The 40531-nt window shown below is 41.1% G+C and carries 27 protein-coding genes and 1 pseudogene (1 of these 28 running past the window's edge); 13 read left to right on the forward strand and 15 right to left on the reverse strand.

The genetic code is table 11. The features are described from left to right. Both MLE17_RS17205 and MLE17_RS17210 read left to right on the forward strand, forming a co-directional pair. On the forward strand, positions 1 to 1101 hold the 3' portion of the coding sequence (locus tag MLE17_RS17205) for a carboxypeptidase-like regulatory domain-containing protein (protein ID WP_243349964.1). 141 nt of this gene lie to the left of the window's left edge; 1101 of the gene's 1242 nt are visible here — the last part of the coding sequence; its start codon lies beyond the left edge, outside the window; it ends in the stop codon at positions 1099 to 1101. Positions 1102 to 1262: 161 nt separating this feature from the next. Beyond that, the gene (locus MLE17_RS17210) at positions 1263 to 1883 is read left to right on the forward strand and encodes a class I SAM-dependent DNA methyltransferase (RefSeq protein WP_243349965.1); all 621 of its coding nucleotides are present in this window, start codon (positions 1263 to 1265) and stop codon (positions 1881 to 1883) included. Here the strand turns inward: MLE17_RS17210 and MLE17_RS17215 are convergent. Continuing rightward, complete coding sequence (locus MLE17_RS17215) at positions 1875 to 2549, reverse strand: DUF2461 domain-containing protein (protein ID WP_243349966.1); 675 nt, start codon at positions 2547 to 2549, stop codon at positions 1875 to 1877. The genes MLE17_RS17210 and MLE17_RS17215 overlap by 9 nt on opposite strands. A 437-nt stretch (positions 2550 to 2986) precedes the next feature. On the opposite strand from MLE17_RS17215, the gene MLE17_RS17220 reads away from it, so the two are divergent. The 3 genes from MLE17_RS17220 (at position 2987) to MLE17_RS17230 (ending at position 6778) form a co-directional block, all read left to right on the forward strand. Next, on the forward strand, positions 2987 to 4282 hold the full coding sequence (locus MLE17_RS17220; protein ID WP_243349968.1) for an OmpA family protein: 1296 nt from the start codon (positions 2987 to 2989) through the stop codon (positions 4280 to 4282). A 153-nt stretch (positions 4283 to 4435) separates the two neighbouring features. After that, entirely contained in the window at positions 4436 to 5416 is a 981-nt protein-coding gene (gene corA / locus MLE17_RS17225; RefSeq protein WP_243349969.1) for a magnesium/cobalt transporter CorA, read from the forward strand. Between the two features lie 168 nt (positions 5417 to 5584). Beyond that, positions 5585 to 6778 carry a pyridoxal phosphate-dependent aminotransferase gene (locus MLE17_RS17230; protein ID WP_243349970.1) on the forward strand — a complete coding sequence of 398 codons (1194 nt, stop codon included), beginning with the start codon at positions 5585 to 5587 and terminating at the stop codon, positions 6776 to 6778. Between the two features lie 554 nt (positions 6779 to 7332). Here MLE17_RS17230 and MLE17_RS17235 read toward each other — a convergent pair. Continuing rightward, positions 7333 to 7776, reverse strand: a complete 444-nt coding sequence (locus MLE17_RS17235) for a hypothetical protein (RefSeq protein WP_243349972.1) — start codon at positions 7774 to 7776, stop codon at positions 7333 to 7335. Positions 7777 to 8034: 258 nt separating this feature from the next. On the opposite strand from MLE17_RS17235, the gene MLE17_RS17240 reads away from it, so the two are divergent. The 4 genes and pseudogenes from MLE17_RS17240 to MLE17_RS17255 form a co-directional block, all read left to right on the forward strand. Beyond that, positions 8035 to 8709, forward strand: a complete 675-nt coding sequence (locus MLE17_RS17240) for a hypothetical protein (protein ID WP_243349973.1) — start codon at positions 8035 to 8037, stop codon at positions 8707 to 8709. Positions 8710 to 8949: 240 nt separating this feature from the next. Then, entirely contained in the window at positions 8950 to 10839 is a 1890-nt protein-coding gene (gene dnaK / locus MLE17_RS17245) for a molecular chaperone DnaK (RefSeq protein WP_243349975.1), read from the forward strand. A 207-nt stretch (positions 10840 to 11046) separates the two neighbouring features. Continuing rightward, positions 11047 to 11604: a helix-turn-helix domain-containing protein gene (locus MLE17_RS17250; RefSeq protein WP_243349976.1), complete on the forward strand. Its 558-nt coding sequence runs from the start codon at positions 11047 to 11049 to the stop codon at positions 11602 to 11604. A gap of 10 nt (positions 11605 to 11614) precedes the next feature. Further along, a pseudogene (locus MLE17_RS17255) lies at positions 11615 to 12367 on the forward strand (phage integrase SAM-like domain and Arm DNA-binding domain-containing protein); the annotation flags it as partial. Between the two features lie 1226 nt (positions 12368 to 13593). Here the strand turns inward: MLE17_RS17255 and MLE17_RS17260 are convergent. The 4 genes from MLE17_RS17260 to MLE17_RS17275 form a co-directional block, all read right to left on the reverse strand. Further along, positions 13594 to 15054 carry an alpha/beta hydrolase fold domain-containing protein gene (locus MLE17_RS17260; protein WP_243349977.1) on the reverse strand — a complete coding sequence of 487 codons (1461 nt, stop codon included), beginning with the start codon at positions 15052 to 15054 and terminating at the stop codon, positions 13594 to 13596. 19 nt (positions 15055 to 15073) lie between these two features. Further along, positions 15074 to 16252 (reverse strand): mannonate dehydratase, encoded by a 1179-nt coding sequence (gene uxuA, locus MLE17_RS17265; RefSeq protein WP_243349978.1) that lies wholly within the window; start codon positions 16250 to 16252, stop codon positions 15074 to 15076. A gap of 86 nt (positions 16253 to 16338) precedes the next feature. Continuing rightward, positions 16339 to 17151, reverse strand: coding sequence for an SDR family oxidoreductase (locus tag MLE17_RS17270; protein WP_243349979.1), 813 nt, complete (start codon positions 17149 to 17151; stop codon positions 16339 to 16341). A 29-nt stretch (positions 17152 to 17180) separates the two neighbouring features. Further along, entirely contained in the window at positions 17181 to 18338 is a 1158-nt protein-coding gene (locus MLE17_RS17275; protein WP_243349980.1) for a glycoside hydrolase family 105 protein, read from the reverse strand. A 450-nt stretch (positions 18339 to 18788) separates the two neighbouring features. Between MLE17_RS17275 and MLE17_RS17280 the strand changes: the two genes are divergently transcribed. The 4 genes from MLE17_RS17280 to MLE17_RS17295 all read left to right on the forward strand — a co-directional run bounded on the left by MLE17_RS17280 (position 18789) and on the right by MLE17_RS17295 (position 21854). Beyond that, on the forward strand, positions 18789 to 19349 hold the full coding sequence (locus tag MLE17_RS17280) for an RNA polymerase sigma factor (protein WP_243349982.1): 561 nt from the start codon (positions 18789 to 18791) through the stop codon (positions 19347 to 19349). A gap of 74 nt (positions 19350 to 19423) precedes the next feature. Next, the gene (locus tag MLE17_RS17285; RefSeq protein ID WP_243349983.1) at positions 19424 to 20422 is read left to right on the forward strand and encodes a FecR family protein; all 999 of its coding nucleotides are present in this window, start codon (positions 19424 to 19426) and stop codon (positions 20420 to 20422) included. A 154-nt stretch (positions 20423 to 20576) separates the two neighbouring features. After that, positions 20577 to 21143, forward strand: coding sequence for an RNA polymerase sigma factor (locus MLE17_RS17290; protein WP_243349985.1), 567 nt, complete (start codon positions 20577 to 20579; stop codon positions 21141 to 21143). 60 nt (positions 21144 to 21203) lie between these two features. Next, the gene (locus MLE17_RS17295; RefSeq protein WP_243349986.1) at positions 21204 to 21854 is read left to right on the forward strand and encodes a GDSL-type esterase/lipase family protein; all 651 of its coding nucleotides are present in this window, start codon (positions 21204 to 21206) and stop codon (positions 21852 to 21854) included. A gap of 171 nt (positions 21855 to 22025) precedes the next feature. On the opposite strand, the gene MLE17_RS17300 is transcribed toward MLE17_RS17295, so the two are convergent. From MLE17_RS17300 to MLE17_RS17340, 9 genes are all read right to left on the reverse strand, one after another. Continuing rightward, complete coding sequence (locus tag MLE17_RS17300) at positions 22026 to 24209, reverse strand: glycoside hydrolase family 3 C-terminal domain-containing protein (protein ID WP_243349987.1); 2184 nt, start codon at positions 24207 to 24209, stop codon at positions 22026 to 22028. A gap of 165 nt (positions 24210 to 24374) precedes the next feature. Then, complete coding sequence (locus MLE17_RS17305; RefSeq protein ID WP_243349988.1) at positions 24375 to 25754, reverse strand: T9SS type A sorting domain-containing protein; 1380 nt, start codon at positions 25752 to 25754, stop codon at positions 24375 to 24377. A gap of 122 nt (positions 25755 to 25876) precedes the next feature. After that, a complete protein-coding gene (locus MLE17_RS17310; RefSeq protein WP_243349990.1) occupies positions 25877 to 27463 on the reverse strand; it encodes a DUF4832 domain-containing protein in 1587 nt (528 codons plus the stop codon). 324 nt (positions 27464 to 27787) lie between these two features. Then, positions 27788 to 28381 carry a DUF1735 domain-containing protein gene (locus MLE17_RS17315; RefSeq protein WP_243349991.1) on the reverse strand — a complete coding sequence of 198 codons (594 nt, stop codon included), beginning with the start codon at positions 28379 to 28381 and terminating at the stop codon, positions 27788 to 27790. A gap of 24 nt (positions 28382 to 28405) precedes the next feature. Beyond that, positions 28406 to 30190 carry a RagB/SusD family nutrient uptake outer membrane protein gene (locus MLE17_RS17320; protein ID WP_243349992.1) on the reverse strand — a complete coding sequence of 595 codons (1785 nt, stop codon included), beginning with the start codon at positions 30188 to 30190 and terminating at the stop codon, positions 28406 to 28408. A gap of 80 nt (positions 30191 to 30270) precedes the next feature. Next, on the reverse strand, positions 30271 to 33300 hold the full coding sequence (locus MLE17_RS17325) for a SusC/RagA family TonB-linked outer membrane protein (RefSeq protein ID WP_243349994.1): 3030 nt from the start codon (positions 33298 to 33300) through the stop codon (positions 30271 to 30273). A 54-nt stretch (positions 33301 to 33354) separates the two neighbouring features. Beyond that, the gene (locus MLE17_RS17330) at positions 33355 to 35166 is read right to left on the reverse strand and encodes a RagB/SusD family nutrient uptake outer membrane protein (protein WP_243349995.1); all 1812 of its coding nucleotides are present in this window, start codon (positions 35164 to 35166) and stop codon (positions 33355 to 33357) included. Between the two features lie 56 nt (positions 35167 to 35222). After that, complete coding sequence (locus MLE17_RS17335; RefSeq protein WP_243349997.1) at positions 35223 to 38366, reverse strand: SusC/RagA family TonB-linked outer membrane protein; 3144 nt, start codon at positions 38364 to 38366, stop codon at positions 35223 to 35225. 602 nt (positions 38367 to 38968) lie between these two features. After that, the coding region (locus tag MLE17_RS17340; RefSeq protein WP_243349998.1) for a T9SS type A sorting domain-containing protein at positions 38969 to 40531 on the reverse strand (1563 nt) is incomplete at its 5' end.

The following is a 40531-nucleotide window of genomic DNA, read 5'->3' on the forward strand; positions in this document are numbered from 1 at the left end:
ATCAGTGGAACCACAATCGGGGCATATACTGATGCGAAAGGACATTTCTCATTAAAAGATGTAACTTTCCCTTGTCAGCTCGTTGTAAGTCACGTGGCATACAATGTAAATACGAACATAATCAATGAAAATAGTCCCAAAGAAATCACAATATACATCAGGGAAAAAACCCGGCTACTGAACGAAGTACAGGTTGCGGACAAGAGCATGCGGGACAAAAACATCAGGGAGTTCAAACTCGCATTTCTGGGCGATGACTATTGGGGCAGTCATGCAATACTCAGAAATGACAGCGTCTTAATCTTTTCTCATCGCACAGACACAGTGAGGCGCTCATCCGACTCAATGGATTTCGTAAAACAAAGAAAGTACAAATCAATAGGAGAAAACAGCCAATGGTCCGCTGACAGCTCAACTATAATTACCTGCACCCCGGTTTTTTCCGTACAATCAAAAGCTCCGTTAATGATTGAACTTCCACTATTAGGGTACACGGTATTTGTAGATCTTGTCAGATTCTCCCTGAAAAAGCACAAATACTGGGAGGATTGCGACTCTTGGTCTTATTGTCGATTCTCGCAATATAGCGGAACAACACCGAGACAACAACGTAAATTTGAAAGTAACAGGGAAAAAGTGTATTATAATTCTGTCAAACATTTTTTTCACTCATTGTTTTTCGACAGATTGAAAGAAAACGGTTACTTAATCGCCACCCAGACATACAATAAAGAGACAAAAGAAGTCCAAAAGGTCTTTATTGACATAAGTCCCTTTATGCAATACACCAAATCAAAAGAACTTTTGATATCAGGACTAAAAAAAAAGACTTTATACATCTATTACTTCGACCATTTAAATGGCAAACCGGCCGATTTAACCATCCAATCTCATAAAAATAGAGTCGGTAATATATGGGAAAGATTCAGAACCGGAATTTCACCGGATAACAATTCTGAAATGTTATTCAAGAGTGACACTTGCACCATCCGGGCAAATGGCACTACACCGGATAACAATATTTTATTTGGAGGAAAATTCACAACAAAAAGATGGGGTGCACTTCTCCCTTATGATTATGTACCCGAAGAACAAGAATAGTAACTTTCATTCAACTATTTAGAATACAAAGCACATCAAACCATATTTAACATTATATTCCTAGCAATCAAACCTGATTATTATAACTTTGCCAAAACCAGAAGCACTAATCAGACCATCAAAATAAACATCAAATATTAACCAATTAAAATCTATCCTTTATGGTTGATCAATTCGCCACCAAAGCCACAAACTGGGACAACAACTCTGTGCGAAGAGAAATGACAAAAAAGTTTATCAACATCATCAGAAAACACACACAAATCAAACCGGCAACTCATGTATTGGATTTTGGCTGCGGCACAGGGATGATTGGATTACACTTTGCACCTGAAGCTGAAAAAGTAAAAATGGTCGACACCTCACCCGCCATGCTCGAGGTTTTAATGACAAAGATCCAGGATGCCGGGCACCAAAACGTACACGTTTACCCTCATGACATTGAAAAGACGGAAGAGCATAACAATATTATCGTTTCGCTCATGACTCTTCATCACGTTGATAATCATATTGACATTCTTCGCAAATTCTATCAAAAACTTCATGAAGATGGCTTAGTAATCATCGGAGACCTGATGCCCGAGGATGGAAGTTTTCATTCACCGGAGATTGTTCCTCACAATGGTATCCATCCCAAAACGCTAAGCAGACTCTGTCAAAAAGTCGGTTTTGAAGTTGAATGGTGCTATAAGTTCCATTCTATTCACAAAAAAACAGAGCAGGGCTCTCTCAAATCATACGATATGTTTGTATTAGTAGCCCGGAAACCCAAATCAAGATAATCCATACAATTCATCTACAGCAAAATTCAAAAACCGGTTCATCGGATACAATAGCCTCATAATATCGGTTGTCCGTTGCAATGAATCAGGCTGGCAGAAAAACTCATCGGACAATGCAGTGTCCACACAATAATGTTTGGGCTTAAGCCATTCGCCATGAATAAAATCTTTTGGAAATGGGCGGGGAACTGATTTAAGTTTCTCGCCATACATTTCCTTATAATAAACCTCAAAATCAGGGTTCTTCACAATCTCCAGAAATTCTTCTATATTCTCAAAAACACTTTGACGAAGAGCCTTTAACACCTCTGGTTGTGGGCCATAGATCCCCCCGGCTATTCCACATTCACCCGGTTGCAAATGCAGATAATATCCACCTCTGGCGCTTTTGCGTCCGCCAGAAGCGATAAATGCTGCAAAATGAATCTTGTACGGCGTTTTATCCGGAGAAAAACGGGTATCCCTGTAAATTCTAAAAATAGCATCTTTCGCCTCTAATCCTTTAACTGACGGATCAAATTTAGTCACCTCATTAATCAGGCAATCGACGAACTTTGTAAAAACATCACGAGCCAATTCGAATTCATTCTTATTAGCAGCAAACCACTCTCGGTTATTATTCTTTTCAAGTCGTTTAAGGTAATCAAATATTATACTCAACTCCATAGTTAGTTATTGTTACAAAATTCTTATTTGAGCGAATATAACAAAGTTACTTCTTATTATGTTTCGGGAATAATAGTTATTGGAAAATAATAGAACCATTGGGTGATTTTATATCATCACCTTTTTACAGGGAAACAAACTCTGATTTTCTTTGTTATAATACCAAAGGCATACTACGATTTTAAACAAACATTTGATTAGTTTGAACTAAGACAGTTTTATTGACAGAGACAATCATCGTAGAGTTAAAACCTCAACCTAAGCTTTTGCCATTATATATCAACGAATTGTCATCGCAGCTATAAGAATTGCCCTGTTATTATTTGTAACTATAAACCGGCAATACATTTGCATGTAACTAAGCAACTAAAAAACATCCTTAATACTGAAATATTACATTCCTCATCTTATTATTATTCCTAAAACTTAAATAGACAATGAAACGCTCTACATTTACTATTTTGTCGGCAGTGGTATTGTCACTCGTGGCATCATCCGTTTTTGCTCAAAGAGCAATCCGGCAATCAGAAACATCATCCAAACCCAAATCCTTCTTCGAAGCCGGATTTTGGGATAATTGGTTTGTTAGTGCGACCGGTGGTGTTAACCACTATTTTGGGGAAGATGACAACTATAATCCTGACGGTTTTTTTGGGGCAATTACCCCAAATATCAAATTATCAGTAGGCAAATGGCTCCGCCCATCTTATGGCTTACGATTACAAACTGAAGGAATGTGGCTGAAAGGCTGGAATGACGGATTGAACTATGAAGGCGTTTACACATGGAATAAACTCATTAACGACGGCACGCAAGGTGTTGACCCTGTATTAAACCATAAACCGCCAAAAGACAAAGATGGTAAAGGTTATTATCAAAGAATGCGTTACATGGATCTGCATCTTGATTTCATGATCAATCTGATTAATTTATGGAAAGAATACGACATAAACAGACCTCTTGATGTATATTTATATGCCGGTGTCGGTTGGGGACACATGTTCAGATATAAAGGAATTCCAACTGACAATGAAATCATAGGTAAACTGGGAACAGTTCTGAACATTAAGCTTACGGACCGTTTAAGTGGAAATATAGAACTTCAGAACTCGCTTGTTAATGAAGCCTTTGACGGTCAGATTGGAGGACGAGGCATAACCAATCACAACCGCTCTTATGAAGGTTATGCAAGCTTAACAGCCGGTTTCTCTTATCGGCTACAGAATACATTCACAAAATACGATTATGTCGATCCTGAGGTTGTAAAAGAATTGAATGCGAAGGTAAATGACGCATTAGCTGACAACAAACGATTACAGGAAAAACTGGATGAATTCTGCCCGAAAGATTCCTGCGACAAACTCAGACAACAACTTCAGGATGCTCTTAGCAAGAAATGCAAAGATAGACTTTACGTGGTTATTCAATATGTTATTGACAAATGGAACGTAAGAACCAGCGAATTGTATAAACTGGAAGAAATTGTTGAATTCATGAAAAAGCATCCGGAAATTAACATCTCAGTTACAGGTTATGCTGATGTAAAAACGGGCAACCCGGCCTACAATCAAAAATTGAGTGAAAAACGGGCAAATGAAGTCATCAGGCTACTTACCACCAAGTTCAACGTCAATAAAGACCGGATTAAATCGAAAGGACTGGGGGACACCGTTCAACCATTTAAAGAAAACGAACGTAACCGTGCAGTCATAGCATTTGATCTGGATGAATAAAATAAGTTCCGGGTAAAATTATGATACGGGAGAGAGCGATTAATAAAATCTATCTCTCCCATTTTTATGATATTTCGATTACAAGTGAGCAATATCCAATCAATTTTATATCTACATTTACAACATATCAAGTAATAAACAGAAATGAATTATATGGACAATATAGTCAATTGTGCTTCTTATGCTAATGGCAAGCGGATTGAAAATCTTAAATTAGAAGACATTAGTGAGGTTTTGGCAAAGGAAGATCAGTTCGTGTGGCTTGGGCTGCGTGATCCCGACGAAGCGCTAATGAAACAACTACAGGAGGAATTCGGATTGCACGAATTAGCCATTGAGGATGCACACAGGGCGCATCAACGTCCTAAAATTGAATCTTACGGAGATATTTTGTTTATCGTAATGCGAGCAATTGCATTGGACGAAAATAACAATCAGGTCGAAATTGGAGAAACTCACTTCTTTTTAGGACAGAATTTTCTTGTCAGCATCCGCCACAGGTCTTCACTGACTTTTGTGGATGTACGTTCAAGATGTGAAACTACACCGCATTTGTTACAAAAAGGGCCCGGATTTGTGCTTTATGCTATAATGGATTATATAGTAGATCAATATTTTCCTGTTATTGATTTTCTTTCCGAAGAATTGGACAAGCTGGAGGACCAGATATTTGCAGAAAAGCTAAATACAAATATAACAGAAAACATTTACCGGTTAAAGTCAAAACTCATTGAGATAAAACGTGTTAGTTTCCCCCTCATTGACATCTGCAATAAATTAATGCGTTTCGATACCGATCCGCTAATTCATGATGATATAAAACTATATTTCAGGGACATCTACGATCATGCCGTTCGGATCAATGAGATGATCGATAGTGCTAAAGAACAATTAACCTCTGCTCTTGAGGCCAATCTATCACTAACCTCTATTTACCAAAATGAGATTTCCAAGAAATTTGCAGGCTGGGCTGCCATAATTGGTATCCCAACAATGATGGCAGGTATCTATGGGATGAATTTTGAATACATGCCTGAATTACACTGGCGTTATGGCTATCCTGCAATTCTGTTTTTCATCATTGGTTTGTGCATGGTATTATACTGGTTCTTTAAACGGTCGAAATGGCTCTGACTTTACCTGTCTCTATTTATTAATGAAACCTTCGGGTAAATATAACGTCTATTGAATAGGGTTAAAACCCTGATCTGACCTTTTTTTAGTGACTAAATAGTTGACCCAAACGCATTTTTTCATAATTTTGCAATCCGGAATATTCAAACAAATCAAACACAATAAAAAATGAACTTTTTATCAGATCGTTTAAACAGCTTGTCACCTTCTGAAACCTTGGCTATGTCGCAAAAAAGCAACGAGCTAAAAGCACAAGGATTCGATGTTATCAACCTGAGTGTGGGTGAACCAGACTTCACTACGCCGGAGCACATCAAGGAAGCTGCCAAGAAGGCTGTTGACAACAACTTTTCATTCTATTCTCCGGTGCCCGGATATATGGAGCTGCGTAAAGCTATTTGCGCCAAGTTGAAAAGCGAAAACAATCTGGAATATAAACCTGAGCAAATTGTTGTTTCCGGTGGCGCTAAGCAATCTGTCTGCAACGTAATCCTCAGCGTTGTCGGCCCTGGTGATGAAGTTATTATCCCTGCACCTTATTGGGTTAGCTATATTGAAATGGTGAAATTGGCAGAAGGAAAAAATATCATTGTTTCTGCAGGTTTCGATCAGGAATTTAAGATGACTCCGGCTCAGCTGGAAGCTGCTATTACTCCAAAAACCAAAGCGCTTATACTTTGCTCTCCGTCCAATCCGACCGGAAGTGTCTATACTAAAGAAGAATTGAAAGGGTTAGCTGATGTATTGGCAAAATATCCTCAAATCGTAATTATCTCAGACGAAATCTACGAACACATCAACTATGTGGGTGGTCATGAAAGCATTGCTCAATTTGAAAATCTTCGTGACCGTGTGGTTATCGTCAATGGCGTATCAAAAGGTTATGCAATGACCGGATGGCGTATTGGTTTTATTGCAGCTCCTCAATGGCTGGCAAGCGCTTGTAACAAACTTCAGAGCCAATATACTTCAGGACCATGCTCAGTAGCGCAAAAAGCAGCTGAAGCAGCATACACTGGTGACCAGTCTTGTGTAGCTGAAATGCGCACAGCATTTGAGCGTCGCCGTGATTTGATGGTAAAACTGGGCAAAGAGATCCCCGGATTTAAAGTTAATGTACCCCAGGGTGCATTCTATCTTTTCCCTGAATGTAGCTACTATTTTGGCAAATCATACAACGGTAAAACCATTAAAGACTCAAACGATTTGGCAATATGGTTGCTTGAGGAGTCACACGTTGCGTGTGTTGGTGGTGGTGCTTTCGGAGCTCCGGATTGCATTCGTTTTTCTTATGCAGCAGCTGACGAACAACTTATCGAAGCAATGCGACGCATAAAAGAGACTTTATCAAAATTGCAGTAAACAAGTCTTATAGTATATTCTTAAGCAACTCAATTACTATAGATACCAGAAATAAAAAAAAAGAGGAGTCTTCCTCTTTTTTTTATTTCTGAGATTCCACATGGCTAATAAACTCTTTTAGTCGTTCGTTTGGAGATTAAGCTCCTGCCTTTTTCAATGAATTCATCAAACAAAACCACTCTGTCAATCGATACGACCAGAAAGCATTGAGATTATCGATTGATATAAATCTGACAATATTTATCAGGAGAACGGATTAATCAATTAGCGATCTATCTTTTGTCCGAAGCGGATTTTCCAGGTTAAATCTGCTCAAAATGGTTTTTGTAATATGGGTACAATATTCGCTGTTAAGCGTTTGTAATAAACTATCCGAATTCTGGGGTTCTAACTTTTAATAGTTTTCAGAACAAATCGGATGCTACGAGTGAACACTAAATCTTGCTTGTCCTATGGGTCTCCCCTCGCAATGAAGAATTCTCACAAACCTCTCAAAACGCTAACTAATCCACCCATATTCTGCATTTGAAGCGTAAAAGCCAAAAGAATATATCCTATCTTGCTTGCAAGTACTGAACACCTCTTACAATATAAACAATGGAAGAGGCCAGTAATGAAAGCCCCAGAGATATAAAAAAGGTTCCTTTATAAACCTCCGGGATAGCAGAAACATGCTTAATTCCGATTCCCATGGAAATCATAATTGTCATCATAATATAGCCGCGTCGATCAAGGAATGCAAATAGGTGACTTTTATGACGCGGTAACGCTAAAATGCGTGAAGCATATCTGTTACTGACTTTGCGAAAGACAAACCAGAAGAACGGCACAAATCCGGCAATCCCGATCAGGTAATTTAATGTAGGATGAATTTGATAATTTCCAATCGCCGTTTCACCCAAAATTAATATTCTTATGGCTGCAAATCCCCAAAGTGCCGCTCCCATGCCTATTAATACTGTTTTGGGGACTATCAGTCTTTGTAACACTTTATCCATCTGTATTCTTGATTATCTGCTATTATTAACCTGTATTTTCGCACGGCAATTATAACGATATTACCCGATAGTTGTTTAGAACCATATTACATAACACGATTCTTTTGTGGATTTTTAATGGCTTCACCCTCCTTCTGGAATCCTGTTTCAATATATTTGCAACTAACACTATATTTCAGCGAAAACCTTTAAACATTATCCCTCTTTTTCTGTTTTGACTTTTAAAGCTGCTACAAAAAACAACTAAATAATCGCACTATGGAAAATGTAATTTTTGAGCCCTGGGTTGGTAAAAACTATCAAAAAGGGCTATACGACAAAAAAGTACTGGTAATCGGAGAAGCACACTATTGTGAAAGTCCGGAAGAGTTCGAAAGAAGATATCACGGCGATCTGGATTTATGCAGAATGAAAACAAGCTTTGAGATTCAGGAAAATTTCACGGACGAAAGCAAGTCTCCTTCCGAATATACTAAAATCGTCAAAATGGTGTTGGGTCTGGATTCTAACAAAGTGCTCACACCGGAAGAAAAAGAACAATTCTGGAGCTCAATTGCCTTTTACAATTATGTGCAAAACGGCAGCATTGTTTGTTCTGACAATCCTCCAACCAAAGATATGTGGGATTTATCGAAAAAAGCATTTTATTCTGTCGTGGAAGATCTGAATCCTGATTTCATTCTCGTATTGGGTGAAGAGCTTTGGGAAAATATTCCCGGGGAAAAAGGAACCAAATGGCCGGAAGGTCCGGTTATTAAAGCCGGGGACATCAGCCAGCAAACCTGGTACTATGAACGAAATGGCAAAGAAATCATGGCTATGCCAATATACAAACCATCCGGACCGGCATTCAGCCACATTACCATTAATTTTAATCCGCTGATAAGAAAAGCCATTGAAATGGCTAAAAACGTTCATCCGGCAGAAATGTAACTCAACTCTTTAACCGCAACCCTTCCGGGTTGCGGTTTTTTATTTCCGGCTTTCTGCCGTTTTGTCATACTCCTGACAGAACCACTCCTCCCTAGCACCGCAAAGACAGTCTCAATCTGACAAAAAAAGATTTTTTCCGCGAAAATAAGTTTGGCACACTGTTTGAAAACATGATTATATCGCTGCTCAATGCAACGGATCATTCAAACGAATAAATAACAATTAAACACTTATACAATCATGGGAAAAATTATTGGAATTGACTTAGGAACTACCAACTCATGTGTGGCAGTTTTGGAAGGTAACGAACCGGTAGTAATTGCTAACAGCGAAGGCAAACGTACTACTCCGTCAATTGTGGCATTCATCGAAGGTGGCGAACGTAAAGTGGGAGATCCTGCAAAACGTCAGGCGATCACCAACCCTAAACATACCGTATCTTCGATCAAACGTTTCATGGGTGAGTCTTTCGACCACGTTCAGAAAGAGATCTCACGCATGCCTTATAACGTTGCCCGCGGTGAAAACAATACTCCGCGCGTTGACATTGACGGTCGTCTTTACACTCCACAGGAAATTTCAGCAATGGTACTTCAGAAAATGAAGAAAACCGCTGAAGATTATCTTGGACAGGAAGTAACTGAAGCGGTTATTACCGTTCCTGCTTATTTCAACGACGCTCAGCGTCAGGCAACTAAAGAGGCTGGTGAAATCGCCGGTTTGACAGTTCGTCGTATCATCAACGAACCAACCGCTGCTTCTTTGGCATACGGTCTTGACAAAGCGCACAAAGACATGAAGATCGCAGTATTCGACTTAGGTGGTGGTACTTTTGATATCTCTATCCTTGAGTTGGGTGACGGTGTATTTGAAGTAAAATCGACCAACGGTGACACTCACCTGGGTGGTGATGACTTCGACCACGTAATCATCGACTGGTTGGCTGACGAATTCAAAGCGGAAGAAGGAATCGACCTCCGTCTGGACCCTATGGCATTGCAACGTCTGAAAGAGGCTGCTGAAAAAGCTAAAATCGAGCTTTCAAGCACTACTTCTACCGAAATCAACCTGCCATACATCATGCCGGTTAACGGAATTCCTAAACACTTGGTAAAATCTCTTACCCGTGCTAAATTCGAACAACTTGCTGACAAATTAATCCAGGCAACGGTTGAGCCTTGTCGTCGTGCATTGTCTGATGCTGGTTTCTCTACTTCTGAAATCGACGAAGTAATCCTCGTAGGTGGTTCTACCCGTATCCCTGCTATCCAGGCTATCGTTGAAAAATTCTTCGGTAAATCACCTTCTAAAGGTGTTAACCCAGACGAAGTAGTAGCTGTAGGTGCTGCAATCCAGGGTGGTGTATTGACCGGTGAGGTAAAAGATGTATTGTTGCTTGACGTTACTCCACTTTCATTGGGTATCGAAACTCTGGGTGGCGTAATGACCAAACTGATCGAGTCTAACACTACTATCCCGACTAAAAAATCGGAAACATTCTCTACTGCAGTTGACAACCAGCCTTCTGTAGAGATTCATATCCTGCAAGGTGAACGCCCAACTGCTGCTCACAACAAATCAATCGGTCGTTTCCACCTTGATGGCATCATGCCTGCCCGTCGCGGTGAACCGCAAATCGAAGTAACTTTCGACATCGACGCTAACGGTATCCTCCACGTATCGGCTAAAGATAAAGCTACAGGAAAACAACAAAGTATCCGTATCGAAGCATCAAGCGGTCTGTCAGACGAGGAAATCAAACGCATGAAAGATGAAGCGGCTGCAAATGCTGAATCCGACAAAGCTGAAAAAGAAAAAATCGACAAACTGAACCAGGCTGACTCAATGATCTTCCAAACCGAAAAACAGTTGGCTGATCTGGGCGATAAAATTCCGGCTGACAAAAAAGCGCCTATAGAAGCTGCTCTTAGCAAGCTGAAAGATGCTCATAAAGCACAGGATATCGCTGGTATCGATGCTGCGACCAACGAATTGAACACTGCGTTCCACGCTGTTTCTCAGGAGATGTACAACGCTCAGCAACAAGCCGGTGGCGAACAGGCTCAGCAAGGTCCTACTAATGATGACAAAGGAAACGTCACTGACGTTGATTTTGAAGAGGTTAAATAAAAACCATAAACAAGCATAAGCGACCAAAGACAAACCGCTGTAAACACTTAGTTTACAGCGGTTTTTTGTTATTAAAAAACTGGTTATCTATTAACATCGCTTATTATTTATGTTATATTTGCTACATATTTGTCACGCGACTTATGTAGAGTAAAAGTGCGACTAATATATACTTATCACTACTTATTCATTCTAAAAACGATTGATATGCCTAGTAGTAAATTTATTCTTCAAAAGACTTGCGAAATCTGCGGAAAGCAGTTCAATGCAAAAACTGTGTATTCAAAGTTTTGCTCAAAGAAATGTTCCAATGCCGAATATCGCAAAAAGAAAGCACAAGAAAAACAAGAAGAGAAACGCAAGCAACTAGCTGAGCGAATCCCCGCCGAGCGTCCTTATATTTCAATTACTGAGGCTGTAGCATTATATGGCATTTCAAGAGACACAATTTATAGACAAATAAGAAAAGGCAATATCCCTGCTGTCAATCTTGGAGAACGTTTAAACCGCATTAATAAAGCTAATATTGAATTAATGTTTCCTCCGGTTAACTCTTCAAATATAGCCTCCATGAAAGAACAACCCCAAAAACTCATCTATGATCAATCTGAATGTTATACCATCGGAGAAATATCTGAAAAGTATGGAATCTCTCCATCTACAGTAAATAAAGCAATTCGGAAAAACAGCATCCCAAGAAAACAAATTGGAAAGTTTGTATATGTACCAAAAGCTGAAATAGACCAATTGTTTGATAACAAATAATATCAAAACCATGAGAAAAAGACTCTCAAAAACAAAAAGCACAGTAAAACTTCGGAAATCAGAATATCACGATGAATGGTATTTAATACTTGAAAGTTATCCGGTATTTAAATCCGAAACAGGAAAGCCTCAACGTATAATTGAAACACTTAATCAAATAATAACGTCTCCAATTTGGGATAAAACACGAACAGCGCGTACCTCTCCCGACGGAAGTAAAACCTTCAAGCCTAAAAGAGACGCAAATGGCATTATTCAATGCAAAAGCGAATTAGATCAGGAGGCATGTATCTACGCAGATGGAGTGCGAAAGCTTCGCCAACAGGAATACGACAACCTAGAACTTTATACTGAAAAGGAAGCTGAAATCGCAGAACAAAATCAACGCCAACAATTAGATTTTATAGAATACTTCCTGAAGGTATCCAAAGTGCGTCATTGCAATAGCTCTCAGTCGATTATTGTGAATTGGACACGGGTCGGAGAATTACTCATAATCTTCAATAAGAATCATCCCCTTTTGTTCTCTCAAATCAACCATCGAATAGTGGAAGAATTTCGACGCTTCCTACTCACAGCTCCATGTGGCGGAAATAAAAAAGGAACTATTTCACAAAATACAGCAGCGACATATTTTAGTATTTTCAAAGCTGGATTAAAGCAGGCATTTATTGATGGTTATTTATCTATAGATATCTCCGCAAAGGTAAAAGGAATCCAAGAACGAGAAAGCCGTAGGGAACACTTGACAATGATTGATATTCAGATCTAACCTATATAGTTTAGGGCATTGTAATAATTTTCCTCTACGATCTATATGCCATATTTGTATCAATAAAATAAAGAGGTTTCTAATTGATAAAAAGCTGTGTATCCAAAACATCATCTCTCAAAGTTTAGATGGGATCGCCTATTTAATCTTAATAAGGATAACAATACCAAGGAGTTAGATTGGATCTATCTTCTGAAATTAGTTTTTCCCATGAAGACCTTGCTCATTCAAACAGTATATTTTCAGTATGCATACAGTTAATATACTTTTTTTCACTCACAGCTAAGAGTATATACCGTATATATGCTTTTATATAAAGGGTGTATACAGAGTCATTTTGGATACGTGATTAAGTAATATATTACCCAAGTAGGAAGGAATGGATTATACTCACACTTTGTAGAACCGCAAAATATAATGATGAGTCAGAATCATACCCATTTAACATTGATCAGTATCAACAATAAATAATACAGAAAGGACATCTGTGACATATAATACTCCAGACAACCAACCTATAAAAGACTACTACTGATTTACAACAACATACAACTTTATTATTAAGTCTTTCCGATTGCCTTTGAGGATAATCCAATAATGATATAACTCTAAGTTATAGATTTTGAGCCTTTAAATTAAGTTTAATAAGAGTCGATTTCCAACACTCAGATATCTGGCTTATTTACTGCAATATAAGTATTGGATTCAACATAATCATGCATTATGTGGAATCTTAAGGGTTTTGAATTCTGAACTCTATTTGCTGGAAAATGGGGGTTAGATTCAAAATAGAGCATAACTAGTATAGAGTATTGTTGCTATTTTCCGCCAGATTTAAGTTTTAGATTCTATATATATTTCAAGATAAAGAAAGAGTATTCAAATCCCAGATCATGGGGGGATATTTCGGTTTTTCCGAGCCAAACCACACTGGTAGAGATAATACTGATTGTTTGGAGTGATAAATACCTATCCGGTTGATTAAACTCCCTAAAGCCATTTACACAATATTGTTGTTACGAAATGTCATTTACGAATCCTTGACCTCATCATATAAATCTAGCCCCCTACAACTATGCCAAACTCAAAAAAAAGCCCGGGAAGATTTCCCGAGCTTTGAAACCATCAAAAACACACATTAAACGAGGCATTTGAAACCGCTTCGTTTCTTTTATCAATGTAATATCACAAATACTGGTAGAACTATTAGACTTAATTCATTTCTTCAAATAACCTTGTTTCTTCAAAAAATTATCAGTGTCAATTCTGATTTTATAGAAATCACTCGTCAAAGGTTTCGTATATGAAAATATAGGATGACCAGCGCCTTTATACAAAATCAAATCACAAGCTACACCACACTCCTTTAGTTTACTTTTGAAAGTTTCGGCTGTCGATACAGAAATGAGAGGATCCTTTGTTCCAAGAATAAAAAGGGTCGGAGGTACATAATTATCAATATTATGCAACGGAGATATTTCCTGATATCTTTTTTTCAGTTCCTTTGTGCCAAAACCATCCGGGCTATTATCAATAACCGGATAATATAGAACTAAAAGATTTGGCTTATAACTACTCTTATTATCAATGCTATTTGAAAGAATACCAGTAACAGCAGCAAGATGCCCACCGGCCGAAGCTCCTGCAGCCACAATTTTATTAGCATCCAAATTTAATTGCATAGAATGATCACGAATGTATCTTATCGCATCTCTAGCATCCTCGACACTCTCAAAAGGAGTTGTCTGATCAACCGAAGAAATCCTGTAATCTGCAGTTATTGCGACCATGCCTTTGGACGCATAATAAGCACATTCGCGATAAAACTGTAAAGGTGAACCTGTTGCCCATCCACCACCAAAGAAATATATAATACACGGATGCTTTATCCCCTTTTTAGACGACACGGGTTTAAAAACGTGCAAGTACAAATTGCCTCTTTTTACTTGTTTGTAAGAAACTAGCTCAGGTCTATAAGTTTGTGATGCTGGAGGAAGAATTTTTTTTAGAGATTTAAACCATACACAAGCCATTCTTTTTGCCCCTTCGGGATTTGGATGTACCTTATCCGCAATGGTATATTTCTGCCAATCAAATCCTTTTGCTTGATCTACCAATATTACATTCTTGGACTTTTGGCGTTTCACCATCTTTGCAATGCCTTTATTTAAATCCTTAAGGTATGAATACTTTGGCAATTTTCCACTTGTAATAACCTGAGCTACAAGAATCCTCACATTTGGATTGATAATTTTTATTATTCTGATTATTGACTCTTGCGAAGTAATAATTCCAGCTACAGGATTTTCCGCTTCAGAGTGGTTATGTCCCGAATGGAGTAATACAATATCTGCGGGATATAATCGGTAAATACTGTCGATGTGTGCTTCCAAAAATTCCGCATTCTTGCCACTATAACCTGCATTATTTATAGCACCAATCCTGCATTTACTTGCATGAGGCCCAATAAATTCAAAATCATAACCTGCACTATAAAGCATTTCCCACAGATCATAAAGATAAGAATGAAAATTCTTGCCTCCCTCTGTTATAGAATCACCTAAACCCAATACAGTAAATCGAGTATGTTTACTATTCTTCTCTTTAAATAATTGAATACTTGAGTTAACAGCAAATATATTCAAGACAAGTAAAATCAATAGGAATAATTTCTTCATATCTTCAAAATAAACAGCACTATAAAAAAAGAATAATACTTTTCGCTATTCCCATTTCCAATCCTCTTAATTCTGCCAAACCACGGAGACGTCCAATACAGGAATAACCCGGATTAGTTTTCTTCTTCAGGTCATCGATCATCTGGTGACCATGGTCTGGACGCATCGGAATCGATTCACCCCGACGTTGTTGCAGTTCAAGAAACGCCTTCATTACACCATACATATCCACATCACCTTCAAGGTGGTTATCTTCGTAAAAATTACCTTCTTTGTCACGTTTCGTACTGCGGAAGTGAACGAAGTTGATACGTTCGCCAAATTCAGTCATCATGGCAGCCAGTTCATTATCGCTACGAACACCGAAAGAACCGGTACACAGGCAAAGGCCATTCGATTCATTAGGCACTGCTGCGATAAGGTCACGGACATCCTGCGCCGTACTCAGAATGCGAGGCAAACCAAGGATAGTATAAGGAGGATCATCTGGATGGATAACCAGTTTAACTCCCGCCTCATCAGCGACAGGGGCTATTTCACTAAGGAAGTAGATCAGGTTGGAGCGTAATTTCTCAGCATCGATATTTTGGTAACGATCCAATGCTTCCTGGAACTGAGCTACGGTAAAGCTCTCTTCCGAGCCCGGAAGTCCGGCGATCATATTGCGGGTAAGCAACACTTTATCGGCATCACTCATTTCTGCAAGACGGGCTTTTGCTTTTACAATCTCAGCTTCAGTATAATCTTTTTCAGCTCCCGGACGTTTCAGGATGAAAAGGTCAAAAGCCACGAAAGCCGCACGTTCAAATCGAAGAGCTTTGGAACCATCTGGCATAGTATATGCCAAGTCAGTACGTGTCCAGTCAAGCACGGGCATAAAATTGTAAGTCACGATGTAGATACCACATTGAGCCAGGTTGCGAAGACTTTGCTTGTAGTTTTCGATGTATATCCTGAAATCACCGGTTTGGGTTTTAATGTGTTCGTGAACAGGAACGCTCTCTACAACAGACCAAATAAGACCTGCTTCTGCTATCAGCTCTTTGCGTTTTTGAATTTCCTCAACTGGCCACATCTCTCCGTTGGGAATATGGTGCAATGCGTTTACCACATCGGTAGCCCCGGCCTGACGAATATCGCTCAGACTTACGGGGTCATTAGGTCCATACCATCGCCAGGATTGTTTACATAAAATCATACGAATGATAAATAGGCCTCATCCCGACTCTAAGGAATAAGAATATCAGGAGTGTGGCGTTATTAGTAGTTAGTAGTTAGTAGTAATTAAATTGAAAATGCATCAAAGCCGCCATCAATAACGGTCAGTGTTCCTGTTACAAATTTCGAGGCATCACTGGCAAGCCATTGCATCGTACCCAGAAGTTCTTCGGGTTCACCAAATCGTCCGAAAGGCGTATGCGCAATAATCTGTTTGCCTCGTTCAGTATAAGTACCATCAGGATTTGTCAACAATGTGCGGTTTTGCTCGGTAATAAAGAAACCTGGAGCTATGGCATTCACGCGCAATCCAGTACCAAATTTTATTGCTAACTCTCCCGCCATATATTTGGTAAAATTGGTAACGGCAGCTTTGGCTGTACCGTATCCGCATACCCGAGTTAGAGGGCGGATAGCTGATTCAGATGAAATATTGATTATAACTCCCTCTTTTTGAGCTGCCATCGCTTTTGAAAAAATCATAGTAGGAAGTATTGTTCCAAACAGATTCAAATCAATCACTGTCTTAAACGCATTCATATCCAGGTCAAAAAAAGTTTTATCCGGTGTTATAGTAGCACCTGGCATATTACCACCTGCTCCGTTTATCAGAACATCAATACGCCCATATTTACTCATGATTGAATTATAATTCGACAGCAAAACTTCCTTGTTTAACACATCAGTTTGGATGAAAGTAGCTTCATATCCTTTTGCTTTTACATTGGTAACTAAGGCTTCACCTGCTTCTACATTACGGTCCAGTATTACCACCCGAGCCCCTTCCTGAGCAAAATGATTTACCATGACAGTCCCTAAGACACCCGAACCTCCGGTGATTAGAATAACTTTGTCTTTTACACTAAATAAGTTCTTCATTTTATTACTATTTCGTTTTCAAGAATAAATCAGCGTGTCAATTTATTAGGTATTTCAACCTTAGACAATTTAAGAATTTCAGAACCAGCCATTAAAAATGCGCCACTACCATATTCCTGATTGTCTTCAGCTTTTACATTTTCTGGTTTATCTCCGATTTGCTGAACAAATCTCAGTTTGCCATTTGAGGCAACTGCCTCTACCAATGCTTTCCAGGCTTTCTTTAGTTTTGGAGTATAAATAGTTTTATCCAATAAGCCATTATTAATCCCCCAAGCCATTGCAAACGTAAAAAAAGCGCTACCACTAGTCTCTTTGACAGGAACTTCCTCCGGATCCAGAAGGCTAGCTCTCCATAATCCATCGGGCTGCTGTAATGACGCTACTTTTATCATAATCTCTCTGTAATGATCCTCGTACTTTTTGTATTCAGAATGTTTTTTTGGCATTATCGATAATATTTGCACCAAACCGCCTAGAACCCAAGCGTTCCCTCTCGACCAGAAAGTTTTCTTGTCTCTTTTGGTTAATGTCTTGAAATAGCGACTATCTCTATAGTAGAGACTATCACCTTTACTATAGAGATAGTCAGAGGTGTCCCAATACATTTGATCAAGGTATCTGTAATATTTATCATCACCCGTCAAATTTCCTAATCGAACCAATACCGGTGGCTCCATAAACAGAGCATCACACCACCACCATTCTTTACGCCCCTGTTTTGGAGCTGCAATAAGGCTATCAATTGAGGTCTTAATTCCGGACATCATTATAGAAGATTTCAAAGTGGCATAAGCGTCTAAATACGCCTGACCACAAGCCAGATCATCAGCGTGCCTATATTTGGGACCTCGTTTCCACCCCGATGCATCGCCCCAACGTTTGGTTTGATTCACATACATAGTATCTCCTGTTGAACGATAGGCATACATAATCCCAGAATAAAAAACGGATCTAGCCCATTGCTCTTTAAAATCATTAATTAATACCGGATTATTAATTTGCCAGTGAAACACATCCTTCATTAGATTTTTAATATAGGACTTGTTGTAAATATCACGAGAACCAATCTTTCTGGCGCCCAAATTTGAAGAAGTATCTGCTAATAAAGATATCGTTGTTTTTTGCGCATAGAATTTTGTATTAAGGTTGAACAAAATAACAACCACACAAAATAACTTTTTCATGTTGAACTGAATCATACGACTAATTTTATCAATGAAATCAATAGGTTATAATAAAGGAAAGCCTTCTGCTAAAAAATCAGTTTGCCCCCGTTATACGGGAGCAAACTTAAACCTCAAAAAAACAATAAATACCAATTTTCATATATTCAAAACCAAAATGACCATGAAGACATTGGCTAACACAGTTTATATTTTATCCAAACAAAACTATTTATAGGTAATATCCCCGAAGGGAACAAAACACTCAAAATATAGCTCAAAATATTCGATTTTAAATTAGGATTAAGCTATTCTCCACTGCACTTTATTACTCTAACAACTTTCAAACGAGCATATTTTTATTTACATTTGCATGTATTACATACAATGCCCTTTTGCTTAAAGGAATAATCAAAATTGTGCGATCGAGAATAACAGATGTTTCTCACTTACCTTGAATACCGGAAAACAATGCAAAAACCAGACGATAGTTTATTGATAGCCCAATTGAAAGATGGCAATAAATATGCCTTTGAAAAACTGTATGAAAAATATAGTGGAAAGTTATACAATTCAATATCCTTACTTTTATATAATAAGAATACAGCTAAAGATATTACTCAAAATTGCTTCTTACTAATATGGGAAAAACGTATTTCATTAGATCCTGACAAAAGCTTTCCTTCATACTTGTACACAATTGCACGAAACCTTGTATACAAAGAAACAGAACGACAAGTTTTGAATAATAAATTCGTGGAATCAACTATTCATAGTGCGGAAATATTTGAGGATAATACTATTGAAGATCTCAACAACACTTACATTGAAAGTTATCTGAAGAAACTTGTAAATGAGCTTTCACCGGTTCCCAAAGAGATATTCCTGCTGAAGCAAGAAAAAGAGCTTTCAACGAAAGAGATTGCATCAAAAATGGACCTTACAGAAAGATCAGTCGAAGCTCATTTATATCGTACCATGAAATTTCTGAAAGAAAAACTAAGAGACTATATGTCGATATTTCTCATCTAACACAACTTACAATAGATGTTAAACATCAGTTTTATTTGAGTACATCAAAGCGTTTAAAGATATACAATATAGAAATGGACAAAAAATATTACATAGAACTATTGGATCGCTTCTATCAGGGGCTTACTTCTGAGGAAGAAAATAAGATTCTTAAAGACTGGATGAAAAGTCAGAACTCCCGAGAGGATTTCTACGCATATTATCAGCAGTGCTGGCATCTTGCACCCAACGAAATGGATAAAGAGACTCAGGACGGGATGCTTACTGATATCTTATTAAAGATTGACGAATCCAGCGAAAATAGTGTAGATGAGTCGGTTAAACAATCAATCTTTAAACGGATATTTCTACGCTACGTTGCAGCTGCCTGTATTGTACTAGCCTTTGGGCTCGGAGCCTACTTTTTGGGGTATAAACAGACAAATTCGGGAACTGGTATAGTGGCAATGTCTGTAAATATTGGGCAAAAGGCAGATATTACCCTTGCTGACGGCACGCATGTGTATGTTAATTCTGATTCCAGGATTTCATACGACAATTCTTTCAATAAAAAAGAACGGGTAATAACTCTAGAAGGCGAAGCCTACTTTGACGTTGCTAAGGACAAAAAAAGGCCGTTTATAGTGAAAGCTCACGGTATTGATGTACAGGCTTTGGGAACAAGCTTTAATGTAAAAGCTCATTCGAACGACAAAACAGTTTCAGTAATCCTGATTGAAGGAAAAGTCAGGGTAAAAGACGACAAGCAAGACAGAACCTTGAATCCTAATGAAAGGCTAGAGTATAATCTTGCAAAAAAGGAATTTAAGAAGAGCGAGTTAAAGCCTAATTCCAATGAACTGTTGTGGCGAAGCAACGAGTTGGCATTTTATGGTGAGTCTTTTGAGGAAATATGCAATAATCTGACTCGAATGTATAACTGCAAGTTTATATTCAAGACAGAATCATCGAAGCATTTCACCTATAACGGAATCATAAAAAATAATAGTCTTGAAAATGTCCTGGACTTTATTTGCCAGTCAGCATCGATAAAATATGAAAAGAGAGCTGATAATACGATTATCGTTTATTGATTATATCAACAAATGATAATGGATGGAAGCCTGATATTAATAGAATCTCATATTCCGGAGCAATGAACTTATTTACCTCAGTGCTATTTGAGGTAAATATTTTTTTGAAGAATATTAATCCTGAATACCTTAAATCTTTGCACAATAATAGAAGATGTTACAATACGACGAAAGATTATTGGTCACTCAATTGAAAGAAGGTAACAAATCTGCTTTTGAAAAACTTTACCAGAAGTATAGTGCGAAACTGTACAATTCAATATCGTTACTACTTCACAATAAAAGTATTGCCAAAGATATTACCCAAAACTGCTTCTTGATTGTGTGGGAAAAGCGCAATCTGTTGAACCCAGACAAAAGCTTTCCAGCTTATTTATACACCATTGCACGGAATTTAGTATATAAAGAGACTGAAAGGCAGGTTTTAAACACTAAGTTTATCGAAACGAGCCTTAACCATCTTGAAACGTTTGAAGATAATACGATAGAAAATCTGAATAATACATATCTGGAAGAATATCTGAATAATTTAGTAAATGAATTACCATGCACTCCTCAGAAAATATTCATTCTTAAAAAAGATAATGAACTTACAAATAAAGAAATAGCGACTCAACTTGAAATTACAGAAAGGGCAGTCGAAGCTCATCTTTATCGAACAACCAAACATCTGAAAGAGAAACTCAAGTATTTTATGATGAATATTTTTCTATTTATGTGACTTGATTCTCCTATCTAAAATTACATATATATCCAATTCTCAAATTAGTTTTTCCAGACAATGAAATTCTATGTAAATCTTACCTCCAGAAGAAAAGCCTTTTTCATAGGTGTGTTTATCTTCTCTTCATTAAATCTTTTTGCTCAAATCAAGGTTGCGTGCATCGGCAATAGTATTACGGCTGGAGCAGGATTAAAGAAAGAACAAGCATATCCAGCTCAGATGCAAGCCATTCTTGGTGACAAATATGTCGTTCGCAATTTCGGTGTAAGTGGCCGTACACTTTTAAGTAAAGGGGACAACCCATATATTAAAGAAAACGCCTATAAAGATGCTTTAAGCTGGCTGCCGGGTATTGTTATCATAAAACTAGGAACGAATGATTCCAAGCCTCAGAACTGGAAATATAAAGAGGAATTTACACCTGAATATATTGCTCTTGTAAATTCATTTAAAGACTTGCCTTCTCATCCCCAAATATATGTTTGTTATCCTCTCCCGGCGTTTCAACATAAATATAATATTAATGATAGCATTATCACTAACGATATAATACCAATGGTGAAGATTGTAGCTAAAAAAACAAAATCCAGAATTATAAATCTAAATAGAGCATTTAGAGGTAAAATCGATTTGTTATACGATGGTATTCATCCTACTGCTGAAGGTGATAAATTGTTAGCTAAGATAATTGCTAAAACAATCAAATAAATATACAACAAGACTCTGCTCCCAATAATAACAGAAAGAATAAGAAGAACCATCAGCACTCAGGTTGTAATATAAGCTTGCAGGCTATTTTTTAAGTTTATATATGACAGAGAGGATTCTTGAAATCCTCTCTGTTTTCATTTAATACACCTACTTCAACCAACAACATTTTCACTTCAATTCAAAAGCAAATCTACCTCTAATATCCATTGAGGATGAACCAATTAAAGCTTCAAATCTCCCAGGCTCAGCCACCCACATATGCTTTTGATCATCATAGAAACTCAATGCATCCAAAGTTACAGGAAAGACTACTGTTTTTTCTTCACCCGGAGATAAACTTATCTTCTTAAAACCTTTTAGTTCTTTGAAAGGGCGAGGTAAAGAAGATTCGTTATCACGGATATAAAGTTGTACCACTTCTTGTCCCTCCCGTTTTCCTGTATTTTTCACCTTTACAGTCACATTGATCGTATCATTGACGTGCATCACAGATTTATCGGCAATTGCTTTACTGTACTGAAAGTTCGTATAACTCAGCCCATGACCAAAAGGAAACAAAGGTTTAGTATTTTTCTGTCTATCAGCCCAACGGTAACCTACAAAGATACCTTCTTTATATTCCACATCTGTTTTATTACCCGGATAACCGCCTAACGCACTAGCTGCATTATCATCAATGAGGACAGGAAATGTAAACGGAAGTTTTCCTGAAGGATTGACCTCTCCGAAAAGTACGGATGCCAAGGCGTTTCCGGTTTCCGTTCCACAATACCAAGCTTCCACAATTGATGGCACATTGTTTACCCAAGGCATTGCAACGGCATTTCCGCTGATGATAACGACGACTGTGTTAGGATTAGCAGCAGTAAGTTGAGAAATAAGAGTATCCTGTCCATAAGGAAGCCCGAGGGAAGTGCGATCGTGCCCCTCACAGTCCTGTCCGTTATTTTTGTTCAACCCTCCTATAAAGAGTACAATATCAGCTTCTTTTGCTGCTGATACAGCTTCTTCACGAAGCTGTTCTCCAATATTTTCCTTTTGATTCATCGACGAAACCGAAGTATACCCTGATAAATACCTAACAGAAACCTGTTGTCTGGCATAAGTCTCTATCCCAGTCAATGGTGATATTTCATATTTTGTCTTCAGAGCAGAAGACCCCCCCCCTACAGTCATTTTTTTCACAGCATTCTCCCCTACCACTAGAATATTTTTTACTTTGGAAATATCTATAGGCAACAGGGATGACCGATTTTTCAGCAAAACGATCCCCTCCTGAGCAATTTTACGTCCAGCGAGGGCATGTTCCATAGTTCCGAACGAACCATACGGTCGATTTTTGGACATAGTAGTACGAAAAACCAGTCTTAGGATACGGCGCACTTTTTCATCCAACTCCTGAGTATCGATTTTTCCTTCTGTAATCATCTTCAGATAAGGAGAGGCTAAGTAGTAATTTGCATAGGCATTGCTGGCACTCCAGTTCAGCCCATTTGTCCAGCTTCCAAACTCCATATCCAGACCGTTACGGATCGCTTCATTTGTTTTATGCACCCCACCCCAGTCAGAAATAACCACTCCATCAAAGCCCCAGTCCCGTTTCAGGATCTCATTTAACAGATATTGGTTATGACAGCAATGTTGGCCTTTATACTGATTGTAAGCGCCCATAATAGCCCATGCACCACCATCTTGCACAGCAGCTTTGAAGGCAGGCAGGTATATTTCATGCAATGCCCTGTCATCCACTTTTACATTGATGTTTTCGCGACGCACCTCTTGGTTATTCAGTGCAAAATGTTTTACACAAGCTGCAATTCCGCACTTTTGTACCTCGCGAATATAAGGAACAACCATCTTTGACGCTAAATAAGGATCCTCTCCCATATATTCAAAATTGCGACCATTAAGAGGTGTCCGATAGATATTGACTCCGGGACCAAGAAGCACATTCTTATTTCGATAGCGGGCTTCCTCCCCGATGCTTTTCCCGTAAAGAGCCGACATATCCGGAGACCATGTCGCTGCCAGAGCAGTGAGTGCAGGGAAAGCAATACAAGAATCGTTCGTCCATTTAGCTTCATTCCACTCATCCCACAAGACTTCTGCCCGAATGCCGTGAGGACCGTCTGTCATCCAGTTTTCGGGAATGCCTAACCGCGGTACTCCTGCCGAACTAAACTTGGACTGCGCATGAATCATGGCAACCTTTTCCTCAACAGTCATACGCCGAAGAGCATCTTCCACCCGCTGTTCGATCGGTTGATCAGGATCGAGATAAATCGGATTTCGGGCTAATGATGTGACAGTACATGCCAGAAGCAGACTGGCGTAAATCGCTTTTTTCTTCATGATTTTAAATTCTAATTTGAACAACACTTATCGTATTTGATTTTACGTTCAATGAACAAAGAAACAGGGTTTCCGAGACGTTCAATGCCTACAGAAACCCTGCTCTCAAAGTAAATACACCTTCATAAATCAGTCTTTAAATCAGACTAACCGGTTTGAGATATATTATTTTACAATAACCTTTTCAATAGCTACGTTCTTCTGATTCTTTATCGCTTTTACGATATAGACACCCGCCGCCAGACTCACGTTGTCGGTATTTTCTTTGACTGCTACTTTCTGTCCCTGCAGATTAAACACTTCTACTTTTGCCGACTCTGAGAGTTTTACTCCATTTGCTGTTGTTGTGATTTTCACCTGATCTGCAGATGTTGTCGAAGTGCCGGTAGAAATAGCATTCAGATCTGTCTCCAACCCAAATTGGTATGCAGCCAATCCGTTTTTCGGTCCATACAAGTACAGTGAAGCGATTTTGCCAGCATTATCGACTACAGAATATACAGTCTGAAGCCATCTGTAGCTAATGGTTTTATATAATCCATCGCCACCGGGATAATCGTAATAGTTAGTACTGCCCAGAAAGGACATATCAGCGCCTAATTCTACCAGCTTAAAATTCATGGGTACACCACTTGAACTCGGATCTGTATTACAATAAGACACGAATTTTTTTCCATTGATTGTAAATTGATCTACACCGTCCCGGTTTGTATTCACCGGTTTATTAGTCGCATCGTCAGCAAAACTGCTTACCATCGAGATTGAGGTTAAGGTATTATCATAAGAATAAAGAGTCGGGTAGGTCTTTTGTCCATCTAAATAAAATTTCTGGCTATCAATTGCATGAATACGAGATTCATTTCCCAACGTAGTTGCAGTTGTCGGGTAAAATGAAATAGTAAGTTCTGTTGGCGTACTAGCCACTACTCCATTGGTAATCTCCCAACGTAAAACAGTATTAGAACCTCCATTCGCAGTTATTATATAACCGTTTCCTGTAATGTCTCCATATACATCAAATGTTTCAAATCGGAATGTACCGGTAGTACCTCCTTTCAGAAACTCCAATACTTTTGTACCGGTACCATCTGCGACATTAACATTCCAAATCTGAAGTGGTGTCACCTTATTGTCCGCAACAAGATTACACAATAATACGTGTCCTGCATCATCCACACGGATATCGTTACAACCATAAGGAACCTGAGTTCCATCATCTTTCTTGAATACATTAGACGCCAGAGCTTTATTTTCTATGAAATTTCCCGTTGCAGCATCAAAAATATCAATACTAAGGGCATAGGGTTCCGCCGAACCATCGCGTCTGCAAATCAGCACTTTCCCATTGGTTACCGCCATACTTCTGGCGTTATTCTCCACTGTACACATTGAGGGGCTCAAATTACCCTGGTTATACGACTGAAACCAAAGGCTTTTCAACAAATAGCCATTTGAGGTTGTACTGTAAATCGCCTGATCAGCAGTAGCGTAAACAGAAGCAATTCCAGACAGTAGAATTGCCACAGAAAGTAATAGCTTTCTCATAATTTAGATTTTTAATTAATTATAAACACACATTAAAAAAGGAAGTAAATTTTGGCAGATCCCTGATCCCGGTATAGCCATCAAAACGATTGACCATACCGATAACAAAGGATCAAAATAGATTATTTTACTGTCACATCCATCAGCTTAAGCCATCCAGAAGTGGTAATATTTGTTTTTGCAGAGATATTCAGACCCTTGACATTATCTTTTGTCACATCGACAATAGCTACGGCCCAAGTATAATCACCTGCCGGAACATCTTTTACTGGGGTTGAAAATTCATAAGTCGTAGGTGTTCCTTTAAGCCATTTTGAAGGGTCTGTGCTAGAATCTATATAGATAGATTTCACAGAATCGTCTATCTTACTTAGCATGGCAAATGCCACTTTGTATTTTTGATTCCATTGAGGCAGGTTATTCGGACAAACGCCCCATCCCAGGTTGTTCCAACGGTGAATGATCTTAATCGTAGTGGTGTTTGTGACGGTCTTTGGCAAAGAGAGTTTATCAGGATACAAACGGTACCCCCCTTCTGCTATAAAACTCTTTACCATAGAGTAAGCATCTTTAAACCATGACTGCACTTCTCCGCCGGCGCGGAAGTCCATCACATTGACGTGAGCCTCTTTCGAATCATCGTATTCACCCTTGCGCACGTCTACCGCAGTCTTGTATCCACGGGGATCTATGGAATAGTTCATGGTATTTACGCACCAGCCACCTTCCATTATAACCGGACGGGTGGGAAACCAATCGGTTACAATTCCCTTTTCGTAGCTCTGGTAATAACTCGTCATTCCAAAGGCATCGTGCCGCAACATATAACCTTTGTTGAAAGCGCTTGTCAAAAGGGTTTTAGTATCGGGATTGGGACTTGCCCATTCCTGTGGTAAACCGATCAACCGGTGGTAATTTATTGCCAAGGGAACTTTTTTAAAATTAGTCAGGTAAAGATTCGTGATCCAGTCGAAAACCGACTGTCTGTTGGCCGTATTCAGATATAGTACCGTGTGCGCTTCTCCCCATTTGCCCAGTCCGTATCCATCGATGAAATCAACCACATCAGGATCGTCAAATTTTGCGGCAAAAGCTTTGATAAACTTCTCATATTTCGCCTGGAAAACGAGGTCATCTGGATAAGGAGACCATACCGATACACTTCCTGTCTGCGTTACATACCCCTGTGCGCCCGCATCTCTCACATATGTTGGAGTAAAGTTTCTGGGTTTGTCGCGGCTATCCTCCACTATACGGAACGCGAGTTTAAGCCCTCTTGCTTTTGCTCCTTCAATCAGCATTTTAATCGTTGCATTATTATCCCAGGCATAAACTCCTTCCTGAGGTTCTAAATCGGCCCATCCAGTACGGATATACAAAATACTGGCGTAATCGGAAGCCTTGACGGTTGTCCCCAATTCGGGTACAGAAACCTTGTCGAGTTGGGTCCAGAAATCACTGGCTACACCTGCGCTGCCGTAAATAGCCCAGCCTGCCATAGGGTTACGCACCAGCTTCTGAGTCTCAGGTACCACATCTACTATATAATTACCTGGAACACTGTTATCCAGAGAAGAATTGGAGCTTCCACCTGTAACAAGGTTGTCTTCTTGTCCCGAACAGGCAAACATGCTTGTCGTGGCAAATAACAATAGTCCGACATTTGCTGCAATCGCTATCTTTTTACTTAACCAACGGTGTTTTTTCATACTATTATTCAGCTAATTATAATTAAGGGATTAAACCGGATTATCTGCGACCTTTTTTGTTGTTTTATTTCGTCTTTGCCAGACGAAACTGAATACAGAAAGCAGATAACCTTTGCTTTGACTACTACACCTAATATCCATGAAGGAGATAAAATACTCAGACGAACAATCTATTTAACTATTATAAACAGTAAACATACTGTTTTTTTATTTTGTAGATGGATAGACTGAAATCAGAATTAAAATAGAGAAGGCTACACAACCGAAATTCAACCTGTAGCCTTCTCCTCATCATATAAACTCAAAACTATATTGTCTTTTTAATCAGAGAGCAACATCTTTGTAGTTAAATTTAGGTTTCAACCGCACCATGACCCGCTTTTTGCTTGCCCTGATCGTATCTCCGGAGGTGTTTACCAGTCCCAAAGGAAGAACGAGGGATTTTGTAGTCTTCAGTTTGGCGATCTTGGTCAGATTGAGACGAAGATTAATCTGTCCAGTCCTTACGTCTTTGGGGATCACAAGACTTCGTTCCAACTGATAACAGTCGGCAGGCAAAATCATCGTGTTCTTAAAATAGAGTACACTGGAAGACTTTGATGCAGTTGGTATAGTCACATCGTTATAAACTGCCAGCATGGAATCCATGTATGCCGAATCGACCTTCAACCGAACAGACAGAGCCGGATATTCGGAAGAAATACCCGAACGGGTCACCCCGAGCACCCTGATGGCTGTATCCTTGAGCAGCGTGTCACTGGCTTGACGCAGCAGAGTATCTTTCAGTTCCAGGTAAGTAGTATCCTTGGACATATAAATATAATAACTGCCAAAAGTATCCATATTTTCTCTGAAACAGGAGGTCAGAAATAGTACCGCCATAACTGTTGCGGCCATGTGTTTCGCATATCTTTTCATCGTTGACTTGAATTATAAGGTTTATTATTTCCAACCCGGGTTTTGTACCAATACCAAAGATTTGTTCATTTCCGACTGAGGGATAGGATACAGGTACATTTTCGAACTCCATGCCCGGGTCTCAATCTTCTGGCGAGTGTAGCTGTACACTCCGGGGGTTGTCTCCTGAATACGCATTCCGTAAATATCTCCGCCAATACCCTGATCAGCAGTCATCCAACGACGGACATCCCAGTAACGATGCTCCTCAAAAGCAAGCTCCACGCGTCTCTCATTTCTCAGTCTGGCCCTAAAGTCGGCAGCGGTGATGGTCGATGCCAGGGCGGGCATGCCTACTGCGGCACGGGTGCGGACACTGTTTACGGCAGACAAAGCTGTAATGGTAAGTCCGTCGGCAGCAGATGTAGCTGTCGGAGATCCGAAAGCCTCAAGCATCGCTTCGGCATAGTCTAGGTAAATTTCTGACAATCTGAAATATACCCATTGCTTTTTACTGGTGTTGTTGAGCGTCAGATCAAGTGTCTCGTCAACATATTTACGCAAATAATATCCTGTCTTGGATGCTCCCACACGGGGCAAACCCTGACTTCCGCCTTCCCACAACTGTACAGCCGTAGCATTTTTGCCAAAAGTGGTGCCATTGTAGACGATGGTCTTTTTGAGACGCGGATCACGATTGGCGTATGGATTTGCCGGATCGTAACCCGATGTCGGATCGTCGATTGTTTTTCCACTTCTCGCGTCAGTAGATGAGGAGAATTTCATTTCGTAAGCATCTACCAGATTCTGTGTCGGACAAGTTTCACTCTTACCGGTCGCAAAACCGACAGGATAATTGAGTACATCAAAAGTATTGCTGGCAGTATAGCGTTTTTCAAAAATGACCTCCCGGCTAAAGGCATCCCGCAGCAGGAAAAGCGCCGAGTAGTCGCTATGGAAACTATATATGCTGCTGTTGACCATATCCAGAACAGCCTTGCAGGCTTGTGCCGCCCTGATCCAGCGTGCCTGACGATTTGCATCGGTATATCCCACCAGCGAATCCGTATTATTGGGTTGGTTGTATAAATCGCTGGCTGCATACAGCAAAGTGCGTGCTTTCAGCGCGAGAGCAGCGCCTTTGGTAGCCCGGCCAAGGTATGCCTGAGTGGCCGTATTACTGTAATAATCAGCCGACAGGTATTTAGCAGCGGTATCACACTGTTGCACAATGTAGTTGACGCATCGGGAAAAACTTGCTCGTGGAATCCGTTTCAATGAATCCAGCTCTGATATCGGATCATAAGCTCTCGTGACTAATGGCACTCCGCCATAACGCTTAATCAATTCAAAATAAAAGAATGCTCTCAGGAAATGAGCCTCATACTTATGCATTGTAGTCAGCGTTGCACGACGATTGTACTCTTCTGGAGTTCCTATCTTAAGATAACTCCAATCAACCTGTTTCAACAAATCCAGAAATGCATTAGCTTTACGAATTCCGTTGTAAGAATTGGACCACGGGCTGCCTTCGGGATTAGAAAATGAGCCCCAGTTTCCGATATTGAAGTTCTGTATGTCTTCGCCGTCGTTGACATCCTCGGCTTCGTCGCATGCCGAAGCCAGCATCGCATTACCAATGCGGTCATACCCGTCAGGCAGGTAAGAATACACATTGTTGATTACAGTGGTAATGCTGTTTATGTTATGAGTCACATCGTCTTCGGTCTTGAATGCAAGCATATCCGAATCCGTAAAATTACAACCGGTCAGAAAGGTCATCCCCAGAAGCATCAAGAGATAGAGATTCTTTATATTATCCTTTTTCATCCGAATAAATTTTTAATTAAAGTTGGAATGGAACTTGCGATGAACTTAGACATGCTAAGTTCATGCTCGTTTCATAGTTTTCACAATTGGAGATTTAATCCTAAGTTAAATGACTTCATCACCGGATAACCGACACTCAGTGTCTCCGGATCTACGATCTTGAGATGATCCCAGTTATAGAGATCCAGACCGCGTATAAACAGTTTCACGTTGCGGACATTGTGTTTTGACAAAAATGACTGAGGCAAAGAATATGACAATTCAACAGTTCTTAACCGAAGAAAATCACCATTGCGATACCAAAAGGTAGATGCACGGTAGTTATTGGAGTTGCCCAGTGTAGTCAGGCGCGGGTAATTGGCTGTTTCAGCTGTCTCCGGAGTCCAGGAATTAGCTGCGAAAGTCGATATGCGTGACGATCCGCTCTGAAGTGGCCAGAATATGGCCGCATTATCTCCGAGGTAAACGCTCCGGCCCAATTGCGATTGCAAAAACCCGGAGAGCTCAAACCCCTTGTAACGGACAGCCAGATCCAGTCCCAACTCCGCTTTTGGAAGGCTTGGATTAAAAAATGGCTTTCTGTCGTTGTTGTCTATCTTGCCGTCATTATTCTGGTCTTTGTATTTCAGGTCGCCCGGTTTTACGGATCCAAAAGTCTGCTGGGGGCTGTTGTCTATGTCGCTCTGGTCTTTGTAGAAGCCGACACACTCCAGCATAAACGGTTGGTTGATCTGATTTCCGGTAGTCAGGAGATAAGACTCCGGCTGCGACTCTTCGTTCACTTTCAGAATCTTATTGATATTGTATGACCCATTGATTCCGGCCCGGAAACCCCAGTCTTTGAGTTGCTTGTTGTATGAGGCGACAAACTCAATGCCTTTTCGCTCCGTAGTTCCGGCGTTTACGTTAGCAACAGCTCCGCCAAAGATTGCGGGAACAATACCCGAACTGCTGGTCAGAATGTCGTTCCGACGCTCCAGATATACGTTAGCCGAAACCGAGATATTTTTCAAAAGTCCTGCTTCTGCGCCGGCTTCGTACTTGTAAGCTTTTTCAAAAGAAAAGTTTTCGTTGGGATAAGTACCTTCTGCCAAACCGCTGGCACCTGTATTGGACGCGCCGAAAACCCATCCGTTAGCGCTCGCATATTGCCTTATGTAGGAGAAACGCTCACCCACGTAGCTGTTGCCCACCAGACCTGCCGATGCACGCAACTTCAGATAATCAATGGCTTTCGCAGACTTCAGGAAATCCTCTTCCGACAGTAACCATCCGGCAGAAATCGCCGGAAAGAATCCGAAACGTCTGCTTTTGGCAAAACGCTCAGTTCCGCTGTAGGAACAAGAAAATTCACCGAAGTATTTTTTATTGTAATCGTAACCGACACGTCCTCCGACAAACTGATAATAGTACGGACTGGCATTTCCATCCAAAATGTATTTATCCTGATGATACATCACCATCGAATTCAGGTGGTGGTGGGTAGAGAACGAACTTTTGTATTCTGTAAATCCTTCAATCGTCATGCGGTCGTCCTGTCCGTCTGTATCAGGTCCAAATGCCGCCAAAGGGCTGGCTGTGCCGACCAGCGAACTCAGGATAACGTTTCCAGTTACCGGATCCTGTCCCAGTACGTCCTGAACCTGATACTTACGATCCCATCCCTCGCGGTTGGTGTAGCTGTTGTCGTATCCGAAACGCAATCCCATGCTTACCCCACGGATAAGGTCACTCAGGTCGTAGCGGGTTTCCACGTTGGTCATCACAGCCCGATCATTGTACCGGCGGTAACCACGAGTCAGAAACTCTGCCATCGGGTTGACGGCATTGGTCGAGTTTCCGCCATAGGTAGTCTTATTTACATAAATAGGGTAAAGGTTGCCCGGAGTCTTGTAGAAGTAGTTCCACATGTCCGTAGCCGATAGCATCGGACGGTTTCTGGTGTCGATCTGGCCACTGATGTCTGCCTTCAGTGTCCAGTTTTTGGCTATATTCACATCCATATTCGAACGAAAACGGAATTGTTTCGTTTCCGTATTTGTACTGTACCCCATCAAAGAATTGGTGTGGTCATAGATTCCTTCAGCACCGTAATAGTTCAGAGAAACATAGTACCGGCCAACATCATTTCCTCCCGAAATGTTGATGTCTGCCTGACGATGCGGAGCGGAACTTTTGGTCATTTCCTTAACCCAGTCAATGTTAGGGTAATAATACGGATCGCCGGTTTTATAGTTATCAATATTAAAAGCGGAATAATGGTAATTCAACGCACTTGAAGGAAGACCATCCATGGCGTAAGCTTTACTGTATTTTGATGCAAAGTCATACGACGACAGAAACTTCGGAATACGTGTAGGCATATCCATAGCCATCTGTACAGATGCATTTACTTTGACAGGACCTGTCGATCCGCGTTTGGTCGTGATCAGGATCACACCGTTTGCACCGCGTGCCCCGTAAATCGCTGTTGCAGATGCATCTTTCAGAATCGCAATTTTATCGACATCCTCTACCTGAATGGTACTCATATCGCGCTCGAAGCCGTCTACGACAACCATAGGCTGATTGTTGGCCGAACCCAGGGTTGCATTTCCCCGTATGCCAAAATATGACGGAACATCGCCGCCAGGCTCACTCTGCCCCTGTTGCAAAACAAGACCCGGAAGCTTGCCGTAAAGAGCCGCGCCCAGATTGGATACGGAGTTGTGCAGCTGATTTCCGTTAAGAATATTCATCGAGGAGCTGATCAAGCCCTGCTCCACAGTACCGAATGCGACCTGCTGTTTTTCTTCAAGCGGTTTGCGTCTCAGTATAATGTATTGATTTGGCTGACTAGCCTGTAATGTTTCAAGCCGATACCCGTCCTTACCGATCAGCAGGGTAGCCGATGCATTGGCTTTGAAAGCCACTACTCCGCGGGGAGAAGAGGTTTCGCTGATCTGTGTTCCGTTGACCCTGACGTAAGCATCCTTTACCGGTTCCAGGTTTTCATCGACTACTACAGCCCTGATATTTTGTTCCTGTGCGGACAAGCCCAACAGCGGAGTACATATTGCAAACAGCATAAAAGCTCTTATCCTGTTGTTTAATCTGATTCTTTTCTTCATAATACTTTCTTGGTATATTTGAATTTTGGATAATCTCAAAAGGCTTACCGGGCGTTACCAACCCGGATTCTGAATGATACCTTTCAACTTATTGACCTCTGATGGCGGGAATGGATGCAAATAGTAATGCTCAAACCACGGACGTGTCTCGTAGATATACTTTTTGTAAGTATACTGGCCGTTGTTTTTCTTGGTTACCTTCAGGTCATAGATCGGACCTTTGAACGTATCACCCATTTTCCATCTCTTCAAATCGAAAAAGCGGCTATCCTCGAAGCCCAGCTCTATGGCTCTCTCCTTTTGGATCTGAACCCGCATTTTGGCTTTCGTATTGATCAGCGATTCATTCAGGGCAGGCATGCCTGATCTGGCTCGGATCGTATTGACCCTGGCGTAAACGTCAGCAACGGGTTTGCTGTCTTCATCGCCGTAATATTCATTCAACGCTTCTGCCAGATTGAGATACATCTCCGTCAGACGCATGTAAGGAGTAAATGGACGCCATTGGTTAGGCGAGGTATAACTGGTATTGTTCAGGTACCCGTAAATGTATTTGGTCAAATAATAAGCAAACTGAGCATTGCCGCGCTTTCCGTTGACACCCCCATTGGCAATATTACCGTTTTCGGCATCCCATATTTGCAGGGTTGCAGTAGGTAACTCCGGCAATACCTCACCGTTGTACGCGATCAGCTGTTTGAAGCGTGGATCCAGGTTGTCATACGGATAAGTAGGTTTATTAATTGGAGTGATGGTATCTGTATCCCAGTTGCGATAAGTACCGTCTTTTAGCTGAAACATCTCTACAAAGTTCTGGGTAGGCAGATTGGAACTATAACCGTTGAAAGGTGCGCCACGCGGCTTCCAGTTTACAAAGTTTCCATAATCAGTATACACGCCGGTCAGGATATACGGCATAATGATCTCTGTATTCCCCTTGGATGGCAGGTACTGATATGCCGCCGTAAAGTTTTTGGTAACATCGCCTACATTTGTCAGCTTCATGCCGTACAATTCGCAGGTATCGATAGTTGCTTTGATCTCATCAGCAGCAGTTTTCCATAGTTCTTTGTCGTATTTCATCAGACATATCAGGTTACTGTTGGTACCCAGATTGTCCATGTAGGGTCTATCGCTGTTAAATAAAGGACTTGCCATATACAACAACGTTCTGGCTTTGATCCCCATCGCCATGGCTTTGGAGGCGCGTCCGAAATCATTGCGGTCAGTGATAATAGCCGGAAAATCGGGCATGGCGATAACCTCGTCACAAAGCTGTACAATGTATTTGTAGGTATCTTCCAGCGAGGAACGGGGAATGGCTGATTCTTCGGTGGTAACAAAAAATTTCTTAGCCAGCGGCACTCCGCCATAACGCTTCATCAGTTCGAAATAATGCATGGCAATCATAGCCTTAGCTTCACCCTTGATCCTGTCTTTCTGTGCCTGAGTGGCATCCGGCACTTCATCGGTGCGCTGAAGCAACTTCCAGCCAATGCGGATGGCTTTATAATGGTATCCGAAGCGATCCTCACCCAGAGAATTGTTGGAAACCCACTCGGCAGCAACAGTTCCTTTGTTAAACTGGTGTGCCCCGTAGGCGCTCTGGGCATAATATCCACAGCCTATATCCGATGCGGCATCAAGTAAGGAGCGATCCAGGCGGGTGGAAGCAAATGGCATTTGGTTGACATTGTAGGTGTACATCGTCGAGAGATATTTCTCAACATTGGTCCGTTGGGTAAAGACTGAGTCTTCATTGAATTCCAGTACAGGAGGAAACTCCAGGTAGTTTTCGCATGCCGTAAAGGTCAGCATGAGGCAAAAGACGTGGAGCCCAAAAAGTATTTTTATTATTTTTTTCATACGATATTGCTATTATGATACTTCAAGATTCTATTGTCGTAAGCAAAGCCTACCCGTCAGAACTGTAAGTTGACTCCTAAGTTATACACCGCCAACTGTGGATAATTGATGTCCGAAATTTTTCCGTTTTCGGGATCTACAATTTTCAGCTTGTCCCACGTCAGGAGGTTCTGTCCACTCAGGTAAATCTTCAGGTTGCTCAGTCCCGCACGTTTGATCAGGCGGGTTTTGAAAGTGTATGAAACCTGAAGGTTTTTCAAGCGGAGATACGAGGCATCCCGTTGCCACAATGTGGAAGCATAATAATTGGACTGGTTGGAGTAGTTGACGGTCAAAATCGGTCGTGTAGCCGTAGCCGCAGTCTGTGGCGTCCATCTTTCATACTTCACCTCGTCAAGAATCTGCCCGTAAGCCAATCCCGGCTGTTGCATAAAACCGTCGACCATCACCGATACATTGGCAGTTCCCTGGAACAAAAAGTCAAGGTCAAAACCTTTGTAAGAGACTCCGCCTGAGAATCCGTAGTTGACCTCAGGGAAAGTAGGGTAACCAATAGGAATGCGGTCTCTGTCATTGATCACTCCATCGCCGTTGATGTCGGCATACTTGACATCTCCGGGTTTGGATACCCCTGAAAACTGTACGGGTGATTGTGCCACGTCGTTGGCATCCTTAAAGAAACCGATGAATTTATATCCGAACGGCTGTTCGTTGCGGCGACCTGTTTTTGCCAGATAAGGGTTCAGATAATCATACGCTTCATCAGTGTAAAGCACTTTGTTTCTTGCAAATGAATAGTTACCCTTCAGGCGATAATTCACAGATCCGATTTTGTCGTCCCAGCCCAATTCCAGCTCTACACCGCGGTTTTTCATGATACCGAGGTTTTCGACCGCACTTGTGGCTGCAAACATTGCCGGCACCGTATTCCGGGTACCCAGAATGTCTTTTCGCTTCTCGTAGAAATAGTCAAACGTCATGCTCAATCGTTGATTCAGCATCTTCAGGTCGAAGCCGTAATCCTGCTTACGCGCCTTTTCCCAGGTCACGTACTGGTTACCCAGCCTGTCTTCGGTATATCCGCCCATCGAGGTGTAATCCTCACTAAAACGGGCGCCATAGGATGCAATGTATTTTGAAGGATAATACAAGAAGCGAGAGCCTCCTTTGTCATTACCGACAATACCGTATGAAGCTCTGAGCTTGAAGTGGCTTACCAGATTGTCTGATATTATTTTCTTGAAAAATGGTTCGTCGGAAAGCAACCAACCTCCCGAAACAGCAGGAAAAAAACCAAACCGCCGTCCTGCAGCAAAGTTTTCAGAACCGTTGTACCCCAGGTTCAATTCAGTAAAATAACGGGAATTATAGTTGTAGGTGAAACGCTCTACCAGTCCTAAGTATGATACCGGAACAGCTGACGGATCATCTACGTTAAAACGCTGCTTGTTCTGGTTATAAAGCACCAGCTCCGAAATATTGTGCTTGTTGAAACTCTTTTCGTAGCTCAATCCGGCCTCCAGATACTCTTTGATACTGCGTGAACCAAATGAAGTACTGCTTAAGCCTCCGAGACTGGGGTCGGTAGAGTTGTACAACTTATACACTGGGACATGCACATCATTTATCACCGAATCCTTCAACGTATAGATCGCCGGAGTCCGCGATCGCTGGATGCTGTAGCTGTATTGAGTATCATAAGAGTATTTCACCCGGGCGGTCAGCCCTTTGGTGATGAAATCAAGCTTCTGATCCAGGCTGATGTTTGATTGAACTTTATTGGAAGTGTTACGGGTAAAACCGGTACTCATGGTAGCTATGAGGTTGGCATTTCTGCGGCCCTCCAGATAGACGATATTTCCATCCACAACACCCGGAGTGTAGGGTGCAGCTGTGGTTACAATCTGGCTGTACACGCTTCCGTTTACCCCCAAATCGCGATTGGATATGCCTGTGATTGATCCGATGTTAAAGTTCAGCTTTGTAGTCGGAGTCAGGTTTACGTCCAGATTTGTCCTTACATTGTATCTTTCATAATGGTCATTATTGCTGTATCCGTATGGCTTATTGAAATTTTTGTAAAGGCCGTCCTGGTTTTGGTAACCCAGAGAGACGTAATATCGTGCAAATTTCGATCCTCCACTCACATTCACATTATGTTGTGACTGGGCTGAATATTTGTTCATAATCAATTTGAACCAGTCTACGTTGGGATGGAAAATCGGATCGGTGCCATCCTTATAGTACTGGATGTCACTTGCCGAATAGCTCAGCTGTGATGGTGTAAGCAGAGGATTGTCATTGAGCTCTCCTTCGTTACGTAAAATGGCGTAATCGTAACTGTTAGCAAACTTTGGCAAACGAACCGCCTGGTTTAACGCAAAATTACCCGAATAGGTAACCTTAGCCGGTCCCTCTTTTCCCTGTTTGGTCGTTACCACGATTACGCCGTTTGCACCGCGCACCCCGTACACTGCCGTCGAAGCGGCATCCTTCAGTATGGTCATCGATTCGATTTCATTCATATCCAGCTGACTAAAATCTCGTTCGACACCATCTACAACCACCAATGCGCTGGTTGTATTATAAGTACCGCTACCTCGGATACGGAAAGTCACATTATCATTACCCGGCTGACCTGAGTTTTGTCGGGAAAAGACGCCAGTAGCACGACCTACCAACGCTTGGGTTGCATTGACTACCGGCGATTTCAGCATCTCTGTCGATGATATGGTAGACAGCGATCCGGTTACGTTGATCTTCTTCTGTGTACCGTACCCCACAACCACGACTTCGTTTACCAGGTGGCTTTTGGGTTCCAGCGTAATCCGGGCAAGTACTCCCGGTTCGATAAATATCTCTTTCTTTTCATATCCCATATAGGATATCTCTACCAGTGTCTTCTTAATTACACCCGGCAGATTGAATTTTCCGTCGATATCGGTCACAGTTCCACTGTTTCCGTCCTTAATTTTCACAATTGCACCAATGACCGACTGTCCGAAGTTGTCCCTGACAACTCCGGAAACACCTTTTCCCCTGGCTGTTGTACCCGGAGTCGGCTTGCCGGATTGTGCATTGACTACAAGAATAAAGCAAAACACCAAGCTAAAGGCCAACAGCCTCCGGCTCAGATTTCCTTTACATTCAGCTGTAATCTTAGAAGGTATCCATCTTACTTTCCTTGACAAACATTTCATATAGGTATAATAATTTTAAGTGAGTAATAGTGTCTGTTTTTTTGTTCTTCGCAGCGTCATATGCTGAATTTCAGGCGGGCGATCGCATTGATAATAGAGAGTGCAGTCATTTTTCATGTTCGTATTTGTTTTAAAGTTGATACTATAAACCATTTTCCGGTTTATACTTCAGCTATTGTTTCCGTAGTATTGCCGGCTTTGCCTTCGCACGCTTTTCAGTATTGTTAAACACTAACAATCAGAGTAGTGCACACAAACTCCCGTTTAGCACAGGGTCAGTATCAGGCCGGAAATACTTCCTCTGTCTGGCCGGATACTGATATTGGTCCTGTTTTTGTTCCACGATATTACGGAAAGCTGTAATAACCGAAACAGCCATTTTCCGTCAAAGAGCGGAACTCCCCCGGACATTAATCTCGTGTGTTCGCTATTGATTTGTATATCGGTGAAGAGAGGGAAACACTCACAGGAAGACAGCATTTACCTTTTATTAACTACACAAAGAGGACTTACACAAAAAGATGTCCCCTCAGAGAGCTATAAAAGATTTTGTATCCTTAGCTGATTTCTGAAGAGACCTCTTTTCAATCTTCCGGGAAATATTATTTCACTATAATTTTCCGGATATGTACTTTCCCTGAATCTTTAGTCACTTTGACAATGTATGTACCGGGTATCAGGCTAACCCTGGCGGCACTGTCTTCACTCAGAACAACCCTTCCCTGCAAATTGAAAATGTCTATTTTCGCAGCCTCGGATAGTTCAAATCCTTGTGCTGTTACTGTGACTTTAATGTCATCACCAGTCAGGTCGGTTGTCCCCATGCCCGTCGACGAGGCATTTACGGTTACGCCAAGAAGCCTGAGCCAGCCCGAAGAGGTAATGTCAGACTTTGCAGAAATATTAATCCCCTTAACGTTATTTCTGGTAACATCGACTATAGCTACAGCCCAGGTGTAATCCCCTGCCGGAACGTCTTTGACCTGAGTGATGAAGTCATAGGTTACAGGCGCTCCCTTCAGCCATTTGGAAGGATCGGAGTTAGTATCGACAAAGATGGACTTCACACTATCGTCGGTTTTGCTCAGCAGCGCAAAGGCAACCTTGTATTTTTGATTCCATTGCGGCAGATTGTTCGGACAAACACCCCAGCCGAGATTATTCCAGCGGTGCACGATCTTAACGGATGTGTTATTTGTCACCGTCCCGGGCAGTGAGACCATGTCGGGATACAAACGGTATGCACCTTCTATTATAAAGCTATTTACCAGGGAATAAGCATCTTTGAACCACGACTGCACTTCGCCGCCGGCGCGGAAGTCCATCACATTGACATGTGCGGCCTTTGAATCATCGTATTCACCCTGGCGTACATGGGCAGCCGTCTTGTATCCGCGGGGGTCTACGGAATAGTTCATGGTATTTACGCACCAGCCACCTTCCATTATAACCGGACGGGTGGGAAACCAATCGGTTACAATTCCCTTTTCGTAGCTCTGGTAATAACTCGTCATTCCAAAGGCATCGTGCCGCAACATATAACCTTTGTTGAAAGCGCTTGTCAAAAGGGTTTTAGTATCGGGATTGGGACTTGCCCATTCCTGTGGTAAACCGATCAACCGGTGGTAATTTATTGCCAAGGGAACTTTTTTAAAATTAGTCAGGTAAAGATTCGTGATCCAGTCGAAAACCGACTGTCTGTTGGCCGTATTCAGATATAGTACCGTGTGCGCTTCTCCCCATTTGCCCAGTCCGTATCCATCGATGAAATCAACCACATCAGGATCGTCAAATTTTGCGGCAAAAGCTTTGATAAACTTCTCATATTTCGCCTGGAAAACGAGGTCATCTGGATAAGGAGACCATACCGATACACTTCCTGTCTGCGTTACATACCCCTGTGCGCCCGCATCTCTCACATATGTTGGAGTAAAGTTTCTGGGTTTGTCGCGGCTATCCTCCACTATACGGAACGCGAGTTTAAGCCCTCTTGCTTTTGCTCCTTCAATCAGCATTTTAATCGTTGCATTATTATCCCAGGCATAAACTCCTTCCTGAGGTTCTAAATCGGCCCATCCAGTACGGATATACAAAATACTGGCGTAATCGGAAGCCTTGACGGTTGTCCCCAATTCGGGTACAGAAACCTTGTCGAGTTGGGTCCA

This window comes from Parabacteroides sp. FAFU027 (assembly GCF_022808675.1).
GTDB lineage: Bacteria > Bacteroidota > Bacteroidia > Bacteroidales > UBA7332 > CAXXIC01.

Bases quoted from the DNA above. Each gene is read 5' to 3' on its own strand.
- MLE17_RS17260 (WP_243349977.1), bottom strand. From the start codon at position 15,054: ATGAAGAAATTATTCCTATTGATTTTACTTGTCTTGAATATATTTGCT.
- MLE17_RS17300 (WP_243349987.1), bottom strand. From the start codon at position 24,209: ATGAAGAAAAAAGCGATTTACGCCAGTCTGCTTCTGGCATGTACTGTC.
- MLE17_RS17310 (WP_243349990.1), bottom strand. From the start codon at position 27,463: ATGAAAAAACACCGTTGGTTAAGTAAAAAGATAGCGATTGCAGCAAAT.
- MLE17_RS17320 (WP_243349992.1), bottom strand. From the start codon at position 30,190: ATGAAAAAGGATAATATAAAGAATCTCTATCTCTTGATGCTTCTGGGG.
- corA (WP_243349969.1), top strand. From the start codon at position 4,436: ATGGACAATATAGTCAATTGTGCTTCTTATGCTAATGGCAAGCGGATT.
- MLE17_RS17240 (WP_243349973.1), top strand. From the start codon at position 8,035: ATGGAAAATGTAATTTTTGAGCCCTGGGTTGGTAAAAACTATCAAAAA.
- MLE17_RS17290 (WP_243349985.1), top strand. From the start codon at position 20,577: ATGTTACAATACGACGAAAGATTATTGGTCACTCAATTGAAAGAAGGT.
- MLE17_RS17285 (WP_243349983.1), top strand. From the start codon at position 19,424: ATGGACAAAAAATATTACATAGAACTATTGGATCGCTTCTATCAGGGG.
- MLE17_RS17295 (WP_243349986.1), top strand. From the start codon at position 21,204: ATGAAATTCTATGTAAATCTTACCTCCAGAAGAAAAGCCTTTTTCATA.
- uxuA (WP_243349978.1), bottom strand. From the start codon at position 16,252: ATGATTTTATGTAAACAATCCTGGCGATGGTATGGACCTAATGACCCC.
- MLE17_RS17210 (WP_243349965.1), top strand. From the start codon at position 1,263: ATGGTTGATCAATTCGCCACCAAAGCCACAAACTGGGACAACAACTCT.
- MLE17_RS17250 (WP_243349976.1), top strand. From the start codon at position 11,047: ATGCCTAGTAGTAAATTTATTCTTCAAAAGACTTGCGAAATCTGCGGA.
- MLE17_RS17270 (WP_243349979.1), bottom strand. From the start codon at position 17,151: ATGAAGAACTTATTTAGTGTAAAAGACAAAGTTATTCTAATCACCGGA.
- dnaK (WP_243349975.1), top strand. From the start codon at position 8,950: ATGGGAAAAATTATTGGAATTGACTTAGGAACTACCAACTCATGTGTG.
- MLE17_RS17230 (WP_243349970.1), top strand. From the start codon at position 5,585: ATGAACTTTTTATCAGATCGTTTAAACAGCTTGTCACCTTCTGAAACC.
- MLE17_RS17215 (WP_243349966.1), bottom strand. From the start codon at position 2,549: ATGGAGTTGAGTATAATATTTGATTACCTTAAACGACTTGAAAAGAAT.
- MLE17_RS17335 (WP_243349997.1), bottom strand. From the start codon at position 38,366: ATGAAATGTTTGTCAAGGAAAGTAAGATGGATACCTTCTAAGATTACA.
- MLE17_RS17305 (WP_243349988.1), bottom strand. From the start codon at position 25,754: ATGAGAAAGCTATTACTTTCTGTGGCAATTCTACTGTCTGGAATTGCT.
- MLE17_RS17330 (WP_243349995.1), bottom strand. From the start codon at position 35,166: ATGAAAAAAATAATAAAAATACTTTTTGGGCTCCACGTCTTTTGCCTC.
- MLE17_RS17315 (WP_243349991.1), bottom strand. From the start codon at position 28,381: ATGAAAAGATATGCGAAACACATGGCCGCAACAGTTATGGCGGTACTA.
- MLE17_RS17325 (WP_243349994.1), bottom strand. From the start codon at position 33,300: ATGAAGAAAAGAATCAGATTAAACAACAGGATAAGAGCTTTTATGCTG.
- MLE17_RS17275 (WP_243349980.1), bottom strand. From the start codon at position 18,338: ATGAAAAAGTTATTTTGTGTGGTTGTTATTTTGTTCAACCTTAATACA.
- MLE17_RS17220 (WP_243349968.1), top strand. From the start codon at position 2,987: ATGAAACGCTCTACATTTACTATTTTGTCGGCAGTGGTATTGTCACTC.
- MLE17_RS17280 (WP_243349982.1), top strand. From the start codon at position 18,789: ATGCAAAAACCAGACGATAGTTTATTGATAGCCCAATTGAAAGATGGC.
- MLE17_RS17235 (WP_243349972.1), bottom strand. From the start codon at position 7,776: ATGGATAAAGTGTTACAAAGACTGATAGTCCCCAAAACAGTATTAATA.